Origin of the sequence: Marmoricola sp. OAE513, from assembly GCF_040546585.1 — a bacterium.
Taxonomy (GTDB): Bacteria; Actinomycetota; Actinomycetes; order Propionibacteriales; family Nocardioidaceae; genus Marmoricola.
In genome coordinates this window covers 2,137,455-2,193,052 of record NZ_JBEPOC010000001.1, presented here as the reverse complement: position 1 = coordinate 2,193,052, position 55,598 = coordinate 2,137,455, and the positions used below count along the sequence as shown (strand labels likewise).

The following is a 55,598-nucleotide window of genomic DNA, read 5'->3' as shown; positions in this document are numbered from 1 at the left end:
CTTCCTGTTCGGACACACGGTCCGGTGACACCCCGTCCGTGGGGTGCACGTAGTACTGGTGCCATCGGCTGCCGGCCCCGGGACCTGAGAAGGTGGAGGGCATGGCTGAGTCCGCAGAAGACCTGTACGCCCGCATCGTCGCCGAGCACGGGACCGAGCCCCGGCTTCCGATGACCCCGGCGCAGACCTGGGACGTCTTCCCGTGGGAGGTTCTCGACGGAGAGATGGTCCCGAAGGTCCTGCCCGCGCCGCTGGTGCGCGAGGCTCCGCGCTCCGGTGATCCCGGGGGCGAGGACTGCTCGACCTGTGCCGGCGAGAGCGGGCCGCTCGGTCCGCTGCTCTGGGAGAACGACGCCTGGACGATCCGGCCGATGCCGCGAGGTGGCCTCCCCCTCGTCCTCATGCTCGAGCCGAAGGAGCACCTCGACTACACCGACCTGTCCGACGATCAGGCCGGCGAGCTCGGTCGCCTCTCGATGTGGACGACGCGGATCATGGAACGGCTCGACGGCGTCGGACGGGTGCACGTGATGCGGATCGGCGACGGTGCCGCGCACCTGCACATCTGGCTGATCGCGCGTCCCGAGCGGTTCAGCACCATCCTCGGCTCGTTCGCGATCGAGTACGACGACATGCTTCCGAAGACGCCCGAGGACTCCTGGCTGGCCGACCAGCGGACCGTCGCGCTGAAGCTCGCTCAGCACGACGGCCGCTCGTTGGTCTGAGCGCGCGGGGACTACTTCCGGTCGTTGCTCCAGTCGATGAAGCCGCTGGGGTCGTGGCGTCCGAAGGTGCCGTGCTCGAAGAGACCGTGCCCGACCTCGCCGTCGCAGGTCGCCCGGGCGCAGTGGTCGATCACGCCGAACGGGATCATGCCCGCCAGGGCCGGGTCGGTCAGGTCGTAGGACACCCGCTCGGAGAAGTTCTCGCCCTTCCAGTGACCGTGCAGCCACTGCGGGTCGCCGCCGTACCCGCCACCCAGGTGCAGCACGACGTGCGTGCGCGGCTCGATGTCCACGACCACCGGACTGCCGTCCTGGGCGGTGCAGGTCAGCACGGCGTGGGTCGGCGTCCGGGTACCCGGCGCGTAGTCGATGTCGATCTTCGGCCAGCCGAGCTGCTCGATCCGGCCGTCCTTCCAGACCCGGGTGACGTCGTTGAGGACCCGGAAGCCGTCGGCGTGCTCCTGGATGATGATGACGATGGAGAACGTCTCGAAGCGCATCGGGACGTAGAGCCAGTAGAAGCCCTCCATGGGCGGGTCCTGCGGCCGTCCAGCCGGCTCGGCCTCGCCCACCGGACGGATGCCCCAGGAGCGGTCGCGGCTGCCCATCCAGTGCTCCGGGTCGATGGTCGTGTCGACCCCGTCGACCGACAGGGTTCCTGACCACGAGCCGAGCTGGGCGAAACGCTGGGCGTCCAGCGTCGGACGGACGTCGGACCCGAGCATCAGGTGCGGCATCTCCTGGACGACCGGGTACGAGCCGTCCCAGGTCAGGTCCATCGCCATGCCCTCGGTCTCCTCGAGGACGATCCGGATCTTCTGCAGCGGTTCGACCACCTCGAGGGCGTACCTGCCGACGCGCTGGTCGAGACGGTTCTGGTCGATCGCGTCGGAGAGGTGCACGGCCGTCTGGGTGTTGCCGCTGCGCAGCAGCACGTAGGCGTCCTTCACCCCGAGGTTCGGGTAGTAGCCGAGACCGGTGACCAGCATCTTGCGGTCCGGGCCGGCGTCCTCGCTGGTGTCCATCGCGTTGAAGTAGCAGCGGTCGTAGAAGTTCCGGTCGCTGCTGGTCACCCGGGTGATCGGCAGCGGGGCCTGGTGAATCGGGTACTCGTCGAGCGGGCCGATCATGCGGTCGCTCCTTCCTGGGCGTCGTTGAGGAGCGACCGCATCAGCGGCGCGTGGTGGAAGAGCGAGTCGACGTCCTCGGGCAGGCCGTCGAGCTCACCGAAGTGCACCTGGCGGGCGCCGGTGCGCATGAAGACGCAGCCCCAGATCACCGCGGAGTAGATCTCGAACCAGCGCAGGTCGCCGACCTCGACGCCAGTGGCCTCGGCGTAGGTCGCGGCGACGTCCTCGGCGCGCAGCACGTCCGGCAGGCCCGGCATCTCGAACACGTCGGTGATCGACTGGAACACCTTGTGGGCGAAGACGATCCAGCCGAGATCGAGCTCGCGTGGACCGATCCCGGCCATCTCCCAGTCCAGGATCGCAACCGGCTCGAAGTCGACGTACAGGGCGTTGCCGATCCGGGCGTCACCCCACGACAGCACCACGTTGTCGGGGTTGTCAGCCGCGGGCCAGTTGGCCTCGAGCCAGGCGAGCGCCTCGTCGATCAGCGGCGAGGGCTTGAGCTCGGCGGCGGCCCAGCGGTACCAGCTGCGCAGCTTCTCGAAGAGCCGGCGCAGCTCGGTGTCACCCGCGTAGTCCTGCACGTCGAGGAAGCCGAAGGTGGTGCGCGCGTCCGGGATCGAGTGCAGGGCAGCGATCTGCTTGACCGTGCTGTCCTGCAGCCGGCGCCGGTCTTCCGCCGGGGCGTCGAAGAACCAGTTGTCGCCGAAGGTGTAGGGCATCACGTCCGGCGGCACGATGCCGTCGATGCGCTCCATGAAGAAGAACGGCTGGCCGAGCACGTCGCCGGTCGGCTCGAGCCAGCGCGGCGTCGGCACCGGGACGTCGGAGAGCTCGTCGACCAGGCGGATCGCCTCGTACTGGTGGTCGAGCCGGTAGACCTGGAAGACGGGGACGTCCTCGGGAGCCGGGGCCATCCGCATGACGAACGGGTGCGAGGTGCGTTCACCGTTCTCGGTCCAGGTGATGTCGGCGAGGATCGTCTCGCTCGACATGCCGTTCGCGTCGGAGGCACCGGACAGGGCGACCTCGGGGTCGGCGCCTTCGGGGAGCTGTCCGGCGATCCACGGCGTCAGCGTCGCCGCCATGGCGTCCTGGTCGCGACTGCTGCGGGTGAGGTGCATGTCTGCGGGTGGCTGCTCGTTGGTCATCCGGCTACAGAACTAGAACGCGTTCTTGCCTGTCAAGAGTTCCGACGGTATTTTCTGACGGTCTTCACTATTTATGTCTCAACTGAGCCCGACGACCGGAGGAGCCGCGGATGAGCGGTCAGACGAAGCGTGGTCGCGGGCGCCCGCAGCAGATCTCGCGCGACCAGATCGTCACGGCTGCGCTCGAGCTCGGTACCGAGGACCTCAAGATGAGCGACGTCGCCCGCGCACTCGACGTCGGCCCGGCGGCCCTCTACAACCACGTCCGTGATCGCGACGAGCTGCTCGCCCTGATGGCGGCGCGGATCATGGAGGAGACCGAGTACGACGACTTCGAGCCCGGGCCCGAGGCCACCTGGCAGGACTGGATCACGGCCTTCGCGGAAGCCGTCCGGTCCGCGGTGCTGGCCCACCCGCAGCTGCTCCAGTACGTCCGCGTCACCAGCCCGCCGACGAGTCTGCGCCTGGACCGGATCGAGCACCTCGCCGCCGCGATGGAGGGCGCCGGCTTCAGCACCCAGGACATCCAGCACGGCGTCCAGCTCGTCTACACCCTCGTGCTCGGCGAGGCCTGGCAACGCACTCTGGCAGGCGGGGGCGAGGACCCGCAGTTCGCCGAATTCGGCCGTGGCGTGCGTGACCGGCCCGGCGACCTCCCCCACCTGGAGGCGATGATCGCCGCCCTGCCCGATCCCGACCTGCAGTTCGGGTTCGCCCTCGAGTGCCTGATCGGAGGTCTGGAGCGGAGGCGCGCCGAAACGTAAAAGACGGGTGTCTTTAGCGACCCACATGACTTACCGGAGGTTGCCCGTGCCTCGCCCCGCTCAGCCCGACTTCCTCGTCATCGGCGCACCCAAGGCCGGGACCACCGCGCTGCACACCGAGCTCGCTCAGCACCCCCAGGTGTTCACCTCGGTGCCCAAGGAGCCCAAGTACTGGCTCTGCGACGATGCGCCGCCGCCGGCATGGTGCGGCCCTGGCGACGCACACTTCCAGCAGGAGTGGATCTGGCGCCGGTCGGACTACAAGCAGCTGTTCGCGACAGCCGACCCGGGTCAGGTCCGCGGCGAGAGCACCCCCTTCTACCTGTGGAGCCGGGGCGCCCACCGACGCATCGCCGAGGCCCTCCCCGAGGTGAAGCTGATCGCCGTGGTGCGCGACCCGATCGACCGGGCCTACAGCAACTGGATGCACCTGTGGTCCGACGGGCTCGAACCCGAGGCCGACTTCGTGACCGCCTTCCAGAAGCAGGACGCGCGGGTCGCCGCCGGCTGGGCCCCGTTCTGGCGCTACCGCGACCTGGGCCTGTACGGCGAGCAGCTCGCCCACCTGCGCGACCACGTGGACCCCGACCGGATCCTGGTCGTGCGCTACCGCGACATCGTCGACGAGCCGCAGGCGACGCTGAACCTCGCGTGCGACTTCCTCGGGATCGGCACCGGCGTGGTCGGGGCGATCCCCGCCGACAACCACCGCACCTACGTCGAGCCGGGGCTGCGGTCCTCGCTCCTGGGGCCTGTGGTCCGCGCCGGCGCCGCGCTGGGCGCCTTCGCCCCGCCGGAGGTCTGGCGGAAAGCCAGCGTCCCGCTCATCAGCCTGCTTGCCGGGCCCCACGAAGCACACCGCCCGCGCCTCACCCCCGAGCAGCGCAGCGCTCTGCCGCCGACCTTCACCGAGGACATCGAGCTGCTCTCCCGGCTGGTCGACCAGGACTTCAGCGCGTGGCTCGACGTGACCAGCCGCGGTTCCTTCCTCCAGCGCCAGAAGGCGGCCCAGAAAGCGGCCCAGAAAGCGGCCCAGAAGGACCCTCAGCCGACCGAGGTCACCAGGTCGTGAGCCCCGTCGGGGCGGGCCGCCTCGAAGTAGAAGCGAGTACTCCCGTCGGGCAGCGGCACCGCAGCGGCGTACCGCAGCGCGCCCTCGCCGTGCGGTGATCCGAGCGGCGCCCGGTCCTCGGGCACGAGCCGGTCGCCGTTCCAGACAGCGACGCCCGTCTTCTCGTACCAGTTCGACGCCGCGTCGGGGCGGCCGTCGTACAGGACCGTCAGGGGAGAGTCACCGATCACGCAGGTGACCCGGGCGCCACGCTCGTCCCACGCACCGGGATGCCCCGCGAGCACCTCGCCGTGGTCGGTCCAGGCGAGGCCGTCAGGACTGGTCAGGCGACGGCTGGTCATCCGGTCCTCGTGCCCGGGGACGTCGAGCGGGTGGCAGCACAGCCACATCTCCCAGCCGCCCTCGATCGGCCGGATCACCGGGTCCTTGACCGCGGTGGACGCATCGCCGGCGAGCACCAGCGCGCGCTCGCCCTCCGCCAGCTCCGCAGGCGTAGCGGCCGTGAGGCTGTCGACCCACCAGTGCTTGGAGTGCGGGGTCGCGCAGGACAGGTAGAGGCGCCAGCCCACGCCGGGGACCGGGATCAGCACCGGACGCTCGAACGACTCCGCGCCGAAGTCCTCACGACGGATCTGGACGACCTCCTCGAAGGAGATGCCGTCCTCCGAGCGCGCGACGTGCACCCCCACACCGCGGCCGTCGGTGAGCGGCCGGCGCTCGCGCCACGTCAGCCAGAAGACACCGTCCACCAGCACGCCGAGGCCGCGCCGGCCCAGTTGCCCAGCCCCGACCCCGGAGCCGGCACGACCACGGTCGCGTCGTCGAAGGAGGGCAGCGGTAGGTGATCGATCAGTGCCATGGACTCAGCCTAGTCAGCACGATTGAGCAGGTATCTTTATCGGGTCACATGACTTTTACTGAAGGTACGCCCATGCCACGCCCCGCCCAGCCGGACTTCCTCATCATCGGCGCCCCGTACGCCGGCACCGCCGCGCTGCTCGAAGCCCTCTCCCAGCACCCCCAGGTGTTCACCTCGGCCCCGATCGAGGACCCGGCGTGGACCTGGAGCGGGCACGAGGCGTTCACCGGCACGGAGGCCGGTCAGGTACGCGGCGGCAGCGCGCCGTTCACGCTGTGGAACCACGCCGCCCACCGCGACATCGCCGCGACGCTGCCCGAGGTCAAGCTGATCTCGATCGTGCGCGACCCGGTCGACCGGGCCTTCAGCAACTGGAGCGCCCTGCGTGCGAGCGGCGAGGAGCACGAGGCCGACTTCCTCCGGGCGCTCGATCTAGAGGACGAGCGCGAGGCGAAGTTCCGGTACCGCGAGCTCGGCCAGTACGCCGACCAGCTCAGCCATCTCTACGAGCACGTCGACCCGAAGCGCACGATGATCCTGCGCTACGTGGACCTGGTCGAGGAGCCGGAGATCGCGGTCGACCGGATCTGCGACTTCCTCGGCGTCGACACCGGACTCATCGGCTCCTACCCCGCCGACACCAACCCGGGCGGAAGCCCCAGCGCCGAGCAGCGCGCCGCCGTGCTGCCGCTGTTCGCCGAGGGCGTCGAGAAGCTGCGCCGGGTCACCGGGCAGGACTTCGGCGACTGGCTCGTCTGAGCCGACCTACAGGATCGCGCCTGGTGCGTACGCCGCGGCGTCGGGATCGGCCTTCACGATCTCCTCGACCCGGCGTACGACGGCCTGCACCTGGTCGACCGCGGCACCGGTGAACTCGATCGGGTCGGCGACGAGCGCCGCGATCTGGTCACGGGTCAGGCCGAGACGGGTGTCCGCGGCGAGCCGGTCGAAGAGGTCGTTCTTGTCCAGGCCCTGGCGCATCTCCAACGCGACGCCGACGGCGTGCTCCTTGATCGCCTCGTGCGCCTCCTCACGACCGACGCCGTTGCGCACCGCGGTCATCAGCACCTTGGTGCTGGTGAGGAACGGCAGGTAGCGGTCGAGCTCGCGCTGGATCACGGCCGGGAACGCACCGAACTCGTCGAGCACGGTGAGGAAGGTCTGGAACAGGCCGTCGGTGGCGAAGAACGCGTCGGGCAGCGCGACCCGGCGCACCACCGAGCAGGACACGTCGCCCTCGTTCCACTGGTCGCCGGCGAGCTCGCCGACCATCGACAGCTGACCGCGCAGGATGACCGCGAGTCCGTTGACCCGCTCGCACGAACGGGTGTTCATCTTGTGCGGCATCGCCGAGGAGCCGACCTGGCCTTCCTTGAACCCCTCGGTGACCAGCTCGATGCCGGCCATCAGCCGGATGGTCGTCGCGAGGTTCGACGGGCCTGCGACGATCTGCACCAGGGCGGAGACGACGTCGAAGTCCAGCGAACGAGGGTAGACCTGCCCGACGCTGGTGAGGACCGCGTCGAAACCGAGGTGACCGGCGACCCGCTCCTCGAGCGCCGCGAGCTTGGTCGCGTCGCCGTCGAGCAGGTCGAGCATGTCCTGGGAGGTGCCCATCGGGCCCTTGATACCGCGCAGCGGGTAGCGGCCCACGAGGTCGTCCAGGCGCGAGAGACCGACGAGCATCTCGTCGGCGACCGTCGCGAACCGCTTGCCCAGCGTGGTCGCCTGGGCGGCTACGTTGTGCGAACGGCCGGCCATGACGAGGGACTCGTGCTCGGTCGCGAGCCTGCCGAGGCGTGCCAGCGTGGCCACCACGCGCTGGCGGACGAGCCTGAGGGAGGAGAGGATCTGCAGCTGCTCGACGTTCTCGGTGAGGTCGCGCGAGGTCATCCCCTTGTGGATGTGCTCGTGACCGGCGAGCGCGCAGAACTCCTCGATGCGCGCCTTCACGTCGTGGCGGGTGATCCGCTCGCGCGCGGCGATCGAGTCGAGGTCCACCTGGTCGACGACAGCCTCGTAAGCCTCGACGACCCCGTCGGGGACGTCGATGCCGAGGTCCTTCTGCGCCTTCAGCACAGCGATCCAGAGCTGGCGCTCCAGGACGATCTTGTGCTCGGGCGACCAGATCGCGGCCAGATCGGCGGCGGCGTACCGGGTGGCCAGGACGTTCGGAACTGCGTTGGACCCGCTCATACCTTGATCTCCCCTGCTGCCGCCTTCGCGGCGATGTCGGTGCGGAACTGCGCACCGTCGAACTCGATCGCCCCGACACCCGCGTAGGCCTTGGCCCGGGCGTCGTCGAGGTCCTTGCCCACGGCAGTGACCGCCAGGACACGGCCACCAGCGGTGACCAGGTTGCCGTCGACCAGCGCGGTACCGGCGTGGATCACGTCGCACTCTGCCGGCCTCTGGGCAGCGTCGGTCCCGAGGATGACGTCGCCGTTGCGGGAGGACTCCGGGTAACCGGCGCTGGCCATCACGACGGCCAGGGCCGAGCCGGACTTCCAGCGCGGCGGCTCGGTCACGTGCAGCTCGCCGTCGGCAGCAGCCTTGAGCAGGACGCCGAGCGGCGAGTCGAGCAGCGCCATCAGCGGCTGGGTCTCGGGGTCGCCGAAGCGGGCGTTGAACTCGATCACCTTCACGCCGCGCTTGGTCAGCGCGAGTCCGGCGTACAGAAGGCCGGAGAAGATGGTGCCGCGACGGGCGAGCTCGTCGACGGTCGGCTGCAGGACACGTTCGAGGACCTCCTCGACGAGGCCCTCGGGAGCCCATGGCAGGGGCGTGTACGCACCCATGCCCCCGGTGTTGGGCCCCTCGTCGTCGTTGAAGATGCGTTTGAAGTCCTGGGCCGGCTGCAGCGGGAAGACCGTGCTGCCGTCCGTGATCGCGAACAGGGAGACCTCGGGGCCGTCGAGGAACTCCTCGATCACGACCCGGTCGCACTGCAGGGCGTGCGCGAGCGCCTCGGCGCGGTCATCGGTGACCACCACGCCCTTGCCGGCAGCGAGACCGTCGTCCTTGACGACGTACGGCGCTCCGAACGCGTCGAGCGCTTCCTCGATCTCGGCCTGGGTGGAGCAGACGTAGGCGAGCGCGGTCGGCACCTCGGCGGCGGCCATCACGTCCTTCGCGAAGGCCTTCGACCCCTCGAGCTGGGCCGCCTCCGCGGACGGGCCGAAGCAGGAGATCCCGCGCTCGCGGACGGCGTCGGCGACACCGGCAACCAGAGGCGCTTCCGGTCCGACCACGACGAGGTCCACGCCGAGGCGCTCGGCGAGGTCGGCGACCTCGACAGGGTTCAGCTGGTCCACCGGGTGCAGGGTGGCGACGTCGGCGATGCCGGGGTTCCCGGGCGCGGCGTGGACCTCGGTCACCGAGGGGTCCCGCGACAGGGCCAGGGCGAGGGCGTGCTCGCGGCCACCGGTACCGATCACGAGTGTCTTCACGCGGCCTAACCCTATCTGCCGCGGCACCGCTGCCCCGAACCCCGACCAGTAACGGATAGTCCCCACCGAGAAGCACCTGTCCGACGACGGATCAGGTGCTTTTCGGTGGGGACTACCGGGCTCAAGCGGTGACGCCCTGCTTGGTGAGGAACTCCAGCGCGGCATCGGCGACGAGCCGCCAGCTGCTGTCGATGATCAGCGAGTGGCCTACGCCGGGGATCTCGACGAACTCGGTGGCCGCAGCGGCGTTCTTGGCCTGCTTCTTGTAGGCCGCGTTCGCCATCGCGAAGGGGACGATGTTGTCGTTCTCCCCCGAGACCACGAGCATCGGGCCACGGTCCACGTTCTTCTTCGCGGCCTTGGTCTTGGCCCAGGGGTTGAAGTTGGCCGTCGCCGCCTGGAACAGCGGGCGTCCCGGCGCCGGGGTGTGCGCGGTCTCGTAGAGGTGACGTGCCTCCTCCTCGGAGACGGCGTTGGCGAAGCCGAACCGGAACTCGTCGAACGTCAGGGTGACGGTCCTGCCGTAGTTCAGCGGGTTGCCCAGCACGGGGAAGGCCGCCTTGAGTGCGGAGAACGGCAGCGGCAGCACGCCCTGGCTGGGGGCCGGGTCGATGGTGATCGTCGCGGCGGCGATCCCGCGGCCGGCGATGATCTGCACCAGCAGGCCACCGAAGCTGTGGCCGATCACGACCGGCTTCTCGTCCAGCCCGGCGATGACCTCGGCGATGTGGTCGGCGACGTCGGGGACCGAGGTGCCGGCGAGCGAGTCGGCGTTCGCGTGGGCCTCGGCGAAGGAGCCCTGGTCGGCGGGCCAGTCGACGGCGACGGTGCTGTAGCCCGCTGCCTCGAAGTACTCGCGCCAGGCGTTCCAGCTCTCGGCCAGCAGCCACAGGCCGTGGACGAAGACGACCGGCTGCTTGCCGGACGCGTTGGCGGCGGCGACCTCGGCGGCCTCGCGGGCGGAGATGGTGGCGACGGTTCCCTGGGTGTTGTTGGTGTTCGCGTTCATGGCCTTGCTCCTTGTCGGTTGTGTTCATTTCTTGTGTAGAAAGAACGTTCGTTCTACTATAGACATTCCCGGGCCCCCTCCGTCAAGCCCCCGTCGATAGGATTCGTCAGTGACGCCGACCACATCACCGCGAGACCGCCTCCTGGAGACGGCCGCCGGGCTCTTCTACGCCGAAGGCATCAAGGGCGTAGGAGTGGACCGGATCCTCGCCGAGGCCGAGACCACCCGGGCGACCATGTACCGGCACTTCCCCGGCAAGGAGGCGCTGGTCGCGGCGTACCTGCAGCGCGAGGACGCGATCATCCGCGGCTACTTCGAGGCGGCAGGCGCAGCGGGCGGTACGCCGGCCGAGCTGGTCGGCCGGGTCATCGACGGCATCGCCGACGACGCGCAGCGCTACCACCGCCGTGGTTGCCCGTTCATCAACGCCGCTGCGGAGTACCCGGACGCGGACGGCGAGATCCGCAGCATCATCGAGCAGCACCGGACGTGGTTCCGCGAGACCCTCACGGCCGTGCTCACCGCTGCCGAGGTGGCCCACCCGATCGAGATCGCTGGGTCGCTCGTGCTGCTGCGCGACGCGGCGCTGGTCGGGGTCTACCTGGACGGCGACGCGGTCGCCGAGACGTTCCGTCGTACGGCGCGGGCCGTGGTGGGACTCGGCTAGCCCCCGCGGATCAGCCCCGTCGGATCCGCTCCTCGTAAGCCGCCCGTGCCGACTGGTCGGCGTCGGCGAGCACGCTGTCGGCCTTCATCAGGCGAGCCATGCCCTCCTTGAGCCGGCGCGGCATCAGGTTCGCAGACTTCACGATGGTCTGGCTGTAGCGCGGCACCCAGGTCTCGGCCTTGGGCTTGCGGATCGTTGCCTCGATGACCTCGGCGACGTCGTCGGCGGTCACGGGCTTCACCCCGCGTGCGGCAGGCACGCCGGACGCGAGCTCGGTCAGGACGACGGTCGGCAGCACCAGGCTGACATCGATCCCTTGCGGGCCGAGCTCCGCCCTGGTCGCCTCGGAGAACCCGACGACGGCGAACTTCGACGCGGAGTAGGTCGCCCCGTTGGGGACGGCCACCCGACCGACCGCTGAGGCGACGTTGACGATGTGACCCCGCCCGCGGTCCGCCATGCCGGGCCCGACTGCTTTGGTGCCGTTGATGACGCCGTGCACGTTGACGTCGATGATCGCGTCGGTGATCGCGGCGTCCTCCTTGAGCAGCGATCCCAGGGGCATGATGCCCGCGTTGTTGACCAGCACGTCGACCGGGCCGACCTCGGCGACCTCGGCGAGGAACGTGGACCACGACGCCGCATCGGTGACGTCCAGCCGAGCGGAGAGGACCGTCGCGCCGGTACGCCCTGCGACCTCGCGCGCGGCACTCGCGGCCAGATCGGCGTCCAGGTCTCCGATCGCGACGCGCGCGCCGGACCGGGCGAGACGCTCCACGGTGGCGAGACCGATGCCTCGAGCCCCTCCGGTCACGACGATGGAAAGTCCTGCGATCTCGGTCTTCATGCGTGTGTCCTCAGGTCGGTGTTCAAGGGAACGAGGTCGACGGGTTGTCCGTCGTTCGGGAACGGGAGCGAGTAGTAGTTCAGGGGCGCGACGTACGACGGGGAGACGGTCCACTCGAAGCGACGCAGCAGGTGGTGCAGGATCAGCTTCACCTCGGCACCGGCGAAGAACATGCCGAGGCACTTGTGCACGCCGCCCCCGAACGGCTCCCAGGCGTGCCGGTGCACCTTGTCCTCGCGGCGGTGCTCGGCGAAGCGCTCCGGGTCGAAGCGCTCCGGGTCGGGCCAGAGCTCGGGCTGGTGGTGCTGCAGGTGCACCATCACCGCCGTGAGCCGGCCCGCCGGGATCGGCTCGCCCAGGACCTCGGTGTCCTTCACCGTCTTCCGGGCGAGCACCGGGACCGGCGGAAGCAGCCGCAGGCACTCCTTCATCACCAGGTCGAAGCTGGGGAGCGCGTCGAGCTCGTCGAGCGTCGGGTTGTCCCCGAGGTGCGCCGCCTCCTCCCGCAGGCGCTGCTGCCACTCCGGGTGCTGACCCAGGTACTGCATCGCCGTGGACGTGGTGATCGTCGAGGTGTCGTGCGCGGCCATCAGCAGGAAGATCATGTGGTTGACGACGTCCGCGTCGCTGTAGGCGTCGCCGTCCTCGGACAGGTGGCAGAGCACCGAGAACAGGTCGTCGCCCTCGGCCGCGCGCTTGGCAGGCAGGTGCCGGCCGAGGAACTCCTCCAGCAGCCGCCGCCCGCGCAGCCCCCTCCCCCAGCGGGTGAAGGGGACCGCGACCGGCAGGCGGACGAAGGCCGTCGCCGCCTGGACGCAGTCGATGAAGGCACGGTTGACCCGGTCGAGCTCGCCGGGGTCGGTCAGCTCGACGCCCCCCATGAAGACCTGGGTGGCGAGGTCCAGGGTGAGGTCCTTCAGCGCCGGGTAGGCCCGGAACCCGGGCTCGGGCTCCCAGGCGTCGAGGCCGGCGGCGACAGCTGGACCGAGAGCCGCCGTGTACGTCGAGAGCCGGTCGCGGGTGAACGCCTCCTGCATCAGCCGTCGGTGCCGGTGGTGCTCCTCGAAGTCCAGGAGCATCAGCCCGCCGTCGAAGAACGGCCCGACGAGCTCACCCCACCCGGGCTTGTTGGCGAACGCCTTGTCGGGGTTCCGCAGGGCTTCGCCGCAGGCGTCCGGACCGAGCAGCACGGTCCAACGCTTGCCGATGAAGTACATGTGCGAGACCGGACCGAAGCGCTCGTAGTGGTCGCTCATCATCGCGAGCGGGTCCTTGATGTAGGCGAGGGTCCCGCCCAGGAACGGGAGGCGCCGGCGACGCGGAACAGATCTGACAGACATTCCTGTCAGTTTGTGTCACCAGCCCGGATCCGTCAAGGTGTCCGGATGACCGAACGCAGCTACGGGGGCAAGACCGCGACCGAGCGCGTCGCCGAACGGCGGCAGCGTCTGGTCGACGCGACCATCTCCGTGCTGGCCACCAGCGGAGAGGCGCACGCGACGATGACCGCGGTGTGCGTCGAGGCGGGGCTGACCGAACGCTACTTCTACGAGAGCTTCACCGGGCTGGACGACGCGATGCTCGCGGCGCTGGACAGCGTCTGCGAGGAGATCCTGGCACTCGCCACCAGCGTCATCGAGAGCACGCCGGGCGATCCCGAGTCCCGGGTGCACGCGGTGATGCAGGCGATCGTCGACATGGTCACCGACTCCCCGGCGAAAGTGCGAGTCGCCGTCATCCACGCGAGCGCCAATCCTCGTCTGCGCGCCCGGCGCAACGAGCTGCTCAGCGTCTTCGCCGACTTCGTCGCCCGTGAGGCCTCCGAGCTGTACGGCGACCACGCGTGGCCCGCCGCCCGCGCCCGGGTGCACGGGCTCGTCTACATCGCCGGTTTCAGCGAGCTGGTCGCCTCCTGGCTCAACGGCGACGTCGAGCTGACCCCTGCCGAGCTCGTGGAGACGGCCGAAGGCCTGTTCGCGGCGCTCAGCCGGCGCAGCTGATCCCGGCCCTCGTGAAACCTGGTCGTCACCTGCAGGTGCCAGACTCCCGCTCGTGTCCGACGAACGCGAGATCCTGACCTGGGCGACCTTCGGCGAGGTGGTCGTGCCTGCGCTGGCCCGCCAGGTCCTCGACAGCGGGTTCGAACCCGACCTGGTGCTCTCCGTGGCCCGGGGCGGACTCGCGCTCGGGATGGGTCTCGGCTACGCGCTGGACGTGAAGAACCTTTCCGCGGTGAACGTCGAGTTCTACACCGGCGTCGACACCCGGCTCCCGGTCCCGATCCTGCTGCCTCCCACCCCGGACGCCGTCGAGCTCGACGGCCTGAAGGTGCTCATCGCCGACGACATCGCCGACACCGGCCTGACGCTCGCTCACGTCCAGGAGTTCATCGCCGACCACGTCGCGGAGGCCCGGGTCGCAGTCGTCTACGAGAAGGCCCGTTCGGTCGTCAAGCCGGACTTCGTGTGGAAGTCGACCGAGCTGTGGGTCGACTTCCCGTGGTCGGCCGGGCGCTAGGTACGCCGCGACACCGAGGCCGAGTAGGCCCCCGCCCGGTAGCGCAGGATCGGGTCGTCGGAGATTCCGATCCCGTCGACCACGCGCGTCGGGTCGAAGACCACGACCTCGCCGTCCTGCTCGCGCTGCGGGTCGGGTGCCGTGATCGTCAGGGTGCCGGCGCTGAGCTCTCGCGCCCCCTTCCACACCGACATCGGGTCGTGCGGGTCGTCCCCGGGCGCGGCCACGGTGACGCGCAGGTCGTAGGTCACCGGTCCGGCCACCAGTCGCGCGAGGATCTCCTGGCGCAACCGGTCGGATCCCTCGAACTTCTGGTCGGGCGCGGTGCCAGGCAGCGGCTCCAGGCGGTACCGCACCCACGACTCGGCGCCGTCCGCAGCGGTCCACCGGTAGGCGTGCACCGGGTAGTACGTCGCCTCGGCGTACGAGCGCGGTGGCACGATCGCCTTGGCTCGCACGTTCGCGACCATCGCAGGCAACGCGCTGCGGTGCTTGAGCAGGAACAGCGGAAGGTTCACCGGGTTCCTCGAGGCCTCCACGAAGGCGACGAAGTCCTCGGGCGTCCGCACCGGGAAGCGCGGCGCGGTCTGCCCGAGCAGGTCGGTGGCGGTGCCGTCGGCGAGGCGGAACGAGACCGCCATCCCGCGTACGTCGGGCGCGGTGTCCGGCGTACCGGGGTTGCCGCCGCCGTTGGACCAGCGCACCCGGACGGGAACCGGCTCACCCTGGAGATGACCGGCACGGCAGAGCGCCGCTGCCTCCGGGGAGGCCGCGAAGGTCCCCGCGAAGAAGCCACCTCTCGCGTGCAACGCCCGGTGGCCGGGATGGCTTCCGAAGACTCCGTTGATCCGGTCGATCGCCCGCTCTGGATCCAGCATGACCGCAATCTAGGGGCGGATCGCCACCGCGCGGAAGAGCATGCCGACCACGACGACTGCCGCGCCGACCAGGACCGAGGAGACCGGGAGCGTCACGCCGAGCACGACGCACCCGATCGCCCCGCCGACGGCTCGGGTCCGGACCCGTGCCGACCGGTCGAGCCGGAACGCTGCGATGTTCGCAACCAGGTAGTAGAGCAGGACGCCGAAGGAGGAGAAGCCGATCGCGCCGCGCAGGTCGGCGAGCACGACCAGGACGACGACCAGCAGGCCGACCACGACCTCGGCGCGGGCGGGGGTGCCGAAGCGCGGGGCGACCACGGCGAGCGGCCGGGGCAGGTCTCCCTCACGCGCCATCGCCAGTGCCGTCCGGCCGATGCCGGCCCCGAGCGCGAGCAGAGCCCCGGTGCCGGCCAGGGCTGCCGTGACGCCGACGACCGGCACCAGCGCGTCCGTCCCTGCGGCGCGGGCGGCATCCGCGAGCGGCGCCCCGGAGTCGGCGAGCCCGTCGGCCCCCAGCAGCCCCAGACAGGTCAGCCCGACTGCTGCGTACACCGCGACGGCGACGGCCAGCGCGACAGCGACCGCCCGCGGGATGACCCGGCCGGGGTCGCGGACCTCCTCCCCCAGCGTGGCGATCCGGGCGTACCCGGCGAACGCGAAGAACAACAGCCCTCCCGCCTGGAGGACGCCGTACAGCCCGTGCCGGGCGTCCCAGCCGGCGAAGGGGGCCGGGGCGCCGGAGGTCCAGGCGGCGGCGCACACCACGGCGATTGCGAGCAGCACCAGGGCCACGATCACCCGGGTGGCGAGCGCCGTCCGCGTGATCCCGGCGCAGTTCACGGCCGTGACCGCGACCACCAGCGCGGCAGCCACCGGGCGTTCGTGCCCGGGCGCGACGTAGGAAGCGACGGTCAGCGCCATCGCGCCACAGCTCGCGGTCTTGCCGATGACGAAACCCCAACCGGCGGCGAACCCCCACCACGGCCCGAGCACCTCGCGGCCGTACAGGTAGGTTCCACCGGAGCGCGGGAACGCGACCGCCAGGCGTGCCGTCGAACCGGCATTGCAGAGGGCCACCAGGGCGGCGATGACCAGGCCGATGAGCACGGCCGATCCAGCGGCCTCCGCGGCCGGGGCGAACGCGGAGAACACTCCGGCGCCGACCATCGAGCCGACGCCGATCCAGACGGCGTCGCCCAGGCCGAGCTTGCGCTGGAGCTCCGTCGTGGCCACGACCTCAGCGCTCGTTGACCACCACGGTCTGCTCGCGCCCCGGACCGACGCCGACCGCCCAGAACGGAGCCCCGGACATCTCCTCGAGCGCCTTCACGTAGACCTGCGCGTTCTTCGGCAGCTCCTCGAAGCTGCGGCAGCCGGAGATGTCGGTGCCCCAGCCGTCGAAGTACTCGTAGACCGGCGTCGCGTGGTGGTACTCGGTCTGCGTCATCGGCATCTCGTCGTGCCGGACACCGTCGACGTCGTACGCGACGCAGACCGGGATCCGCTCCCAGGTGTCGAGCACGTCGAGCTTGGTCAGGTAGAACTCGGTCAGTCCGTTGACACGCGCCGCGTACCGGGCGACCACGGCGTCGTACCAGCCGCAGCGACGGGTGCGTCCGGTGGAGACACCGATCTCACCGCCGATCCGCTGCAGGTCGATACCGTCCTGATCGAACAGCTCGGTCGGGAACGGACCGGAGCCGACCCGGGTGCTGTACGCCTTGATCACGCCGATGACGCGGTCGATCCGGGTCGGGCCGATGCCGGCACCGGTGCAGACGCCGCCCGCGATCGGGCTGCTCGAGGTCACGAACGGGTAGGTGCCGTGGTCGACGTCGAGCATGGTCGCCTGGGCGCCCTCGAAGAGCACCGTCTTGCCGTCGTCCAGCGCTTTGTTCAGCAGCAGGCTGGTGTCGGCCACCATAGGGCGGAGCCGATCGGTGTAGGTGAGCAGCTCCTCGACGACGGAGTCGACGTCGATCGCACGGCGGTTGTAGACCTTCGCCAGCACCTGGTTGCGGACCTCGAGCGCGGCCTCGACCTTCTGCCGCAGGATCTTCTCGTCGAACAGGTCAGCGACCCGGATCCCGACGCGGTTCACCTTGTCGCCGTACGCCGGGCCGATGCCGCGGCCGGTGGTGCCGATCTGGTTCTTGCCGAGGAAGCGCTCGCTGACCTTGTCCACGGCCACGTGGTACGACGCGATCACGTGCGCGTTCGAGCTGACGACGAGCTGGGCGACCTCGACGCCGCGCTCGATCAACCCGTCGAGCTCGCGGAACAACGCCTCGGGCGAGACGACCACGCCGTTCGCGATGACCGACGTCGCACCGGGCGTGAGGATGCCGCTGGGCAGCAGGTGGGTGGCGTACTTCTCGCCGTTGACCACGATCGTGTGTCCGGCGTTGTGACCGCCGCTGGTGCGGACGACGTAGTCGATGGGCTGGCTGGTCGCGAGAAGGTCGGTCGCCTTCCCCTTGCCTTCGTCGCCCCACTGGGCACCGAGGACCACGATCGCGGGCATTTGCTCGCCTCCACCTGTTCCGACACAACGAGGGCGGGCTCCCGCGGGAATGCAGAAGAGCCCGTCGCGCAACAGCACGGGGCTCTTGCGGCGTCACGTTACCAGAATTCGGCGTTCAGCCTCCTTCGCTACGGTGTCGGACGTGGAACCTCTGCTTCTCATCACCCATGCCGATGCCGGCAACGCGGACGCCCTCGGCACCGCCCTCGAGGTGCTTCGTGCCGCGGCATCGGTCGAGGTCTGCGAGACGAGCAACCCTGGCGAGCTCGACGGTGCCCTGCACCGCGCCGGCTCGCGGCCGATCGTGGTCGCCGGCGGGGACGGCAGCCTGCACGCGGTCATCCGCACCCTGCACCGGCGCAACGACCTGCGGGGCAAGACCCTCGGCCTGCTGCCGCTGGGCACCGGCAACGACTTCGCCCGCACCGTGGGCATCCCACTCGATCCGGCCGAAGCCGCCGCTGCGCTGCTCGAGGCCGTGCCGACCCCGATGGACCTCATCGTCGACGAGCTCGGCGAGATCGTCGTGAACAACGTGCACGCCGGCGTCAGCTCGTTGGCCAGCAAGCACGGAGCCACCTGGAAGGAGCGGCTCGGGCCCTACGGGCTCGGACTCATCGGGTACCCGCTCGGCGCAGCCATGGCCGCGATCAACCCGCCGTTCCTGCGCCTCCGGATCGAGGTCGACGGTGAGCTCGTCGCCGACGTCGACCGCAAGGTGCTGATGGTCTCGATCGGCAACGGACGCAGCGTCGGTGGTGGCACCGAGCTGAACCCGGAAGCCGACCCGGAGAGCGGCAACCTCGACGTGGTCGTCTCGTTCGCCACCGAGCCGCTGGCCCGCCTCGGCTACGCCGTCGACCTCGTACGGCGCAGCCACCACGAGCGCGACGACGTCATGCACCTGACCGGCGGACGCATCTCGATCGCCGGTGAGGACTTCTGGATCAGTGCGGACGGCGAGATCAGCGGACCCGAGCGGCGACGGACGTGGCACGTGGAGGACGCGGCGTACTCGCTGCTGGTCCCGCCTCACATCAGCGCGTCGTAGCCCTCCCGGCTCGAGTCGCGCAAGAATTCGCCGCACCGGGTCTCCTCGGCGGTCTCACCGATCGCACCGGCCGCCTTGGTCAGAGCGGCCAGGGCGCGCAGGAAGCCGCGGTTGGGGACGTGGTCCCACGGCACGGGGCCGTGACCCTTCCACCCGTTGCGCCGCAGCTGGTCGAGGCTGCGGTGGTAGCCGACCCGCGCGAAGGCGTACCCGGCCACGACGTCGTCGCCCGAGGCCAGCGTCTGCTCCGCGAGCACGGCCCAGGCCAGCGGAGACTCCGGGTGTGCGACGACCACCGTGCGCGGGTCGTCCCCGGCGGCGATCGCGGCGGCTGCCGGGTCCTCCGGGAGGCGCGTCGGCGGAGGTCCGGCCATCAAGTCGTCACCGGTGAAATTCGAAGGGGTCATGGAGTAATTGTCCCAGGTCTGCGGTTGAGTAGTTCCGTGACCCAGACCCAGCCCGCTTCCCCGGCCCCCCAGACCGACAAGGACCCGTGGCCCGCGCTGATCGCGCTGTGCATCGGCTTCTTCATGATCCTGCTGGACACCACCATCGTCACGGTGGCGACACCGGCCATCATCGAGGACCTGGACGCCTCGGTGAACGCGGTCGTGTGGGTCACGAGCGCCTACCTGCTCGCGTACGCCGTCCCGGTGCTGATCACCGGTCGGCTCGGTGACCGGTTCGGCCCTCGCAACCTGTACCTGACGGGTCTGGCCGTCTTCACCGCCGCCTCGCTGTGGTGCGGACTGACCACGACGGTCGAGGGCCTGATCATCGCGCGAGTGTTCCAGGGCTTCGGCGCCTCGATGATGACGCCGCAGACGATGGCGATCATCACGCGCATCTTCCCGATGGACCGCCGCGGTCAGGCGATGGCGCTGTGGGGCGCGACCGCGGGCGTCGCAACGCTGGTCGGCCCGGTCCTCGGTGGTGTCCTCACCGACGCCTTCGGGTGGGAGTGGATCTTTTTCATCAACGTCCCCGTCGGCATCGCCGCCTTCGTGCTCGCGCTGCGGCTGGTGCCCAAGCTGCCGACCAACCAGCACCGGTTCGACTGGCTCGGCGTCGTGCTCAGCGGCGTCGGCATGTTCCTGCTCGTCTTCGGAATCCAGGAGGCGCACCAGTACGACTGGTCGACGATCACCGGCGAGATCACCGTCTGGCGGATGATCATCGCCGGCCTGGTCGTCATCGCGGCGTTCGTCTGGTGGCAGGCGAAGAACAGCCAGGAGCCGCTGATGCCGCTGCGGTTGTTCCGCGACCGGAACTTCTCCGTCGCGAACCTCGGCATCGCCGCTGTCAGCTTCGGGTTCACCGCCATGGGCTTCCCGCTGATGCTGTGGGCCCAGGGCGTCCGGCACTACTCCCCGACCGAGTCCGGGATGCTGCTGATCCCGATGGCGGTGGTCTCCATCGTCGCGGCGCCGGTCGTCGGCAAGCTCACGGACAAGGTGCACCCGCGGATCCTCACCGGCACCGGGTTCACCATTCTCACAGCCGCGATGGCGGTGTCCGCACTGATCCTCGCGGCCGACACCCCGCTGTGGCAGATCCTGGTGGCGATGGGCTTCGTCGGCCTCGGCAGCTCGTTCCTGTGGGCGGTGCTGACCGCGACCGCCACCCGCAACCTGCCGCTGGAGCTCGCCGGAGCAGGCGCGGGTGTCTACAACGCCCTGCGCCAGGTCGGCGCCGTCCTCGGGTCCGCAGGCATCGCCCTCTTCATCGACTCGCGCCTCGCCGCCCAGGGTCTCGAGCAGGCCGGCGGCGGCGAGGGCGCCGTGCAGAAGATGCCGCCGCAGATCGCCGACAGGTTCAGCGAGGCGATGGGCCAGTCGCTGCTGCTCGTTCCGGCCGTGCTGGTCGTCGGCTTCCTCGCGGTGATGCTGTTCGAGCGGCCGAAGCACTTCGGGGCAGCCACGAGCGCCTGCAGCGCCGTACCGGTTCCGGCGGCGCCGGCCGAGTAGGCGGGCGTCCCCGGTCGTCGAGCTTGCCGAGACGTGGTGACGTCAGCGCGGAGGCCGAGCCATCTCGACAAGCTCGATGAGCGGGTTACCCGATCGACTGGCCGTTGCTGCGCAGGTTCTCGCACGCCTCGACGACGCGCGCAGCCATGCCGGCCTCGGCGGCCTTGCCCCACGCACGCGGGTCGTAGGCCTTCTTGTTACCGACCTCGCCGTCGACCTTGAGGACGCCGTCGTAGTTGCTGAACATGTGCGCAGCAGCCGGACGGGTGAACGCGTACTGGGTATCGGTGTCGACGTTCATCTTGATGACGCCGTAGTCGACGGCCGCGGCGATCTCTTCCGGGCTGGAGCCGGAGCCGCCGTGGAAGACCAGGTCGAACGGCTTCGAGCCTGCCGGCAGGCCGAGCTTCTCGGCGACGGCCTCCTGGGCCGCCTTGAGGATCTCCGGCCGCAGCGTGACGCCGCCGGGCTTGTAGACGCCGTGCACGTTGCCGAACGTCAGGGCGGTCATGTAGCGACCGTTCTCGCCGACGCCGAGCGCCGCAGCCGTGGCCAGCGCATCCTCGGGGGTCGTGTAGAGCTTCTCGTCGATGGCTCCGACGACGCCGTCCTCCTCGCCGCCGACGACGCCGATCTCGACCTCGAGGATGATCTTCGCCGCGGCGCTGAGCGCCAGCAACTCCTGGGCGATCTGGAGGTTCTCCTCCATCGGCACCGCGGAGCCGTCCCACATGTGCGACTGGAACAGGGGGGCCTCGCCCCGGGCAACGCGCTCCGCGGAGATCGCGAGCAGCGGGCGGACGAAGCCGTCGAGCTTGTCCTTGGGGCAGTGGTCGGTGTGCAGCGCGACGTTGATCGGGAAGTTCTTCGCGACCTCCGCGGCGTACGCGGCGAAGGCGACCGAACCGGTCACCATGTTCTTCACGCTCGGCCCGGAGAGGTACTCGGCGCCACCGGTGGAGACCTGGATGATGCCGTCGCTGCCGGCGTCCGCGAATCCCTGGAGCGCAGCGTTCAGGGTCTGCGACGACGAGACGTTGATGGCGGGGAAGGCGAACGACTTGGCCTTCGCCGTGTCGAGCATCTCGGCGTACTTCTCGGGGGTTGCGATGGGCATGCGACAGGCTCCTCGGTCACGGTCGGGATCAGGCACACCCTAGACGACCGCGGCCTCAGCCCCTCCAGGCGGACTCGTCGCCGAGATCGGCGTACGTGCGCACCCACGAGTGCATCGCGATCGCCGCGGCGGCCGAGGCGTTGATCGACCGCGTCGATCCGAACTGGGCGATCGAGAAGGTGCCGTCGCAGGCCGAGCGGGCACCTTCGGAAAGACCCGGGCCCTCTTGCCCGAAGAGGAAGCAGACCCGGCGGGGCAGCTCCATGGTCTCCAGGTGCGAGGAGCCCGGCAGGTTGTCGATGCCCAGCAGCCGGACCGGACCGCCCGCGTGCTCGTGCAGGTAGTCCGCGAGCGCGTCCGCGTCCGGGTGGTGGTGGACGTGCTGGTAGCGGTCGGTGACCATGGCACCGCGCCGGTTCCAGCGCCGGTTGCCAACGATGTGCACCTCGGCAGCCAGGAAGGCATTGGCCGAGCGGACGATCGTGCCGATGTTGAAGTCGTGCTGCCAGTTCTCGATCGCGACGTGGAAGTCGTGCCGTCGGGTGTCGAGGTCGGCGACGATCGCCTCCACCGACCAGTACCGGTAGCGGTCGACCACGTTGCGGCGGTCACCGTTCGTGAGCAGTTCGGGGTCGTACTGGGCACCGTCCGGCAGCGGCCCTTCCCAGGGCCCCACCCCGACCTCGGCCGGGCCGTGCGGCATCGGGTCGTACGGCGCCCGCTGCTCGTCGAATTCGCTGCCCGTCACGATCCTCACCCTACGAGTCACCGGGAGGTCAGCCCGCGTTCAGGTAGAGCCAGATAGTCTCAGCCCCGTGATCCTCGATCTGGCCCAGCTGAGCCCGCACATCCTCGGCATGGACTGGATGGACCCCACCTGGTTGCTCGACAAGTTCGGGCAGACGATGTTCTGGCTCAGCCTGCTGATCATCTTCGTGGAGTGCGGCCTCTTCTTCCCGTTCCTGCCGGGTGACACGTTGCTCTTCGCGATGGGCATCTTCATCGCGACCGACGAGATCCGGATCTTCGAGGGCGGCCACGGACTCGACCTGCCGGCAGCCCTGGCGCTGTTCACGATCGCCGCGTTCCTCGGCAACGTCGTCGGCTACGAGATAGGGCGGTTGCTCGGGCCGTCGCTGGCTCAGCGGGACGGCAAGATCCTGAAGAAGAAGTACTTCGACCAGACGAGCGAGTTCTTCGAGAAGCACGGCAACAAGGCACTGGTCATCGGCCGGTTCGTGCCGTTCGTGCGGACCTACATCACCGTCGTCGCCGGCATCACGATGATGGACCGGCGCCGGTTCCTGCTGTGGAGCGGCGTGGGCGCCGTCCTCTGGGTCATGACGATCACCCTGCTCGGGTTCTTCCTGGGCAACACGGTCCCCTGGCTGCGCGACCGGATCGACCTGGTCATCCTGGCCATCCTCGCGTTCTCGGCGATCCCGGTCGCCTACGAGTGGGTCAAGCACCGTCGCAAGCCGCACCCGGCCAAGCCGGTGGCCAACGCAGCCGGCTCAGATGTCGAGGTCTGAGATCCCCACCGCGTAGCGGTACTCGAGGCCCTCGGCCTCGACGACCTCGCGCGCCCCCGTGTCGCGGTCCACGATCACGGCGACACCGACGACGATCGCGCCCGCGTCCCGTAAGGCCTTGACCGCTTCGAGGACCGATCCTCCGGTCGTCGAGGTGTCCTCAACGGCGAGCACGCGACGACCTTCGACCGGCGGACCCTCGATCTGCTTCTGCAGGCCGTGTGCCTTCTGCGCCTTGCGAACCACGAACGCGTCCAGCGTGCGGCCCGCGACCGAGGCTTGGTGCATCATCGCGACCGCGATCGGGTCGGCGCCCAGCGTCAGCCCACCGACGGCGTCGAAGTCCCAGTCCGCAGTGAGCTCGAGCATCGTGCGACCGATGACCGGCGCGGCGACCGCATCCAGGGTCACCCGGCGCATGTCGACGTAGTAGTCGGCCTCGCGCCCCGAGGCCAGGGTGACCTTGCCGCGCACCACGGCCTTGGAGTTGACCTGGTCGAGGAGTACGTCGCGATCTGCCATGGGGCGAAGATTACCGAGCCGGGGCGCTCAGCCCGCCGCGGGTGTCGGCGTCTTCGTCACGATCTGCTTGTCGCGGACCTCGATCAGGTGCCCGAACGCGATCATCCGGTTGTCGGTGTGGAAGATCTCCGAGCAGGTCGTGAGCGTCAGGATCTTCTTGTACATGTCCTTGATGTCGCAGTGCACCGTGTCGGACGGCTTGCAGTCCGGGTCCGGGGCGTCCGGCTTGAGCACCGGCCCCACGCCCCCGTCGGGGTTTTTCGGGAACAGGTCGAGCACCCAGGTGCCGTGGAACGAGATGACCAGGTCGTTCGGGTTGGTGTCGAGCCGGTACACGTAGGTGTGCAGCTTGGTCTCGACGATGACCTTGTCGCCGGGCCGCAGGTCGGGCATGTCGCGCAGCGGCTCGCCGTGGGTGACGCGGTGGCCGGCCAGCGCGTAGTTGCCGGACTTCTTGAGGTCCGGCTGCGCGGTGTCCTCGAAGTGGCCGAAGCCCTTGGCCAGGATGTCCGGCGAGGTGCCCTCGAGGACCGGGATCACGTAGTCCTTGCCGAACTTCGGGATCCGGATCAGCGCGGAGACCTTGCCGTGCGGGCAGAACTTGTCGCAGCCCTCCTGGACGTTCCAGTCCTGGATCGTCTGCTTGGTGAGCTTCTTCTGCTCGCGGTGCGAGATCCAGTTGGTGCCCCAGAGCTGCCAGGCGACGTACCCGAGCAGGCCGAGTCCGGCGAGGATCAGGCCGATGCCGATCCAGAAGGTGATCCGGCGACCGGTGCTCTTCTCCTTCGGGCCCGTGGCTCGGCGCTTGGCGGCCGGCGCCGGCGTCCGGGGCGCGACGCTGTTGTCCACCAGCGGCGGCGCGTCGGCGTCGTTCAGCGTCGGCGGGGTCAGCGGGGCCGAGCCCGGCTCTTCGTGGTCGCTCACCGCCATATTGTGAACTACTACTGTCTACCCATGGGTCGACATGCACAGCGACTGGACGGAATCGGCAGCACGATCTTCGCCGAGATGTCGTCCCTCGCCGTCCGGACCGGCTCGGTGAACCTCGGTCAGGGCTTCCCCGACGAGGACGGGCCGGAAGCAGTCCTCGAGGCCGCGGTCGAGGCTCTGCGCGGCGGACGGAACCAGTACCCGCCCGGACACGGCACCCCCGAGCTGCTCGACGCGGTCGTCGCCCACCAGCGTCGGCACTACGGCCTGGAGCTGGACCGCACCCAGGTGGTCGCGACCACGGGCGCGACCGAGGCGATCGCCGGCGCCCTGCTCGGACTGGTGGAGCCGGGCGACGAGGTGATCGTCCTGGAGCCGTACTACGACTCCTACGTCGCGATGATCCAGATCGCCGGAGGAGTCCGGAAGCCAGTGACCCTCCGCGCCCCGCAGTTCCGGCTGGACCTCGACGAGCTCGCGGCGGCCGTCACCGACCGGACCCGGCTGATCTTGCTGAACACCCCGCACAACCCGACCGGCACGGTGCTGACCCGCGCTGAGCTCGAGGGCGTCGCGGCGCTGGCCGTCGAGCACGACCTGCTGGTGGTCAGTGACGAGGTCTACGAGCACCTGGTCTTCGGCGTCGAGCACGTCCCGATCGCGACGCTGCCGGGCATGTTCGAGCGCACGGTGACCATCTCCAGCGCCGGCAAGACGTTCTCGGTGACGGGCTGGAAGATCGGCTGGGCCAGCGGACCGGCCGAGCTGGTCGCCGCCGTCGAGGGTGCCAAGAACTGGCTCTCCTACGCCTCGGGCGGGCCGCTGCAACCAGCCGTCGCCGTCGCTCTCGACGAGCACGACGCGTTCCACCAGCGGCTCGCTCGCGATCTGGCCGTCAAGCGGGACCGGCTGCACGACGGACTGGCGTCGGTCGGGCTGACCCCGTTCCGCCCGGACGGGACCTACTTCATCACCGCTGACGTGTCCGCCGCCGGCTACGAGGACGGGCGGGCGTTCTGCCTGGCGCTACCCGAACTGGCAGGTGTGGTGGCGATCCCCTCGCAGGTCTTCTACGACGACCGCGAGGCGGGTCGGCACCTGGTGCGCTGGGCCTTCTGCAAGAAGATGACCGTGATCGACGAGGCCGTGAGCCGGTTGCAGCAGGCAGATCTCGTCGGTTAGCGGCGGCCGGCGAACCAGTCCCTGCTCTGCCTGCGGGTCAGCAGTCCGAACGTCGCTGCGACCGCCGCGAGGTGGAAGAAGCTGTTCGGGAAGACCGCCAGCGAGATCATCGCCGCCATGGTCAGCGAGACCAGGTGCACCACCCACGCCCAGTGCTCCCCGCGCCAGGTGAAGACGGCGACGACCGCTGCGACGGCGCACCAGACCAGGATCACGACGCCGCTGATCACGGCAGCCCGGACGATCAGGTCGTCGTCGAAGGCGGGGTCCCAGTTCGGGTTGTCCTTGACCAGGTCGATGACGGCCTGCTGGTCGACAGCGAGGAAGACCAGGAGCACGAGGTAGCCGAAGGCGGTCAGACCGGTGGCTATCCAGGTGATCATGCAGGCAAGGTGCACCGGACGCGGCCGGTCGACCGTTCGCGGCGCGACGGGACCCGGCGACGGCAGCTGGTTCGAAGCCACCGGGGGCGGCAGCTGGTCGAGCCGGAGCGGCGGTCCCGGGGCGGCTCCCCATCCGGGAACCGCACGGGCCTGGGGGGAGTCCGGTCCCCCGGTCGGTCCCGCGGTCGGCGGGGCCCAGGGCGCGGGGGCGTCCGTCGGCGGGGCGACGGGGGGCGGGGCGACCGGGGGCTGGCGACGCTCAGGGCGTGGCGCCTCGCGAGGTGCGGGTGGTCGTCCGGCGAACCAGTCCCGTGCCGGCGCGGTCCAGAGCACCGCTGCACCAGCCCCGATCAGCATCCCGAGGAACGACTCGGTGAACGGAACGGCGAGCACGATCGGCACCGCCGCGACCGAGAGCCCAATCCGGGCGGCCTTGTCCTTCCGCAGCGCGAAGACGCCGAGGATGCCGGTGGCGACCGCAGCGACCGCAGAGATGGAGAAGGCCCACCGCTTGAGGTCGAGCACGTCCTCGACGCTGAGTCCGAGACCCTGGAGGTTGCCCGACCTGATGCTCCTCGCGACGGCTTCGCGCACGTCCAGCGAGTTCAGGCTGCCGAGGGAGTCGAAGACCCCGAGGAGCAGGAACGCCGACGCGATCGCGACCACCCATCCGGCGACGGTGACCTGGCCGGGACGAGGACCGGCGTCGGAGGGGCTCATGCGCCCCATTCAACCAACCCGGGTGGAATGATCCGGCCATGGCACTGGTCGCGACGAACGGGATCCGGCTCGAGGTTCACGAGCACGGCACCGGACCGGCGGTGCTCCTGCTGCACGGGTTCCCGGGGACGTCGTACAGCTGGCGGCACCAGATCGGGCCGCTCGCCGACGCCGGGTACCGCGCCGTTGCTGTCGACCTGCGCGGGTACGGCGCCTCGGACCGCCCGGAGGCCGCGTACCACGACTCCTCGGTGATCGAGGCCGACCTCATCGGCGTGCTCGACGCGCTCGGGATCGAGCGTGCGCACGTGGTCGGCCAGGACTTCGGCTCGATGTACGCCTGGAACCTCGCCCAGCAGCACCCCGACCGGGTTCGCAGCGTGCTCGGCACAGTCCCGCACGGCGGCGAGCCCGGCCCGGTCGCACCGAGCGTCGGGTTCGCTGCGGTCGCTGCACGGCACTTCCTGCACCTGCACTACTTCCAGGAACAGGGTCTCGCCGAGCGCGACCTGGGCGGACCTCACCTGGCCGAATTCCTGCGCCGGCTGATCTGGGCGCTGAGTGCGGGAGGCGACCTGCTCTCGGTCTTCGGACATCCTTCTGCTGGGACGTCGTACCTGGACGCGCTGCCGCCGACTCCACCGCTTCCCTGGTCCTGGTTGGCCCAGGACGAGCTCGACACGATCACCAGCTCCTTCGCGGCCGGCGGTCCGGGACGGGAGCTCGCGGGCGGGCTGCAGGCCTACCGTGCTGCCGACGCCGACTGGGCGCTGGCTCGCCAGCGAGCCGGGACGCCCATCGGCCAGCCCTCGCTCCTGGTGATGGGCGAGCACGATCCCGTGCGCTCCTTCGCGCCACCCGACCTCGAGCAGCAGCGGACGTGGCTGACCGGCCTGCAGGACGTGGTGCTCGTCCCGCAAGCCGGCCACTTCGTCCAGCAGGAGCAACCCGCCGCGTTCAACGACGTGCTGCTCCGCTGGCTCAGTCGGTGACGCGCAGCGCCAGACCGTCGCCTTCCGCGTCCACGACCACGTGCTGCCCGTCGAGCACCGCGCCCCCGATCAGCATCCGCGCGAGCGGGTCGCCGATCGCCGTCTGCACCAGCCGGCGCAGCGGCCGGGCGCCGTACGCCGGGTCGTAGCCGACCTCGGTCAGCCAGGCGCGGGCAGCGTCGGTCACCGTCACGGTGATCCGGCGCACCGCGAGCCGGGCGTCGAACGCAGCCAGCTGCAGGTCGACGATGTGCGCGAGCTCGTCCTTCGACAGCGCGTCGAACATGACGACCTCGTCGAGCCGGTTCAGGAACTCCGGCTTGAACGCCTGCCGCACCGTGGCCATCACCGACTCCTCGCGGGCCACTCCGTCCAGGGTCGGGTCGACCAGGTACTGCGACCCGAGGTTGCTGGTCAGGATCAGCAGCACGTTGCGGAAGTCGACCGTGCGACCCTGCCCGTCCGTGAGCCGGCCGTCGTCGAGGACCTGGAGCAGGATGTCGAAGACCTCCGGGTGCGCCTTCTCGACCTCGTCGAGCAGCACCACCGAGTACGGCCGACGGCGGACGGCCTCGGTGAGCTGTCCTCCCTCGTCGTACCCGACATATCCCGGAGGTGCGCCGACGAGCCGGGCCACCGAGTGCTTCTCGGAGTACTCGCTCATGTCGATCCGGATCATCGCCCGCTCGTCGTCGAACAAGAAGTCCGCCAGCGACTTGGCCAGCTCGGTCTTGCCGACGCCGGTCGGACCGAGGAACAGGAAGCTGCCGGTGGGCCGGTCGGGGTCGGAGATGCCGGCACGCGAGCGGCGTACGGCGTCCGAGACCGCAGCGACCGCGGAGGCCTGACCGACCAGGCGCTGCCCGATGATCTCCTCCATCCGCAACAGCTTCGCGGTCTCCCCCTCGAGCAGGCGACCGGTGGCGATACCGGTCCAGGCCTCGACGACCTCGGCGATCTCCTGGGGTCCGACCTCCTCGGCGACCATGGGTTCCAGGCCGGTGTCCGAGGACAGCCGGGACCCGGCTTCGTCGGCCGCGGCGATCTGCTTCTCCAGCTCCGGGATTCGCCCGTAGAGGATCTTCGAGGCACCCTCGAGGTCGCCGTCGCGCTGCAGGCGCTCGGCCTCCACCCGCAGGGTGTCGATCTGCTTGCGCAGCGCGCCCGAGCCCTCGAGCGAGGCCTTCTCCTGCTCCCACCGCGACTCCAGCCCGCGGAGCTCCTCCTGACGGTCGGCCAGGTCGGTGCGGAGCTTCTCCAGCCGGTCGCGGGACGCGTCGTCGGACTCGCGCTCGAGCGCGAGCTCCTCCATCCGCATGCGGTCCACCGCACGCCGCAGCTGGTCGATCTCGACCGGGGACGACTCGATCTCCATCCGCAGCCGCGAGGCCGCCTCGTCGACCAGGTCGATCGCCTTGTCCGGAAGCTGTCGGCCGGAGATGTACCGGTCGGACAGCACCGCGGCGGCCACGAGCGCCTGGTCGGTGATCTTCACCCCGTGGTGCGCCTCGTACTTCGGCTGGAGGCCGCGCAAGATCGCCACGGTGTCCTCGACGCTGGGCTCGCCGACGAGAACCTGCTGGAAGCGTCGCTCCAGGGCGGGGTCCTTCTCGATCCGCTCGCGGTACTCGTCGAGCGTGGTCGCGCCGATCAGGCGCAGCTCACCGCGGGCGAGCATCGGCTTGAGCATGTTGCCGGCGTCCATCGCGGAGTCCCCGCTCGCGCCGGCACCGACCACGGTGTGCAGCTCGTCGATGAAGGTGATGACACGTCCCTGCGAGGAGGTGATCTCCTCCAGCACCGCCTTGAGGCGCTCCTCGAACTCGCCGCGGTACTTGGCGCCCGCGACCATGGCAGCCAGGTCGAGACTGAGCACCCGGCGACCCTTCAACGAGTCCGGGACGTCGCCGGCGACGACCCGCTGGGCAAGCCCCTCGACGACGGCGGTCTTGCCGACGCCGGGCTCCCCGATGAGCACCGGGTTGTTCTTGGTGCGCCGGGACAGCACCTGGATCACCCGACGGATCTCGGCGTCCCGGCCGATCACCGGGTCCAGGCGGCCCTCCTCGGCACGCGCGGTCAGGTCCACGGCGTACTTCTCCAGCGCCTCGTACGTCGCCTCGGCCTCGGGGCTGTCGACCGTGCGGTTGCCCCGGACGGCGTCGACGACGTCACGCAGCCCGGCCTCGGTGACGCCGGCGTCGAGCAGCGCCGTACGGACCGGGCTCTCGACGACCGTCAGCGCCCGGAGCAGGTTCTCGGTCGCGACGTACTCGTCCTTCATCTCGCCGGCGAGCTCGATCGCCGTGCTCAGCACCCGGGTCAGCGCGGCCGAGCTGGTCGGCCGCGCGACGGTCTCCCCGGACGCGGACGGCAGCGCGGCTGCGTCCGCCTCGAGGCGCCGTGTCAGCGCGTCGACGTCGGCCCCGGCCTTGGTCAGCAGGGACGGGGCGAGCCCGTTCTCCTGGTTCAGGAGCGCGAGAGCCAGGTGCACCGGCTCGATCTGCGCGTTGCCCGCGGTGACCGCCGCGGTGTGGGCAGCGTTGATGACCTCGACGCTGCGCGAGGTGAACTTCGAACCGTCCATGTGTGCACCCTTCCGAGTCCGGCCAACCTAGTGGCCGTGCTGTCGTTCCATCGGGCTCTGCCGAGCCGTCATGAGGACAACGCCTCCAAAGTTGAGTCCATTCCACTCAACTTCGAGAGAAATCCTGCCGGACTCAGGCCGGGCAGGCAACCGGGACCGGGACGACCCCGGGGACCGGTCGGGGCGCGCCGGACCGACACCTTCGCGTGCTGCCGCCCCTGCGGCCTGACGGACTGGGCGGGTCAGGAAACCGCGGCCGGGCCGGCTGCCCGCGCCGGGATCGCCCAGCACAGCAGCAGAGCGAGCCCCGCAGCCGCCAGCGAGATGAGGATCGCGAGCGTGAAGCCGTGCTCGGAGGGGAACGTGAAGCCGCCGACGTCGATGGTCTCGTGCGCCAGGACGGTGCCGACCACGGCCGCCGAAAGTGACGTCCCGACCGAGCGCATCAGCGCGTTGAGCCCGTTCGCAGCCGCGGTCTCGGTGACCGGGACGGCCCCCATGATGAGGGCGGGCATGGCGGCGTAGGCGATCCCGATCCCGATGCCGAGCAGCACCGAGGCGATGCAGACCTGCCACCACTGGTCGTGCAGGAAGAGCATCCACACGTAGCTCAGCGCGAGCACGACGATGCCGAACCCGAGGCTCGTGCGCGGGCCGCGCGCGGCGGAGATGCGCGCGCCGGTGCCCGAGAACAGGTACATCATCAGGCCGCTGGGAGCGACGACGAGACCGGCCTTGATCAGGCTCATTCCCTCGCCGTAGCCGGTAGCCGAGGGAGCCAGCAGCAGCTGGATCGGCATCAGCGACATGCCGTACATCGCGAAGCCGACGGCGATCGAGGCGAAGTTCGTGAACAGCACCTGCGGCTTGGCCGACGTGCGCAGGTCGACCAGGGGTGCTGCGTTGCGCAGCTCCCAGAAGCCCCAGAGGACCAGCACCACGGCAGAGCCGACGAGCAGTCCGAGGGTCAGGTGGTCACCCCAGCCCCAGTCGCCGCCCTTGCTGATCGCGAGCAGCAGCATCACCAGGACGGCTGCAAGCCCGACGGCACCGAGCAGGTCGAAGCGTGCCGGGGTGCGGACCGGGGACTCCGGGATCACCAGCAGCACGGCCGCCAGGCAGAGCGCGCCCAGGCCGGCGGCGATCCAGAACAGGGCGTGCCAGTTCGCCTTCTCGACGATGATCGCGGCGACCGGCAGGCCGACGGCACCGCCGACGCCGAGCGTGGCGCTCATCCGGGCCACGGCAGGACCGATCCGGTCAGCCGGCAGCTCGTCGCGCATGATGCTGATCCCGAGCGCGATCGCACCCATCGAGACGCCCTGGAGCGCGCGACCGACGATCATCGGGAGCAGGCTGTCGGAGAGCGCACAGAGCACCGATCCGGTGACGAGCGAGGCGAGGCTGAGAACGAGCATGAGCCGCTTCCCGACCATGTCGCCGAGACGACCGGAGATCGGCATCATCACCGCAGCCGTGAGCAGCGTCGCCGTGACCGCCCACGACGTGTCCGAGGCGTCGGCGTGCAGGAGGTTCGGCAGGAGCGGCACCAGGGGGACGATCATCGTCTGGGTGAGGGCGACGACGATCCCGCAGAAGCAACCGATGGCGACCACCGCAGTCGGGTGGGGAACCTTGCGGTGTGCGTCGACCCCGTTGAGCGGGGGCGCGGTGTGCGTCATCGTGCGTGCCTCTCGAGCAGTACGGAACGCGGCCGAGCGCGGCGTTCTTGATGTGTATCGTACACATGATGTGTACTGTGCACATCGCTGGATGCCGCACCACGACGGAGAGGAGCATCACACGTGCCCGCACGGACCCAGGTCGATCTCGACCGCACCGTCGAGCTCCTCGAGCAGGAGCTGACCCTCCTCGCCCGGCACCAGCTCAGCTCGGCCGCACACACCCCCGATCTCGTCCTGGACCGGTCCGGATACCAGCTGCTGAGCCGCCTCGAGCTCGAGCCGCTGACGTTGAAGCAGCTCGCCGAGGCGTTCCGGTTGGACGTCTCCACGGTGAACCGTCAGGTCGCGGCACTACGTCGCAAGGGCCTGGCGGAGCGGATCGACAGCCCGGACGGCGGCATCGCCCGGCTGCTGCGCCCGACGAAGAAGGGGCTGGGCATGCTCCACCGGGACCGCACGATGCGGCACACGCAGGTCGGGCACGTGCTGGAGACGTGGGAGCCCGAGGACGTCGCTGCGCTGCACGAGCTTCTGGCCAGGTTCAACGTCTCGATCGAGGATCTCGAGGGTCGGCGCTGGCCCCGCCCCGAATGACCCGACGTACCCGGGGCGGACGTTCCTAGGGATACCCCTGATTCCACCGGGCCCGAAAATCGACATCATCAGGTTGTCCACGTGCACGAGGCACGCCTCCTGAGTAGATCGGTTCATCATGCGCTCCAAGCTCATCTCGGCCCTCACCGTCATCGGCGCGGTCACGGTCCTGGTCCTCGCGGCCAACACTGTCGCCCTCGCGGCGACCGGCAGCTCGTTGCTGGCCGGCAAGAAGACCACCGCCGGCAAGGTCACCACCCTGAAGCGGACCACCTCCGGCACGACGTTCAAGGTGCTGACCAAGAGCACTGCCAACGCGCCGTTCGCCGTCAACGGCAAGGGTCGGGTCACGAACCTGAACGCCGACAAGGTTGACGGCCTGGACGCCGCCGCCCTCCAGAACCGGGCGGTCAGCTACACCCTTCCCGCATTCCCGGCCGGTACCCAGCTCCAGATCTCGCTGCCGGGCCTGCCGTCGGGGCTGTGGCAGGGCACGTTCGCGCTGGTCGCCAACGGGTCCGACCCGGTCGGCTGCGAGTTCGTGACTTCGGACAACAAGTCCTACGGGCTGGTCTTCGGCGTGGACTCGGGTAGCTTCTCCTCGGCCAACGGGACCGCTCTGGTCGACATCCGGGGCGGCAAGACCGTCAAGCTGCACTGCTTCTCGAGCTCGAACTTTCTGTTCAACACCAACTCGGCCACCCCGCAGGTGTACTTCACCCGGGTCGACGGCGTGACCACCAAGGCCGGTCTCAACATCACCCCGTAGCCACCTCCGTACCACGAACGGCCGCTCCGCCCGGGGCGGCCGTTCGTGGTTGGACGGCGAGTTCAGATCTTCAGTCGTCTATTTCTGAACGGGCTGGTTGCGTAAAGATCCGATCGCACACTCCTCGACAGATCGGAAATCCATGCGCTCCAAGATCGTCTCGGGCCTCACCGTCATCGGTGCGGTCACCGTCCTGGTCCTCGCGGCCAACACCGTCGCTCTCGCCACCACCGGAAGTGCGCTGATCGCCGGCAAGACCACCACCGCCGGCAAGGCCACGACCGTCAAGCGGACGACGTCGGGAACCGCCTTCAAGGTCAAGACCAAGAAGAGCTCGAACTCTCCGTTCGCCGTCAACGGACGCGGCCGGGTGGCGAACCTGAACGCCGACCTCGTCGACGGGCTGGACTCCTCCCAGCTCCGTACCCGCAGCTACGTGTTCAAGGCCCCCAACTTCACGAACCAGGACAGCGTCCGGGTCAGGCTGGACCTGCCCAACGGCTCCTACAACGTGACCTACTCGCTCTTCGCGGACGGCGCCGAAGCGGGCGGGGTCGAGTGCTACGTGCTGCAGGACGCCAAGCCGAACCAGGGGATCGACCAGTACACCGCGTGGAGCTCGCAGGTGCACACCACCGGATCCGGTTGGGACCCCGCCCTGACCGGCGCCGGTCTGGTCACCAAGAGCGCCGCGACCGACCTCTCGGTCGGCTGCGACAGCGACACCGGTGACTTCTCGTCGACCTTCCCGGACACGCCGTTCCAGATCGTCGCGACGCCGACCCAGGTCGTCTCGTCCCGGACCGCTCCCTTCGTCACGGGCAAGAAGGCCGCCCGCCGATGACCCCTGCGTGAGGGCCGAGGGTCGCCTCTAGGGATTCCCCTGATTCCGGGGGCGGCCGGATCCGACATCGTGGAGGGAGTCAGGGTGCTCCAGCACCTCTCCCTCATCAGATCGGTTCACCATGCGTTCCAAGCTCATCTCGGCCCTCACCGTCATCGGCGCCGTCACCGTCCTGGTCCTGGCCGCCAACACCGTCGCACTGGCAGCGACCGGCAGCTCCTTGCTGGCCGGCAAGACCACCAGCGCCGGCAAGACCACGACCCTCAAGCGGACCACCCCCGGCACCGCGCTCAAGCTCAAGACCAAGAAGAGCACGGACGCCCCCCTCGCCGTGACCGGCCGCGGTCGCGTCGCGAACCTCAACGCCGACCTGGTCGACGGGCTCGACTCGGGCGCCCTGCGCAACCGGACCTACGAGTTCACCAGCACGGCCTTCACCGGCAAGAAGGGTGTCCGGTTCACGCTCCCGCTCCCCAACGGGGCGTTCACGGTCAGCTACTCCCAGTTCTTCACCCAGCTGAACGCCACGTCCGGCATCCAGTGCTACATCGAGCAGGACACGGTCTCCGGGCCGGGCAGCGACCTGAAGGTCGGCTACTCCTCCTTCATCTACACCGCCAACCCCGAGTGGCGGCCCGCGATGACCGGGAGCGGCGTGGTCACCAAGACCCCGAACACGAAGATCACCGTCACCTGCGAGAGCAACAACGGAACGTTCTCCCGCGGAGACTTCCGGATCACCGCCACCGAGACCAAGCTGGTCTCGACCAAGGCGCTCACCCCGGTCGACGCCGACGTCTTCTGACCCGACCCCGCCTGCCGGGACGTCCGACCTCTACTCGGGGTCGGGCGTCTCGTGCTCGGGCAGGTCGTGCGTCTCGTCGTCGTCGACGAGGCAGGTCTTGCAGAAGTCGATGCCGAACGGCGTGAGGTGGATCGACCGGCGGACCACCTTGGCGAACCGCACCGAGTGCATCGCCTCGAGGACGTCCGGCTGCGCCTCGACGACCTGGTACTCCAGCGGGTCCTCGAGCTGCTCGCGCGAGAACCAGATCAGTCCGAGCCGAAACAGGTTGTTCAGGTACGCCGGCACCTCGTCGAGGTAACGCACTCCGGCCCGTGGACCGATCATGGTCAGCCCGGCCGAGAGCAGCGAGGAGCTGACCATCCCGACCGGGCCACCGGTGCGGACGTCGACCGACGGCTGCGGACCACCGCGCAGGAGCAGGAGCAGGATCCGGGCCTCGTCCGGCGCGACCTCGTCGAGGATCCGCCCGTACGCCGGATGCGCCTCGTCGTCGCTCCACACGTCACGGGACCGGCGCAGCAGGTCCTCGCCACGCTCACGCAGCGACTTCTCGCTGTCCTCGCGCACCTCCCGCTCGTCGGGCGCCATCGCGGAGGTGATCGTCACGCTGGCCTCGAACAGCGCCACCGGGACCGGCACGCCGCTGGAGATGGCGGTGGCGACGTTGGAGATCGCTTTCGTCGCCTCGGCGAGGTCGGAAGCGACGCCGCGGACCAGGTCACCGGCAGCACGCGGGTCGGTCATGGCTCGGGCAAGGTTGCGGGCCGAGCGCGCGCCCGAGCCCGCCACCCAGGACGCGGAGCGCAGCCACGCGGTCCCGGCGATGCGGGCCACTCCTGGCAGCGCGTCCGCCGCGCCCTCCCAGACGGCCGGCGCGCGCTCGTCGCGAGATTCCCTGTCGCTCAACTTCCCCCCACCCCGAAGATCGCCAGGTGGACCACCCCACCCGCGAAGCCCATGATCGCGCCGTGGGCGTACAGCATCCACTCGTCTTCCTTGATCGCGGACCGCATCATGTCCACGAAGTCCTTCGGCGGCAGCTCCTTGGTGCGCGCCGAGACCAGCGTGCGGATCTTGTCAGCCTGACGCTTGGAGAACTCCGGGTCCCGGAACGGCGTGATGGTGCGGTCGACCGCCTCGTTCGCCACCGCGTCGCGGATGCTGTCGAACTTCTTGCTGCCGATCGCGATCCGGACCGCGCCGCGGACCGGTCCGGCCGCCTGGTCGATGGCGGGCAGCATCGCGGTGGCGAGCATCTGCCGGGTCCGGTCGCCGCGCGGGCCGTCGAGCAGGAAGTCGCCGATCCGCTCGAGCGTGATGACGTCGTCGGCGATGATCTGCGCGTACACCTCGGCGGCCTCGTCCTGGCGGCGCAGGAACAGACCGTGCCACGTGATGCCGAGGATCCGTTTGGGCTCGGGCGGCTCGAAGATCAGCCACATGCCCAGCGCGTTGGTGACCCACCCGACGATGACACCGAGGATCGGCAGCAGCCACCACAGGCCGAACCAGTGGTCCGCGACCGCGACCGGGATGCCGAGCAGGAACCCGAAGATGAACCCGAAGGCCACCATCAGGTTGAGCTCCTTCTGACCGAAGTCGCGGAAGATCCGGACGACCAGGGCGGGGTTGGCCTCGAAGTGGTCGATCACCATGATCTTCGGGTCGAGCAGCTGGTCGATGTGCACGCCGATCTCGTCGGTGATGCCGTGCACCACCGTCGGCATCTGCGCCTGCACCCGGGCGATGATCGCCTTCCGGGCGGGCGTCGGGAGGTCGCGCCACAGGTTCGGGTGCTCCCGAGCCATGATGTCCTCGATCATCTTCGGCATGTCCGGCTCGAAGACCTTGACGATGTGCTCGGCGATCTTGTCCGGTTCCAGCTGCTGGTAGAACTCACCGGGCGTCCCGAGCTTCGCGATCGCCTTGTCGACGGCGATGCTGCCCATCTTGGCCGCGCGCGCGGGAACGATGCCCTGCCAGCCGATGCCGCCCTGCAGGAAGCCGGGGACCTCCTGGAGCTTGCGCGGGAGAACGCGAGAGATCTGCTTGAGGCCGGGGACGGTGAAGCCGTGGAACCGCACGGGCGAGAACAGCATGATCAGCCCGGTCCAGTTGATCAGCCAGCCGATCACTCCCGTGAACACGGGGATGGTCGCGATGTGGATCCAGTCGGAACCGTCCACGTGCTGGAAGAACCAGTCGGTCTCCATCAATGCCACAGTCAGTGCCCCGCATCTCGTCGCATGGGTGCTGGTCCTCCCGGACCGGTGCTGAGACTAACGGCTCGGGAGCGGATCGGTCACTGAGCGCTGTGGCACACCGTGGAGAGCTTCCGTTCGCCCACCCGTCACCCGAACGGGTGGAGGGCACCGCCGCGAGGCCGGATGACCGGCAGGTTGGGGCGCCGCTCGGCCAGCGCGGCCGAGGTCTGGTCGAGAGCGGCCTGCAGAGCGCGGGCTCGCTCGAGCAGCTCGGCGTTGCGGGCGCGGAGCGCCAGGACCTGGTTCTCCAGGTCGACGATGCGCCGGACGCCCTCCAGCCCGATACCCGCCGCGGTCAGCTCGGCGACGACCCGGAGCGCCTCGATGTCGTTGAGCGAGTAGCGCCGCCCGCCGCCGCCGGTCCGCCCCGGGGAGACCAGCCCCATCCGGTCGTACTGCCGCAGCGTCTGCGGGTGCAGGCCGGTCAGCTCGGCCGCCACGCTGATCACGTAGACGGGCGTGCTGGGCCCCGGTGCACGTGGTGTGTGCCGTGGCATCACGAGCTCCGTTTCTCGAAGAGTCCGGCGCGCGGGTCGCGACCCGCTCGGGCTTCACGGTACGCCGACACGGCCGCCCGGGTGGCGTCGTCCAGCTCGGTCGGCACCTGCACCTCGACCGAGACGAGAAGGTCGCCCTTCTCCCCTCCCTTGCGGGGAGCACCGCGTCCGCGGACCCGCAGCACCCGGCCCGTCGGCGTACCGGCGGGGATGCGGAGCGTGACGGGCGCACCGTCCAGGGTCGGCACGGTGATCTCGGCGCCGAGCGCGGCCTCGTCGAAGGAGACGGGGGCCGTCAGCGTGAGGTGGTCGCCCTTGCGGCCGAACAGCGGGTGCGCAGCGACCTTGACGTTGACGAAGAGGTCGCCCGCCGGCCCGCCGGATTCTCCGAGGGCTCCCTTGCCCTTCAGACGGATCCGCTGGCCGTCCTTCACCCCGGCCGGGATGCGTGCCTGGAGCGTGCGGCTGGACCGGCCTCTGCCCGACCCGTGGCAGGTGGGGCAGCTCTCGGCGTACACGACCTGGTGGCCGTGGCACTGCGGGCAGGTCTCGTTCATCGCGAAGCCGCCGCCCATGTTGTTCACGACCTGGCCGGCGCCGCCGCAGGTCGGGCAGACGTGCGGCTTCGTGCCCGGCTTGCCACCGGTCCCGCGACAGGTCTCGCACGCGGTCTCGGAGGAGAGCCGCAACGAGATGGTGGTGCCCTCCAGTGCTTCCTCGAACGAGATCGCCGCCTCGGTCTCGAGGTCGGCGCCGCGGCTCGCGCGCCGCTGACCGCGCCGCGGCCGCCGGGCGTGCCGCCCCCGAACATCCCGCCGAGGAGGTCGGAGAGGTCGAAGCCCGCCGCTCCCCCGCCGAAGTTCGGTTGACCGCTCCCGAAGCCGCCCCCGAAGCCCCCGGGCATCCCACCCCCGTAGGTGCGGATGTCGTCGTACTCCTTGCGCTTCGCAGCGTCGCTGAGGACGTCGTTCGCCTCGGCGACCTCCTTGAACCGCGCCTCCGCAGCCGCGTCCCCCGGGTGGGAGTCGGGGTGGTTCTCGCGCGCGAGCTTGCGGTACGCCTTCTTGATCGCGGACGCGTCGGCGTCCTTCGAGACCCCGAGGACCTTGTAGAAGTCCTTGGTGGCCCAGTCAGCCTGTGACATCACCCCTCCTCTCAGTGGTGAAGGTTGGTTGAGGTGCAGGACGAAGTCCTGCCTCGAAACCCGGTGGGGGCTACGCCTCCGGGTCGACCACCAGGACCTGCGCAGCACGCACGACCCGGTCGCCGATCTTGTAGCCGGCCTTGGCGATCAGCTGACAGGTCTGCACCGACACCTCGGCACTCGTCCCGACGTGGGACAGCGCCTCGTGCAGCGCAGGGTCGAACGCGTCGCCCGGCTCGCCGAACCGGACCAGCCCGAGGCCGGCCACGATCCGCTCGAGCTGCTCCGCAACGCCCTTGAACCCGCCCTCGACCTCGCCCGCCTCGCGGGCCCGATCGATGTTGTCGAGCACGTCCAGCATCGGGGTGAGCACCGCGAACACGGCGTTCTCCCGGACCAGGTCGCGGTCGCGGTCGACCCGGCGCTTGTAGTTGAGGAACTCCGCCTGCAGCCGCTGCAGGTCGGCGGTGCGCTCGGCCGCCTCCTGCTGTGCCGCAGTGAGCGGGTCAGCCGGGGCCGCATCCGCCACCCCGCCGTCTTCGAGCAGGTCCGACGGCTCGAGGGGGTTGCCCTCCTCGATGAAGTTGTCGATGCCGGAGATGTCGTCGGGCACGGTGACCTCTAGGTCGTCGGCCCCCTGAGCCGGAGTCTCCTCCGGCTCAGGGGTCGACGGCGTCTCGGTCACTTCTGCTCGTCCTCGTCGACGATCTCGGCGTCGACGACGTCGTCGTCACCATCTGCGGACTCGGCGCCCTCGGCCGGAGCGCCCTCACCCTCGCCCTCGTTGGCCGCGTACAGCGCCGCGCCCATCTTCTGGCTGGACTCACCGAGCTTGGTGATCGCGGCCTTGATCGAGTCGGCCACTGCATCATCCGGGTTCTCGTCAGCGAGAAGCGCCTTCAGCGCGTCCACGTCGGCGGTGACCTCGGTCTTTACGTCCTCGGGCAGCTTGTCGTCGTTCTCGGACACGAACTTCTCGGTCGAGTAGACGAGGCTGTCGGCCTGGTTGCGGACCTCGACGGCCTCGCGACGCTTGGCGTCCTCCTCGGCGTACTGCTCGGCGTCGCGGACCATGCGCTCGATGTCGTCCTTCGACAGCGCGCTGCCGCCGGAGATGGTCATCGACTGCTCCTTGCCGGTGCCCTGGTCCTTCGCAGCCACGTGCACGATGCCGTTGGCGTCGATGTCGAAGGTGACCTCGATCTTCGGGATGCCCCGCGGAGCCGGCGGCAGGCCGGTGAGCTCGAAGTTGCCGAGCGCCTGGTTCTGCGCCCACATCTGCCGCTCGCCCTGGGCCACCTTGATCTCGACCGACGGCTGGTTGTCGTCCGCGGTCGTGAAGATCTCCGAACGCTTGGTCGGGATCGTGGTGTTCCGCTCGATCAGCGTGGTCATCACGCCGCCCTTGGTCTCGATGCCCAGAGACAGCGGGGTGACGTCGAGGAGCAGGACGTCCTTGACCTCGCCCTTGAGGACACCGGCCTGGAGCGCGGCGCCGACGGCCACGACCTCGTCCGGGTTCACGCCCTTGTTGGGCTCCTTGCCACCGAGCAGCTCCTTGACGACGTCCGTGACGGCCGGCATCCGGGTGGAGCCACCGACGAGCACGACGTGGTCGATCGCGGAGACGGCGACGCCGCCGTCCTTGAGGACCTGCTGGAACGGCTTCTTGGTCCGCTCGAGGAGGTCGGCCGTGAGCTTCTGGAACTCGGCGCGGGTCAGCTTCTCCTCGAAGTGCAGCGGGCCGGACTCGCCGTGGGTGATGTAGGGCAGGTGGATCTGGGTCTCGGCCGAGCTGGACAGCTCGATCTTCGCCTTCTCCGCGGCCTCCTGCAGACGCTGCAGGGCGATCTTGTCCGCGGCGAGGTCGACGCCGTTGTTGTCCTTGAACTTCTTGGTCATCCACTCGACGATCGCCTGGTCCCAGTCGTCACCACCGAGGTGGTTGTCGCCACTGGTGGCCTTGACCTCGACGACACCCTCGCCGATCTCGAGCAGGGACACGTCGAACGTGCCGCCGCCGAGGTCGAAGACGAGGATGGTCTGGTCGGAGTCGCCCTTGTCGAGACCGTAGGCGAGCGCGGCCGCGGTCGGCTCGTTGACGATGCGGCTGACGTTGAGACCCGCGATCTCACCGGCCTCCTTGGTCGCCTGGCGCTGCGCGTCGGAGAAGTACGCCGGCACGGTGATGACCGCGTCGGTCACCGTCTCGCCGAGGTACGCCTCGGCGTCGCGCTTGAGCTTCTGGAGCACGAAGGCGCTGATCTGCTGGGGGGTGAAGTCCTTGTCGTCGATCTTCACCTTCCAGTCGGTGCCCATGTGGCGCTTGACCGACCGGATGGTGCGGTCCACGTTCGTGACCGCCTGACGCTTGGCGACCTCGCCGACGAGGACCTCGCCGGACTTGGCGAAGGCGACGACGGACGGAGTCGTACGCGCACCTTCAGCATTCGCGATGACGGTGGGTTCTCCACCTTCGAGGACCGAGACGACGGAGTTCGTCGTACCGAGGTCGATGCCGACCGCACGTGCCATGTTGGGTTACCTCCGTGGTGAGCCCGGGTTCTCCGGGCGCTGGTTTCCAAAGTCTGGGATTGCGCCGCCCATCGTGCGCCGCGTCCTCCAGTTTGGCAAATAAGTTGAGTGGATTCAACTCAACTCTTGTCAGGGGTCACAACGCAGGTCCCCGCGGGATTTGTTCCACGTTCCCGAAGAATCTTCAGCGCGACCCGGCGGCGCTCTCCAGGCCGACCAGCAGCTTGCGCAGCAGCCCCGCGAGCTGGTCCCGCTCGGCGCGCGACAGCCCCCCCAGCAGCCGGTCCTCGTTGGCCCAGTGCTTGGCGACCAGACGGTCGGTGACCTCGAGCCCGCGGCGCGTGAGCTCGATCAGCCGGCCACGTCCGTCGTGCTCCGCGATCGTGCGGGTCACCAGGCCCGCGGCCACCAGGCGGTCCACCCGCTTGGTCACCGCGCCCGAGGTGACGACCATCGTCGCGGTCAGGCCCGTCGCGGAGAGCCGGTACGGCGCGCCCGCCCGGCGCAGCGAGGCGAGGACGTCGAAGTCGCCGTGGCTCAGACCCTCCTCGGCGAACGGCGGTCGCAAGCCGATGTCGAGCAGCTCGGCTGCGCGGTGGATCCGACCGACCACGCCCATCGGCGAGGGGTCGAGATCTGGGCGCTCGACGGCCCACTGCCCCATGATCCGGTCCACGCCGTCCTCGAGGTTCTCGCGACTCATGCCTTGATCTTATCTTCCATGGAAACTATTATGTTTTCCATGGAAACTAAATCCTCAGCAGGTTACTCCCTCGGCACCGTCCTGCTCACCGCGGTCGCACCGCTGGCGTGGGGATCGACGTACATCGTCACCGAGAACTTCCTGCCGCCGGACCGGCCGCTGTTCGCCGCCACCGTCCGCGCACTCCCCGTCGGCCTGGTGCTGCTCGCGTTCGTGCGGCAGCTGCCGCCGCGGGGCTGGCGACTGCGGGCGGTCGTCCTCGGGCTGTGCAACATCGGCCTCTTCTTCCCGCTGATCTTCCTGTCCGCGTACCACCTGCCCGGCGGCCTGGCGGCTACGCTCCAAGCCACCTCGCCGCTCGCTGTCATGGCGCTGGCCTGGCCGCTGATCGGCGAACGGCCTGCCGGAGTCCGGGTCGGCGCCGCCCTCGTCGGCCTGGTCGGCGTCGCGCTCCTCGTGCTGCGCAGTCCCGGCCACGTCGACGGCCTCGGCCTGGCGGCGGCGTTCGGCTCGGTGCTGGTCTCCGGCCTCGGGTTCGTGCTGATCAAGCGCTGGCCTGCTCCCGTCACGACGAAGTCACCGGAGGGAGTCGGGATGCTCACCCTGGTCTCCTGGCAGCTCGTCGTGGGCGGCCTCGCGCTGCTGCCGATCGGCCTGGTCGTCGAGGGCGCTCCTCCGGCGATCGACGGCCGAGCCGTCCTCGGGTTCTCCTGGATCGCGATCGCCGGGACCGGGCTCGCCTACTTCTGCTGGTTCCGCGGACTCTCCCGGATGCCGGCCGGCGCGGCCTCGCTGATCGGCCTCGTCAACCCGGTCGTCGGGACCCTGCTCGGCATCGCCTTCGCCTCCGAGGCGTTCGGCCCGACCCAGGCGCTCGGGATGGCACTGGTGCTCGGCGGCGTGGTCGCCGGACAGCGCCTGACGCGGCCCCTTGTGCCCGTCGCTTCGCCGGCGGCCGCGGTGGTTGCCGGGAATACCCGCTAGCCGCGTGTTGTCATGCCTGACATGACTTCCGTACCGAACCTGACCCTGAACGACGGCCACACCATCCCGCAGCTCGGCTTCGGTGTTTTCCAGGTGCCTCCGGCCGACACCGCGAAGGTCACCCTCGACGCGTTCGAGGCCGGCTACCGGCACATCGACACCGCGCAGATGTACGGCAACGAGGAGGGAGTCGGGAAGGCGATCCGGGAATCGGGTCTCGCCCGCGACGACGTCTACATCACCACCAAGCTCAACAACGGCTTCCACCGGCCCGACGACGCCCGAGCGGCGTTCGAGACGTCCCTGGAGAAGCTCGGTCTCGACCAGGTCGACCTGTTCCTGATCCACTGGCCGCTGCCGACGCAGTACGACGGCGACTTCGTCTCCACCTGGAACACGCTCATCGAGTTCGCCGCCGACGGCCGCGCGCGCTCGATCGGGGTGTCGAACTTCCAGGTCGACCACCTCGCCCGCCTGGCCGCCGAGACCTCCGTCGTGCCGGCCGTGAACCAGATCGAGGTGCACCCCTACTTCGGCAACGAGACCGTGCGCGCCGCCGGCGAGGCCGCCGGCATCCTCACCGAGGCGTGGTCCCCGATCGCCCAGGGAGCCGTGCTGGACGACCCGACCATCACCGCGATCGCGGACAAGCTCGGCCGGACGCCCTCGCAGGTGACCCTGCGCTGGCACGTCCAGCGCGGCGACATCGTCTTCCCCAAGACGCTCTCGCCGGAGCGGATGCGCGAGAACGCAGCGATCTTCGACTTCGAGCTCGGCGCCGACGACGTCGCCGCGATCACGGCCCTGGACAAGGGCGAGGGCGGTCGCCGCGGACCGAACCCGAGCACGTTCGACTGGATCCCCAGCTGAGCCCGATCAGTCGACGGTGACCGACACCTCGTTCGACGTGGTGTCGTTCGCCGGGTCGTAGACCCGGAACTTGTTCTCACCCTCGCGGCTGGTCTGCACGTAGGTGGCGAAGGAACCGAGGTTCACCTGGAGCTGGACGCCGAAGTCGACCCACTCACCGTCCTCGAAACGCTGGACGAGCAGTGAGACGTTGTCCTGCCCGGCGTACTCACCGGTGAGGTTCACCCGCTCCATCTCGCCGACCGTCGCGGGCGAGATGTGCAGGACCAGATCGCCGTCCTCGGGGGGAAGCGTCGGCAGGTCCGACGGTTCGTCGGTGGGGAGGTCGGTGGGCTCGTCGGTGGCGGCCGGGTCGGTGAGCGCCGTGGTCGGCAGCGGCGCGATCGTGCCGGTGCTGCCCGGGCCGGAGAACGGGTCGTCGTCGGTGGAGTTCAGGTCGAGCGACTTCACCACGAACATGGTGGTCAGACCGATGAAGAGGCCGATCGCCAGGGCGATGCCCAGGAACTTCAGGACGGCGGCGAGGACCTCCTGCTGGCGGTCCTCCTCGGTCTGGTGGTCACTCACGCCCTCCAGAATAGGGTCCCGGCACCAGAGCCCGCGCGCCCCGCTGTGGACAACGAGACATGCCCCACACCCGCTACCGAGGTTCGAGCACGACCACCGGGATGACCCGCTCGGTCCACGACTGGTAGCTGTCGTAGTCCGGGTAGAGGTCGACCAGCTTCGGCCAGAGCACGGCACGCTCGTCGGCGTCGGCCACGTGCGCCCTCATCGGTACCCGGTCGCGTCCCGTCTGCACGACGACCTCGGGATCGGCGGTGACGTTGAGGAACCACATCGGGTTCTCCGGCCGACCCGCCTGCGACGCGACCACGACCACCCGGTCGCCGTCGCGGAGGTAGACCAGCGGGGTGGTCCGCGGCAGGCCGGTCTTGCGCCCGGTGTGCTCGACCAGGCAGATGGGGACGGGGTTCCGGAATCCCGCGCCGATCCGCCAGTGCGAACCCAGGCGCCCGCCCGTGCGCTTGAACAGCCAGACGTTCGCGGCGGCCATGACCTTCATGAACTTCACGGTCCCGGGGTCGTCGAGACCCTTCGGCTTCTTGTCCATCGGCGCGCTCGAACGACCGGGTCACATACCGAGCGCTTCGAAACCGCGGCGCCAGAGCACGGTCTCGTGCAGCTTGCGCGAGCGCCAGCCGGCCTCGGTGCGGGTGAAGGTGTGCCGGTAGATGCCGGTCACCTCGACGGGGAACTTGGAGTCCGGGCCGAAGTCGAACGTCATCGGGTTGTGGAAGTACGCGTTGGCCTGGACCTCTCCGCCGTCGAGGTGCTCGTAGTCGATCTGTCCGATCATGTGCACGCGGCTGGGCGCCACGGCGAGGTTCTCGATCAGCCAGGGCTTCACCTCGGCGAACGTCGCCTCGATGCCACCGGACTCGACGTAGTTGATCGCGGCATCCGGCGTGAACACCTTGTCGAGGCGGTCCCACTCGGCGAGGTCGATGCCGAACGTGTAGTTCGTGATCGCGTCACGGATCTCGGTGCGGTCGAGGATGTCCTGCAATTCCATGCTGCGCTCCTGGATGTCGATCGAGAGGCGCCTTCAGAAAAAAGCCCTCCTTGACTGCTTGATCACTCTAGCCATGAAACTGGAACACGTTCTAGTCTTGCGGGATGCGATTCTCCTTTGCCGAAGGCATGACGAAGACCGAGTACTGGGCGCCGATGGCTCAGGCCTGCGAAGCAGCCGGCTACACCTCGATGACGATTGCCGACTCCCTGATCTACCCGCAGGAGTCCGACTCGAAGTACCCCTACACCGACACCGGTGACCGGGAGTTCCTCGAGGGCAAGGAGTTCATCGAGACGATGATCCTCTGCGCGCACATCTTCGCGGTGACCGAGAAGCTGCGGCTGACGCCGTTCGTCCTGAAGATGCCGATCCGGCCGCCGGTCCTCACGGCCAAGCAGGCGAGCAGCCTCGCCTTCCTGTCGAACAACCGGCTCGGACTCGGCGTCGGCATCTCGCCGTGGCCCGAGGACTTCGAGGCCCTGGGCGTCCCGTGGGCGCGGCGCGGCAAGCGCCTCGACGAGTGCATCGACATCCTGCGCGGCCTGACCAGCGGCGAGTTCTTCGAGTACCACGGCGAGTTCTACGACATCCAGTCGCTCAAGCAGTGCCCGGCCCCGACCGAGCCCATCCCGGTGCTGGTCGGCGGGCACGCTGACGCCGCCCTGCGCCGGGCCGTCGTCAAGGGCGACGGCTGGATGCACGCCGGTGGCGACGGCGAGGAGCTCGACAGGTTGCTGACCCGTCTGGCCGAGATCCGCAAGGAGGAAGGTGACACCCGCGGTCCCGACGAGTTCGAGATCCACGTGATCTCCTACGACGCCTACACCGTGGACGGCATCAAGCGCCTGGAGGACAAGGGCGTCACCGACGCGATCGTCGGCTTCCGGGTGCCCTACATCATGGGACCGGACACCGAGCCGCTGCAGACCAAGATAGACAACATCAACCGGTACGCCGAGGACATCATCAGCAAGGTGTCGCTGTGACGCGTCCGGTCGTCGAGCCGCACCCGGTCGTCGAGCTTGTCGAGACGTGGTGACCGGAATGGCTGACGTTACGAAGGTCTTCTCCGATGCCGTCGCCGAGGCCGAGCAGCTGATCGCGAACCCGCCGTTCGAGATCTCCGAGCAGGAGCGCGCCGAGGGGTACGACTACCTCGCCGGCAGCATCCGGTCCTCGCTGCAGATGGCCTTCGACTACGACCTCGTGCACCCGGTGCTGGTCAACCCCACGCACCAGTACGCCCGGCAGGGTCTGGACAACCCCGACGCGATCTACTTCAACGCCTACCTGACCGAGGGAGCCTCCTACGAGCTCTCCGGCGTGCGCGGCACCGCGGCGGACCTGTCCTTCCAGATCATGGACGGCAACTACTCGCCCGAGGGCGCGCCCACCAGCGTGGCGGCGTTCGACGACCGCGAACTGGACATCGCGGAGGACGGTTCGTTCTCCTGGAAGTTCGGTCCGGAGCTCGGCCTGAAGAAGGGCGCGACGCTGATCATCCGCGAGGTGTTCAACGACTGGAACACCGAGACACGCGGCACCCTGCGGCTGCAGCGGCTCGACACCGCCGGCGTCCCGCGCGAGCCGTTCTCGATGGACAACGTCTCCAAGCGGTACGGCGTCGCGGCGAAGATGCTGCTGGGCAAGATCAAGACCTGGTTCGCGTTCCCCGAGTGGTTCACCTACAAGGAGCCGGTCAACACCCTGACGGCGCCCAAGTCGACTCCCGGCGGGCTCGCGTCGCAGTTCTCCTCCCTGGGGCACTACGAGCTCAGCGACGACCAGGCCCTGGTGATCACGGTGCCGGTACCGCACTGCGACTACTACGCGATCCAGATCGGCTCGAAGTGGTACGTCTCCACCGACTACGAGCACTACCAGTCGTCGCTCACCAAGGCGCAGTCCCAGGCGGACCCCGACGGCAAGTTCCGCTACGTCGTGTCGACGAAGAACCCCGGCATCGCCAACTGGCTGGACACCACCGACCACCCGAAGGGCGTGATGATGCTGCGCTGGCAGCGCATCGAGCGCGAGCTGACCGCCGACGACGGCCCGACCGTCGAGCTGGTCGCCTTCGACGAGATCGAGAAGCACCTCCCGTACTACGACTCGAACCGAGTCACCCCCGAGCAGTACTCCACCCGAATCGCCGCCCGCCAGGTCGGCATCGCACGAAGGATGATCTCTTGAGCAACGAGCTTGGCTACGCAGAAGCACACGACACCTCGATCGAGGACCGCTACACCCCGGCCCCGTTGCTGAAGGGCAAGGTCATCGTGATCTCGGGCATCGGTCCCGGCCTGGGCAAGTCCCTGGCCGAGGAGGCCGCCAAGATGGGCGCCGACCTGGTCATCGCGAGCCGAACCGAGTCGCGTCTCGACGAGATCGCCGAGCTGTGCGAGGGCTACGGGGTCAAGGTCGCGAAGGTCGTCACCGACGTGCGCAGCGAGGAGTCGCGGGCCAACCTGCGCGACAAGACCCTCGAGGCCTTCGGCCGCGTCGACTGCGTCATCAACAACGCGTTCACCATCCCGCCGATGGACCCGATCACGCAGATCGACCCGGTGGCGCTGGCGAAGGTCAACGAGACCAACGTCTTCGCACCGCTGCGCCTCTCGGCTCTCTTCGCCGACGCACTCTCGGAGTCCAAGGGCTCGATCATCATGCTCAACTCCTGCGTCTCGTTCTCCTCGCAGCCCGAGTACGCCGGCTACAAGCTGAGCAAGGGCGCCCTGGAGCACCTCGCGTCCTCGCTGGCCACCGAGCTCGGCCCGCGCGGCATCCGGGTGAACAGCGTCGCGCCGTCGTACATCTACGAGGACGTGAACCGCGGTTACTTCGACTTCCTCGGCGCTGTCGAGAACAAGACCCACGAGCAGGTGTACGCCGAGAAGGCCGCCCCGACCGACCTGCAGCGTCTGGCTTCCTCCGAAGAGGTCGCCCGCGCCACGCTCTTCCTGGCCAGCGACCTGGCCTCCGCCGTCACCGGTCAAATGCTGACCGTCGACTGCGGCGAATTCCACGACTGAGCAGAGAACCGTCACCACGTCCCGTCAGGCTCGACGACCGGTCGTCGAGCCCGACGGGACGCCGCACCACGAAAGCAGAGCAATGAGCGACAACGTGATGACCCGGGAACGCCCGGACGTCGGCAGCTACGAGGACATCGTCGCGGCCGCCGTACGGACCACGGGCATGACCGACTTCGGCGACGGGCTCCACGAGGAAGGTCTGCGGGTCCTCACCGAGGACCTCGCCTCCCCCGAGGCCGGCCTGACCCCGCGCGGCAACTACTTCCACCGCTCCGAGGTGAAGAGCGCGCTGGTCGGCGTCCTGCTGACACAGGCTCAGTTCGCCGCGCACCCTGAGCACGCGGACGTGAAGATCGAACGCCCCATCTTCCTGATGGGCCTGCCCCGCACCGGCACCACGATCCTGCACCGGCTGCTGCACGCCGACCCCGCCTCGCAGGGCCTGGAGATGTGGTTGACCCAGTACCCGCAGCCCCGGCCGCCGCGCGAGACCTGGGAGTCGGACCCGATCTTCAACGCGATGCAGCAGGCGTTCACCGCGCACCACATCGAGCAGCCCGAGTTCATGGGCATCCACTACATGGATGCGACCACCGTCGAGGAGTGCTGGCGGCTGCTGCGCCAGACCGGGAAGTCGAACTCGTACGAGTCGCTGGCGAACCTTCCGCGCTACACCGAGTGGCTCAAGAACCAGGACTGGACCGACGCCTACGCCCGGCACAAGCAGAATCTGCAGCTGGTCGGCATGAACGACACCGACAAGCGCTGGGTTCTCAAGAACCCCTCGCACATGAGCGGCCTGGACGCCCTGATGACGGTGTACCCCGACGCACTCATCGTCTACACGCACCGCGAGCCGGTCACCTGCATCGCCTCGTCGTGCTCGCTGTCGGCCGAGACGACCGTCGGACAGTCCGACACCTACGTCGGTGGCGTCATCGGCCACACCCAGCTGGACCTCTGGTCGCGCGCGTTCCACACGTTCCACGACGCCCGGGGCAAGTACGACCAGGACCAGTTCATCGACATCTCCTTCGGCGACCTCGTCAAGGACCAGGTCGGCACCGCGCGCAGCGTGTACGAGAAGTTCGGCCTGGACTGGACTCCGGAGACGCAGGCTGCCGTCGAGGAGATCGACCGCGAGGCCAAGGAGGGCAAGGCAGCGCCGAAGCACTCCTACGACCTCAAGGACTACGGCCTCACCGAGAAGCAGGTCCTGGACGCGTTCGACCGCTGACCGCAGCGGAGTAGCGCTCCGCCAGAGCACGCACGTGCTCGGCCAGGGCGGGGTCGTCGACGTGGAAGTCCATGCCCAGCATGGAGATCCACACCGCGACGACCTCGTAGCTGTCCCCTCCGGTGACCAGCACGCTGCCACCGTCGGGGTGCGCCTCGACGGTGCCGACCGCCGGGTTGATCCGGCCGAGCACCTCGTCGGGCTCCGCGTCGATGCGGATCCGGGCGTGCACTGCCCAGCCGGTGCGGGCGACCTCGCGGACGACGAAGTCGGTGAGGTCGCCCGGGAACTCGACCGGGACGAACCGGCGGCCCCCCGGCGTCTTCACCCGGAGCCAGTCCACCCGGTACGGCGCCCAGGTGTCGCTCCTCGGGTCGCGCGCGACCAGGTACCAGCGACGTTGCCAGGCGACCAGGTGGTACGGCTCGAGCTCGCGCGGCTCGTCGCGGTAGTCGCAGCGGAGGCCGTCGTGGTCACGGATCGCGAGCGAGACGGCTTCGAGCACCGAGGCGTCGACCTCCGGATCCTCCACGTTGCTGTCGGTGTTGACCGGACCTGCGGTGGTCGCCTTCACCACCGCGGTGAGCTTGCGACGCAGCCGGTCGGGCAGGACCTGCTCGAGCTTGGCGAGCGCCCGTGCGCTGGTCTCCTCGACACCGGAGACGCCGGTGGCCGCGCGGAGCCCGACGGCGACCGCCACCGCCTCCTCGTCGTCGAGCAGCAGGGGCGGGAGCTTGGCTCCGACGCCGAGGCGGTAACGGCCACCCGGGCCTCGGACCGCGTCCACCGGGTAGCCGAGCTCGCGCAACCGGGCGACGTCGTTGCGGATCGTCCGGTCCGAGACGCCGAGACGCTCGGCGAGGTCGGCCCCCGACCAGTCGGGCCGGCTCTGGAGCAGCGAGAGCAGGGCCAACGTACGGGTCGCGGTCTCCCCCACAATATTTCCTCGCGGTCCAGAATTCAGGAATCGTATCTTCCGGAATAGTACCTAGCGTCGGGGTCATGAAGAACAGCCACCACACCGAGGAGATCGTCATGACCCGCACCGTCGACACCAGCGTCCGTCCGTTCACCATCGAGGTCCCGCAGGCCGAGCTCGACGAGCTCGCCCGCCGGCTCGCGAGCACGCGTTTCGCACCGGCCGCCCCCGGGGACTCCTGGGACTACGGCACCCCGGAGTCCTACCTGCGCGACATGGTCACGCGGTGGCAGTCGTTCGACTGGAGGGCTGTCGAGGCCCGGGCCAACGCCGTTCCGAGCTACCTCACCGACGTGGACGGACAGACGATCCACTTCGTCCACGTGCGCTCGTCGGCCGACGACGCCCCCGCCCTGCTGCTGGCCCACACGTACCCGGGGTCGTTCCTGGAGTTCCTGCCGATGGTGGAAGAGCTCGCGAAGGACTTCCACCTGGTCATCCCGTCGATGCCCGGCTTCGGCTTCTCGACGCCGGTCACGGATGGTGGCTGGACGATGGCTCGGACCGCCCGCGCGTACGACACCTTGATGCGGCGCCTGGGCTACGACGCGTACGGCGTGCACGGGTCCGACGGCGGGGCGATGGTCGGACGCGAGCTCGCCGTGCTGAACCCGGAGGGCTTCCTGGGCGCACACGTGCTGCAGCTGTTCTCCTTCCCCTCCGGTGACCCGGCCGAGTTCGAGAACTTCGGCCCGAAGGAGTACGCCGCGCTCGAGCACATGGGGTGGTTCCAGTCGGTCGGTGGCTACAACGCGATGAACGGCTCCCGGCCGCAGACCGTTGCCGCGGGACTCTCCGACTCGCCAGTCGGCCAGCTCGCGTACTCCGAGCTCTTCGAGTCGTTCGGCAACGGCACCTCGCTGGTCACCCCGGAGCAGGTGCTCGAGCAGGTCTCGTTGTACTGGCTGACGAACACCTCGGCCGGATCGGTGCGCTACCACTACGAGGAGGCGCACGCAGGCGCCGAGCCGGTGGTCAGCGCAGGGCGGCTCGGAGTCGCCGTGTTCCAGGACGACTTCCAGACCATCCGCTCGCTCGCCGAGCGCGACAACGCCAACATCCAGCACTGGTCGGAGTTCGACCGCGGCGGCCACTTCGCGGCGCTGGAGAACCCGGACGCGATCGTGGCCGACCTGCGGGTGTTCTTCGGCCGGGCCTGACGAAGCACCGCCGGGCCGGACGGCGAAGGGCCAGGAGCGCGTGCTCCTGGCCCTTCGTGCTGCGTTCGTGCGTCGTCAGCCCTCGTCCACCGTGACGAACGGGGTGCAACGACCCTTTTTGGTGTGGCCCTTGTCGATGTCCTCGACCGTCACCTCGCGGTCGGCGCCCGGCGCGAGCTGGACCTCCACCGACTTCTCGCCGTACACCTCCGAGTTGTTCGGGTTGATGACCGACACGGTCAGGTGGTAGACCCGCGGCTTGCTCGACCCGTTGGTCAGCTTGCCGCTCGCCTGCCACTTGCGCGCCTTGTCCGGCTCGCAGCTGAACCCGGTCAGGTCAGCGATCGCGCCGGTCACGGCAGGTGCCGCGCTCGACGGGTCGTCCGAACCGCCCTTCTTCCCGGACTTCTTGGGCTCATCGCTCGAGCAGGCCAGAGGGACGGTGATCGCCACGAGGGTGGCGACCAGTGCACAACCGTTCCTGATATTCATTCGAAGCTCCTTCTGCTTCAAGCCGCGTGCTTACCGTTCAGCCGCGGACGCTTCTTGCGGTGGGGTGCCACCACGATCACGACGCCGGTCAGCGCCATGAGGATGCCGAGGCCACCGGCCGGCAGCAGCCAGCTCGAGGCGCCGGTCGCCGGCAACACCTGGGTCGACGGGGCTGCAGGACCGCCGGACCCGCCGTTGTCGTCGCCCGGCGTGTCGACCACCTGGCCACCGCACGCCTCAGCTTCGACGCGATCAGCGTCCGACGGGCAGACCGGCGTCTCCGTGGAGTCCCCGGGCGAGTCAAGGGTGCCGCCGGCCGGCGGGGTGCCCTGCGCGTTGGCGGTGTTGACGGCACGCCCCGCCCGGACGTCGGCTGCCGTGATCCGGTACGGCTCGTCGGCGGCACAGATCATCGAGGCGCCCGGCGCCAGGGAGCTCTTCGGGCAGGTGGTGGTGATCCCAGCCGCGGTGAGCTTCGGGTCCTTGACCCGCAGGCCGGTCATCGTCACGTCGCCGGTGTTGTAGACCGTGAACTCGTAGGAGATCTCGTCACCGGCGTCGGCGAACCCGTTCCGGTTGGCATCGACGAGCTTCGAGACGCGCTTGTCGAACGACAGACCCGGCGAGACCGCGGAGCCCGTCGAGCCCGGAACGACCACCTTGTCGGTGTCGGTCACCTTCGGGCCGGTCGGCGGCGTACCGACGACGTTCGCCGTGTTCGAGAGCGACTTGCCGCCCGCGTCGCCCGGCAGGACCAAATAGGGGGCCGTGCAGGTCAACGTCGCGCCGGGGGCGAGCACCGCGGGCTGGCTCAGCGGGGCACAGACGACTGCTCCCAGCTTGCCCGCACCGGTGAACGCGCCCTCGGTGATGGTCACGTCCCGCAGGGTCACGGTGCCGGTGTTCGTCGCCGTGAACGTGTAGAGGATCGTCTCCCCCGCCACGACCAGGGACTTGTCGGCGACCTTGACCAGGCTGATCGACACCGCCTGCGAGAGCGGGGTCGAGGTGGTGTCCGGAGGCGAGGTCACCGGCGGACCCGACGGCGGCGTACCGGTCACGGTCGCGGAGTTCTTCACCGCACCGCTGTCGACGTCTGCAGCCGTGACCAGGTAGGGCGACGACGTGCAGGTCATCGACGCACCCGCCGCCAGGGTCGTCGCCGGGCAGGTGACGGTCAGGGCAGGACCGGCCGGAGCGACCAACGTGTCGGTCACACTCACGTCGCTGACGTCGACGTCGCCGCTGTTGCGGACCACGAAGGCGTAGGTGATCGTGTCGCCGGCATCGGTCTTGGTGTTGCCGTTCACGTCGTCGATCGAGCCGACCTTCTTGTCGACCTCGAGCTTCGCGACCGGGAGGACCGGGGTGTGCACCGAGTCCGGCGGGGTGGTCACCGGCGGGCCGGACGGCGGCGTACCCGTCGCCGTCGCCGTGTTGTCGACCCGGCCTGCGCGCACATCGGCGGCCGTGATCGTGTACGCCCCCGCCGTGCAGGTCATCGACGCACCGGCAGCGAGGGTGGTCCTCGGGCAGGTCACCGCGAGCGCCGGACCCGCGGGCGCCGTGAAGGTGTCCGTCACGACGATGCCGGTCAGGCTCACGTTGCCCGTGTTCTGCACCTCGAAGGCGTAGGTGATCTTGTCACCGGCGTCTGTCCGGGCGTTGCCGTTCACGTCCTCGATCGAGGCGACCTTCTTGTCGACCCGCAGCAGAGAGGTCTGCGCGACTGGCGTGCTGGTCGTCGACGGCGGGGTCGTCAGCGGGCTGCCACCCGACGGCGTCCCGGTCGCGGTGGCGCTGTTCTTGATCGCGCCGGCGTCCACATCCGCTGCCGTGACAACGTAGGGCGAGGACGCGCAGGTCATCGACTCCCCGACCGCGAGCGAGCTCTTCGGGCAGCTCACGGTCAGCGCCGGACCGGCAGGCGCGACGAATTTGTCCGTCACGGAGACCCCGCTCAGGGGCACGTCACCGTCGTTCGTGACGACGAAGATGTACGAGATCCGGTCGCCGGCGTCCGTCTTCGCGTTTCCGTTCGCGTCGGCGATCGAGGCCACCTTCTTCTCCACCGTCAGCGAGGGGCTGCGGTCGATCGGGGTGTGCGTGGTGTCGGGCGGGGTGACGATCGGCGAACCGGTCGGCGGGGTGCCCTGGGCGGTCGCTGCGTTGTCGACCTTGCCCGCGGCAACGTCCGCTGCCGTGACCTTGTAGGGCGTCGCCGTGCAGGTCATCGACTCGCCGGCAGCCAGCGCGGTCTTCGGGCACGTCACCGTGACCTCCGGCCCAGCGGGAGCGACGAGTGTGTCCGTGACGCCGACGTTGGTGAGCGCGACGTTGCCCGCGTTCTCGACCTCGAAGACGTACGCGATGAGATCGCCCGCGTCGGTCTTGCCGTTGCCGTTCGTGTCGTTGATCGAGCTGACCTTCTTGTCGACCTTGAGCGACGGGGTCTGCACGACCGGGGTGGTCGTGGAGTCCGGCGGCGTCGTGACCGGCGGCCCCGACGGAGGCGTACCCGTTGCCGTCGCCGTGTTCTTGACCGCACCCGTGGTGACGTCGGCTGCGGTGACGACGTACGGGCTCGCCGTGCAGGTCATCGACTCGCCAGCCGCGAGGGTGCTCTTCGGGCAGGTCACCGTCAGGGCGGGACCCGCAGGAGCGGTGAAGGTGTCCGACACCGAGATGCCGGTCAGGGTCACCGTGCCGGTGTTCCTCACGTCGAAGGTGTAGCTGACCCGGTCACCCGCATCGGTCTTGCCGTTGTTGTTCAGATCCGTGACCGCAGCGACCTTCTTGTCGACGCTGAGTCCGGAGCTCTGGACGACCGGGGTCGTCGTG

At 69.4% G+C, this 55,598-nt stretch carries 55 protein-coding genes and 1 pseudogene (1 of these 56 only partly in view); 23 read left to right on the top strand and 33 right to left on the bottom strand.

Going from position 1 to position 55,598, the window contains the following annotated elements:
* Positions 1–101 precede the first annotated feature (101 nt).
* Complete coding sequence (locus tag ABIE44_RS10995; protein ID WP_209718160.1) at positions 102–725, top strand: HIT family protein; 624 nt, start codon at positions 102–104, stop codon at positions 723–725.
* Between the two features lie 11 nt (positions 726–736).
* Here the strand turns inward: ABIE44_RS10995 and ABIE44_RS10990 are convergent, their stop codons facing one another.
* Both ABIE44_RS10990 and ABIE44_RS10985 read right to left on the bottom strand, forming a co-directional pair.
* The gene (locus tag ABIE44_RS10990; RefSeq protein WP_209718162.1) at positions 737–1,855 is read right to left on the bottom strand and encodes an Rv3169 family protein; all 1,119 of its coding nucleotides are present in this window, start codon (positions 1,853–1,855) and stop codon (positions 737–739) included.
* Positions 1,852–3,006 carry a phosphotransferase family protein gene (locus ABIE44_RS10985; RefSeq protein WP_209718166.1) on the bottom strand — a complete coding sequence of 385 codons (1,155 nt, stop codon included), beginning with the start codon at positions 3,004–3,006 and terminating at the stop codon, positions 1,852–1,854. Before ABIE44_RS10985 ends, ABIE44_RS10990 begins: the two co-directional genes overlap by 4 nt.
* A gap of 110 nt (positions 3,007–3,116) precedes the next feature.
* Here ABIE44_RS10985 and ABIE44_RS10980 point away from each other — a divergent pair, with 110 nt between their 5' ends.
* Both ABIE44_RS10980 and ABIE44_RS10975 read left to right on the top strand, forming a co-directional pair.
* On the top strand, positions 3,117–3,770 hold the full coding sequence (locus ABIE44_RS10980; protein ID WP_209718169.1) for a TetR/AcrR family transcriptional regulator: 654 nt from the start codon (positions 3,117–3,119) through the stop codon (positions 3,768–3,770).
* 46 nt (positions 3,771–3,816) lie between these two features.
* Positions 3,817–4,842 carry a sulfotransferase family protein gene (locus tag ABIE44_RS10975; protein WP_354438005.1) on the top strand — a complete coding sequence of 342 codons (1,026 nt, stop codon included), beginning with the start codon at positions 3,817–3,819 and terminating at the stop codon, positions 4,840–4,842.
* Here ABIE44_RS10975 and ABIE44_RS10970 read toward each other — a convergent pair.
* On the bottom strand, positions 4,815–5,591 hold the full coding sequence (locus ABIE44_RS10970; protein WP_354438004.1) for a hypothetical protein: 777 nt from the start codon (positions 5,589–5,591) through the stop codon (positions 4,815–4,817). The two genes, ABIE44_RS10975 and ABIE44_RS10970, sit on opposite strands and share 28 nt — an antisense overlap.
* Positions 5,570–5,701: a hypothetical protein gene (locus tag ABIE44_RS10965; RefSeq protein WP_354438003.1), complete on the bottom strand. Its 132-nt coding sequence runs from the start codon at positions 5,699–5,701 to the stop codon at positions 5,570–5,572. The genes ABIE44_RS10970 and ABIE44_RS10965 overlap by 22 nt, the downstream gene beginning before the upstream one ends.
* A gap of 72 nt (positions 5,702–5,773) precedes the next feature.
* On the opposite strand from ABIE44_RS10965, the gene ABIE44_RS10960 reads away from it, so the two are divergent.
* Positions 5,774–6,460: a sulfotransferase gene (locus ABIE44_RS10960; protein WP_209718176.1), complete on the top strand. Its 687-nt coding sequence runs from the start codon at positions 5,774–5,776 to the stop codon at positions 6,458–6,460.
* Between the two features lie 6 nt (positions 6,461–6,466).
* On the opposite strand, the gene purB is transcribed toward ABIE44_RS10960, so the two are convergent.
* From purB to ABIE44_RS10945, 3 genes are all read right to left on the bottom strand, one after another.
* On the bottom strand, positions 6,467–7,897 hold the full coding sequence (gene purB, locus ABIE44_RS10955) for an adenylosuccinate lyase (RefSeq protein WP_209718179.1): 1,431 nt from the start codon (positions 7,895–7,897) through the stop codon (positions 6,467–6,469).
* On the bottom strand, positions 7,894–9,150 hold the full coding sequence (gene purD, locus ABIE44_RS10950; RefSeq protein ID WP_354438002.1) for a phosphoribosylamine--glycine ligase: 1,257 nt from the start codon (positions 9,148–9,150) through the stop codon (positions 7,894–7,896). Before purD ends, purB begins: the two co-directional genes overlap by 4 nt.
* 121 nt (positions 9,151–9,271) lie before the next feature.
* Positions 9,272–10,159 carry an alpha/beta hydrolase gene (locus ABIE44_RS10945; RefSeq protein WP_209718185.1) on the bottom strand — a complete coding sequence of 296 codons (888 nt, stop codon included), beginning with the start codon at positions 10,157–10,159 and terminating at the stop codon, positions 9,272–9,274.
* Between the two features lie 109 nt (positions 10,160–10,268).
* Here ABIE44_RS10945 and ABIE44_RS10940 point away from each other — a divergent pair, with 109 nt between their 5' ends.
* Entirely contained in the window at positions 10,269–10,826 is a 558-nt protein-coding gene (locus ABIE44_RS10940) for a TetR/AcrR family transcriptional regulator (RefSeq protein ID WP_209718188.1), read from the top strand.
* A 10-nt stretch (positions 10,827–10,836) separates the two neighbouring features.
* On the opposite strand, the gene ABIE44_RS10935 is transcribed toward ABIE44_RS10940, so the two are convergent.
* Together ABIE44_RS10935 and ABIE44_RS10930 are read right to left on the bottom strand one after the other, a co-directional pair.
* Entirely contained in the window at positions 10,837–11,673 is an 837-nt protein-coding gene (locus ABIE44_RS10935) for an SDR family oxidoreductase (RefSeq protein ID WP_209718190.1), read from the bottom strand.
* Positions 11,670–13,013 (bottom strand): cytochrome P450, encoded by a 1,344-nt coding sequence (locus tag ABIE44_RS10930; RefSeq protein WP_209718193.1) that lies wholly within the window; start codon positions 13,011–13,013, stop codon positions 11,670–11,672. Before ABIE44_RS10930 ends, ABIE44_RS10935 begins: the two co-directional genes overlap by 4 nt.
* 45 nt (positions 13,014–13,058) lie before the next feature.
* Here ABIE44_RS10930 and ABIE44_RS10925 point away from each other — a divergent pair, with 45 nt between their 5' ends.
* Together ABIE44_RS10925 and ABIE44_RS10920 are read left to right on the top strand one after the other, a co-directional pair.
* Positions 13,059–13,673: a TetR/AcrR family transcriptional regulator gene (locus tag ABIE44_RS10925; protein WP_209718198.1), complete on the top strand. Its 615-nt coding sequence runs from the start codon at positions 13,059–13,061 to the stop codon at positions 13,671–13,673.
* A 52-nt stretch (positions 13,674–13,725) separates the two neighbouring features.
* Positions 13,726–14,190: a phosphoribosyltransferase gene (locus ABIE44_RS10920; RefSeq protein WP_209718201.1), complete on the top strand. Its 465-nt coding sequence runs from the start codon at positions 13,726–13,728 to the stop codon at positions 14,188–14,190.
* Here the strand turns inward: ABIE44_RS10920 and ABIE44_RS10915 are convergent.
* From ABIE44_RS10915 to ABIE44_RS10905, 3 genes are read right to left on the bottom strand one after another with little or no spacing between them, the layout of a single operon-like run.
* On the bottom strand, positions 14,187–15,068 hold the full coding sequence (locus tag ABIE44_RS10915) for a catalase family peroxidase (protein WP_209718204.1): 882 nt from the start codon (positions 15,066–15,068) through the stop codon (positions 14,187–14,189). The genes ABIE44_RS10920 and ABIE44_RS10915 overlap by 4 nt on opposite strands.
* A gap of 9 nt (positions 15,069–15,077) precedes the next feature.
* On the bottom strand, positions 15,078–16,304 hold the full coding sequence (locus tag ABIE44_RS10910) for an APC family permease (protein ID WP_354438001.1): 1,227 nt from the start codon (positions 16,302–16,304) through the stop codon (positions 15,078–15,080).
* Positions 16,305–16,308: 4 nt separating this feature from the next.
* Positions 16,309–17,595, bottom strand: coding sequence for an adenylosuccinate synthase (locus ABIE44_RS10905; protein WP_209718207.1), 1,287 nt, complete (start codon positions 17,593–17,595; stop codon positions 16,309–16,311).
* Positions 17,596–17,737: 142 nt separating this feature from the next.
* On the opposite strand from ABIE44_RS10905, the gene ABIE44_RS10900 reads away from it, so the two are divergent.
* On the top strand, positions 17,738–18,646 hold the full coding sequence (locus ABIE44_RS10900) for a diacylglycerol/lipid kinase family protein (RefSeq protein ID WP_354438000.1): 909 nt from the start codon (positions 17,738–17,740) through the stop codon (positions 18,644–18,646).
* On the opposite strand, the gene ABIE44_RS10895 is transcribed toward ABIE44_RS10900, so the two are convergent.
* A complete protein-coding gene (locus ABIE44_RS10895) occupies positions 18,628–19,053 on the bottom strand; it encodes a DUF3151 domain-containing protein (protein WP_209718213.1) in 426 nt (141 codons plus the stop codon). The two genes, ABIE44_RS10900 and ABIE44_RS10895, sit on opposite strands and share 19 nt — an antisense overlap.
* Positions 19,054–19,089: 36 nt before the next feature.
* Here ABIE44_RS10895 and ABIE44_RS10890 point away from each other — a divergent pair, with 36 nt between their 5' ends.
* A complete protein-coding gene (locus tag ABIE44_RS10890; protein ID WP_209718216.1) occupies positions 19,090–20,613 on the top strand; it encodes a DHA2 family efflux MFS transporter permease subunit in 1,524 nt (507 codons plus the stop codon).
* Positions 20,614–20,698: 85 nt separating this feature from the next.
* Here ABIE44_RS10890 and fbaA read toward each other — a convergent pair whose 3' ends face one another.
* Positions 20,699–21,730: a class II fructose-bisphosphate aldolase gene (gene fbaA / locus ABIE44_RS10885; RefSeq protein ID WP_209718219.1), complete on the bottom strand. Its 1,032-nt coding sequence runs from the start codon at positions 21,728–21,730 to the stop codon at positions 20,699–20,701.
* Between the two features lie 55 nt (positions 21,731–21,785).
* Positions 21,786–22,433, bottom strand: coding sequence for a TrmH family RNA methyltransferase (locus ABIE44_RS10880; protein WP_209723368.1), 648 nt, complete (start codon positions 22,431–22,433; stop codon positions 21,786–21,788).
* 112 nt (positions 22,434–22,545) lie between these two features.
* Here ABIE44_RS10880 and ABIE44_RS10875 point away from each other — a divergent pair, with 112 nt between their 5' ends.
* Complete coding sequence (locus ABIE44_RS10875) at positions 22,546–23,262, top strand: DedA family protein (protein ID WP_354437999.1); 717 nt, start codon at positions 22,546–22,548, stop codon at positions 23,260–23,262.
* On the opposite strand, the gene pyrE is transcribed toward ABIE44_RS10875, so the two are convergent.
* Both pyrE and ABIE44_RS10865 read right to left on the bottom strand, forming a co-directional pair.
* A complete protein-coding gene (gene pyrE / locus ABIE44_RS10870; RefSeq protein ID WP_209718222.1) occupies positions 23,245–23,784 on the bottom strand; it encodes an orotate phosphoribosyltransferase in 540 nt (179 codons plus the stop codon). The two genes, ABIE44_RS10875 and pyrE, sit on opposite strands and share 18 nt — an antisense overlap.
* Positions 23,785–23,811: 27 nt before the next feature.
* A complete protein-coding gene (locus tag ABIE44_RS10865; protein WP_354437998.1) occupies positions 23,812–24,708 on the bottom strand; it encodes a class E sortase in 897 nt (298 codons plus the stop codon).
* 30 nt (positions 24,709–24,738) lie between these two features.
* On the opposite strand from ABIE44_RS10865, the gene ABIE44_RS10860 reads away from it, so the two are divergent.
* Positions 24,739–25,896, top strand: a complete 1,158-nt coding sequence (locus ABIE44_RS10860; protein ID WP_209718228.1) for a pyridoxal phosphate-dependent aminotransferase — start codon at positions 24,739–24,741, stop codon at positions 25,894–25,896.
* On the opposite strand, the gene ABIE44_RS10855 is transcribed toward ABIE44_RS10860, so the two are convergent.
* Positions 25,893–26,999, bottom strand: coding sequence for a hypothetical protein (locus ABIE44_RS10855; RefSeq protein ID WP_209718231.1), 1,107 nt, complete (start codon positions 26,997–26,999; stop codon positions 25,893–25,895). The genes ABIE44_RS10860 and ABIE44_RS10855 overlap by 4 nt on opposite strands.
* A 38-nt stretch (positions 27,000–27,037) precedes the next feature.
* On the opposite strand from ABIE44_RS10855, the gene ABIE44_RS10850 reads away from it, so the two are divergent.
* Positions 27,038–27,991 carry an alpha/beta hydrolase family protein gene (locus tag ABIE44_RS10850; protein ID WP_209718234.1) on the top strand — a complete coding sequence of 318 codons (954 nt, stop codon included), beginning with the start codon at positions 27,038–27,040 and terminating at the stop codon, positions 27,989–27,991.
* On the opposite strand, the gene clpB is transcribed toward ABIE44_RS10850, so the two are convergent.
* Both clpB and ABIE44_RS10840 read right to left on the bottom strand, forming a co-directional pair.
* Positions 27,981–30,578 (bottom strand): ATP-dependent chaperone ClpB, encoded by a 2,598-nt coding sequence (gene clpB / locus ABIE44_RS10845; protein WP_209718237.1) that lies wholly within the window; start codon positions 30,576–30,578, stop codon positions 27,981–27,983. The two genes, ABIE44_RS10850 and clpB, sit on opposite strands and share 11 nt — an antisense overlap.
* Before the next feature lie 242 nt (positions 30,579–30,820).
* Positions 30,821–32,260 (bottom strand): MFS transporter, encoded by a 1,440-nt coding sequence (locus ABIE44_RS10840; RefSeq protein WP_209718240.1) that lies wholly within the window; start codon positions 32,258–32,260, stop codon positions 30,821–30,823.
* 123 nt (positions 32,261–32,383) lie between these two features.
* Here ABIE44_RS10840 and ABIE44_RS10835 point away from each other — a divergent pair, with 123 nt between their 5' ends.
* The 4 genes from ABIE44_RS10835 (at position 32,384) to ABIE44_RS10820 (ending at position 35,275) form a co-directional block, all read left to right on the top strand.
* Entirely contained in the window at positions 32,384–32,857 is a 474-nt protein-coding gene (locus ABIE44_RS10835; RefSeq protein WP_209718243.1) for a MarR family winged helix-turn-helix transcriptional regulator, read from the top strand.
* A 118-nt stretch (positions 32,858–32,975) separates the two neighbouring features.
* Positions 32,976–33,626, top strand: coding sequence for a hypothetical protein (locus ABIE44_RS10830; protein ID WP_209718247.1), 651 nt, complete (start codon positions 32,976–32,978; stop codon positions 33,624–33,626).
* Positions 33,627–33,768: 142 nt separating this feature from the next.
* Positions 33,769–34,470, top strand: coding sequence for a hypothetical protein (locus ABIE44_RS10825; RefSeq protein WP_209718250.1), 702 nt, complete (start codon positions 33,769–33,771; stop codon positions 34,468–34,470).
* 121 nt (positions 34,471–34,591) lie between these two features.
* Positions 34,592–35,275, top strand: a complete 684-nt coding sequence (locus ABIE44_RS10820) for a hypothetical protein (RefSeq protein WP_209718253.1) — start codon at positions 34,592–34,594, stop codon at positions 35,273–35,275.
* 30 nt (positions 35,276–35,305) lie between these two features.
* Here ABIE44_RS10820 and ABIE44_RS10815 read toward each other — a convergent pair whose 3' ends face one another.
* From ABIE44_RS10815 to ABIE44_RS10785, 7 genes and pseudogenes are all read right to left on the bottom strand, one after another.
* On the bottom strand, positions 35,306–36,184 hold the full coding sequence (locus ABIE44_RS10815) for an Abi-alpha family protein (protein WP_209718257.1): 879 nt from the start codon (positions 36,182–36,184) through the stop codon (positions 35,306–35,308).
* The gene (locus ABIE44_RS10810; protein WP_354437997.1) at positions 36,181–37,491 is read right to left on the bottom strand and encodes a DUF445 domain-containing protein; all 1,311 of its coding nucleotides are present in this window, start codon (positions 37,489–37,491) and stop codon (positions 36,181–36,183) included. Before ABIE44_RS10810 ends, ABIE44_RS10815 begins: the two co-directional genes overlap by 4 nt.
* 137 nt (positions 37,492–37,628) lie before the next feature.
* Positions 37,629–38,039, bottom strand: coding sequence for a heat shock protein transcriptional repressor HspR (locus ABIE44_RS10805; RefSeq protein WP_209718260.1), 411 nt, complete (start codon positions 38,037–38,039; stop codon positions 37,629–37,631).
* A pseudogene (gene dnaJ / locus ABIE44_RS10800) lies at positions 38,039–39,183 on the bottom strand (molecular chaperone DnaJ). The gene ABIE44_RS10805 and the pseudogene dnaJ overlap by 1 nt, the downstream one beginning before the upstream one ends.
* Positions 39,184–39,253: 70 nt before the next feature.
* The gene (grpE, locus tag ABIE44_RS10795) at positions 39,254–39,868 is read right to left on the bottom strand and encodes a nucleotide exchange factor GrpE (RefSeq protein ID WP_209718266.1); all 615 of its coding nucleotides are present in this window, start codon (positions 39,866–39,868) and stop codon (positions 39,254–39,256) included.
* Positions 39,865–41,718: a molecular chaperone DnaK gene (gene dnaK, locus ABIE44_RS10790; protein ID WP_209718269.1), complete on the bottom strand. Its 1,854-nt coding sequence runs from the start codon at positions 41,716–41,718 to the stop codon at positions 39,865–39,867. Before dnaK ends, grpE begins: the two co-directional genes overlap by 4 nt.
* Before the next feature lie 184 nt (positions 41,719–41,902).
* Positions 41,903–42,421 (bottom strand): MarR family winged helix-turn-helix transcriptional regulator, encoded by a 519-nt coding sequence (locus ABIE44_RS10785; RefSeq protein ID WP_209718271.1) that lies wholly within the window; start codon positions 42,419–42,421, stop codon positions 41,903–41,905.
* 39 nt (positions 42,422–42,460) lie between these two features.
* On the opposite strand from ABIE44_RS10785, the gene ABIE44_RS10780 reads away from it, so the two are divergent.
* Together ABIE44_RS10780 and ABIE44_RS10775 are read left to right on the top strand one after the other, a co-directional pair.
* Positions 42,461–43,405, top strand: coding sequence for an EamA family transporter (locus ABIE44_RS10780; RefSeq protein WP_209718274.1), 945 nt, complete (start codon positions 42,461–42,463; stop codon positions 43,403–43,405).
* 21 nt (positions 43,406–43,426) lie between these two features.
* Positions 43,427–44,275, top strand: coding sequence for an aldo/keto reductase (locus ABIE44_RS10775; protein WP_209718277.1), 849 nt, complete (start codon positions 43,427–43,429; stop codon positions 44,273–44,275).
* A gap of 6 nt (positions 44,276–44,281) precedes the next feature.
* On the opposite strand, the gene ABIE44_RS10770 is transcribed toward ABIE44_RS10775, so the two are convergent.
* The 3 genes from ABIE44_RS10770 to ABIE44_RS10760 form a co-directional block, all read right to left on the bottom strand.
* Positions 44,282–44,842, bottom strand: coding sequence for a hypothetical protein (locus ABIE44_RS10770; protein ID WP_209718280.1), 561 nt, complete (start codon positions 44,840–44,842; stop codon positions 44,282–44,284).
* A gap of 73 nt (positions 44,843–44,915) precedes the next feature.
* The gene (locus ABIE44_RS10765) at positions 44,916–45,389 is read right to left on the bottom strand and encodes a nitroreductase family deazaflavin-dependent oxidoreductase (protein ID WP_209718283.1); all 474 of its coding nucleotides are present in this window, start codon (positions 45,387–45,389) and stop codon (positions 44,916–44,918) included.
* A 21-nt stretch (positions 45,390–45,410) separates the two neighbouring features.
* Positions 45,411–45,851, bottom strand: coding sequence for a nuclear transport factor 2 family protein (locus ABIE44_RS10760; protein WP_209718286.1), 441 nt, complete (start codon positions 45,849–45,851; stop codon positions 45,411–45,413).
* 104 nt (positions 45,852–45,955) lie between these two features.
* Here ABIE44_RS10760 and ABIE44_RS10755 point away from each other — a divergent pair, with 104 nt between their 5' ends.
* From ABIE44_RS10755 to ABIE44_RS10740, 4 genes are all read left to right on the top strand, one after another.
* Positions 45,956–46,840, top strand: a complete 885-nt coding sequence (locus ABIE44_RS10755; protein ID WP_209718289.1) for a TIGR03619 family F420-dependent LLM class oxidoreductase — start codon at positions 45,956–45,958, stop codon at positions 46,838–46,840.
* Positions 46,841–46,898: 58 nt separating this feature from the next.
* Positions 46,899–48,047 carry a hypothetical protein gene (locus ABIE44_RS10750; RefSeq protein ID WP_209718292.1) on the top strand — a complete coding sequence of 383 codons (1,149 nt, stop codon included), beginning with the start codon at positions 46,899–46,901 and terminating at the stop codon, positions 48,045–48,047.
* The gene (locus ABIE44_RS10745) at positions 48,044–48,886 is read left to right on the top strand and encodes an SDR family oxidoreductase (RefSeq protein ID WP_209718295.1); all 843 of its coding nucleotides are present in this window, start codon (positions 48,044–48,046) and stop codon (positions 48,884–48,886) included. Before ABIE44_RS10750 ends, ABIE44_RS10745 begins: the two co-directional genes overlap by 4 nt.
* A gap of 82 nt (positions 48,887–48,968) precedes the next feature.
* Positions 48,969–50,126: a sulfotransferase family protein gene (locus ABIE44_RS10740; protein ID WP_354437996.1), complete on the top strand. Its 1,158-nt coding sequence runs from the start codon at positions 48,969–48,971 to the stop codon at positions 50,124–50,126.
* Here the strand turns inward: ABIE44_RS10740 and ABIE44_RS10735 are convergent.
* Positions 50,089–51,063, bottom strand: coding sequence for a helix-turn-helix transcriptional regulator (locus tag ABIE44_RS10735; RefSeq protein WP_209718297.1), 975 nt, complete (start codon positions 51,061–51,063; stop codon positions 50,089–50,091). The two genes, ABIE44_RS10740 and ABIE44_RS10735, sit on opposite strands and share 38 nt — an antisense overlap.
* 65 nt (positions 51,064–51,128) lie before the next feature.
* Between ABIE44_RS10735 and ABIE44_RS10730 the strand changes: the two genes are divergently transcribed.
* A complete protein-coding gene (locus ABIE44_RS10730; RefSeq protein ID WP_354437995.1) occupies positions 51,129–52,265 on the top strand; it encodes an epoxide hydrolase family protein in 1,137 nt (378 codons plus the stop codon).
* 75 nt (positions 52,266–52,340) lie between these two features.
* Here the strand turns inward: ABIE44_RS10730 and ABIE44_RS10725 are convergent, their stop codons facing one another.
* Both ABIE44_RS10725 and ABIE44_RS10720 read right to left on the bottom strand, forming a co-directional pair.
* Positions 52,341–52,757, bottom strand: a complete 417-nt coding sequence (locus ABIE44_RS10725; RefSeq protein ID WP_209718300.1) for a hypothetical protein — start codon at positions 52,755–52,757, stop codon at positions 52,341–52,343.
* A 17-nt stretch (positions 52,758–52,774) separates the two neighbouring features.
* Positions 52,775–55,598, bottom strand: partial view of a CLIPPER-2 domain-containing protein gene (locus ABIE44_RS10720; protein ID WP_209718303.1) — the 3' end only. The gene runs 11,594 nt beyond the window's last position; only the last 2,824 of its 14,418 coding nucleotides appear in the window; the start codon falls outside the window, past its right edge; the stop codon is at positions 52,775–52,777.

Bases quoted from the DNA above. Each gene is read 5' to 3' on its own strand.
- pyrE (WP_209718222.1), bottom strand. From the start codon at position 23,784: ATGGCAGATCGCGACGTACTCCTCGACCAGGTCAACTCCAAGGCCGTG.
- ABIE44_RS10810 (WP_354437997.1), bottom strand. From the start codon at position 37,491: ATGGAGACCGACTGGTTCTTCCAGCACGTGGACGGTTCCGACTGGATC.
- ABIE44_RS10960 (WP_209718176.1), top strand. From the start codon at position 5,774: ATGCCACGCCCCGCCCAGCCGGACTTCCTCATCATCGGCGCCCCGTAC.
- clpB (WP_209718237.1), bottom strand. From the start codon at position 30,578: ATGGACGGTTCGAAGTTCACCTCGCGCAGCGTCGAGGTCATCAACGCT.
- ABIE44_RS10915 (WP_209718204.1), bottom strand. From the start codon at position 15,068: ATGCTGGATCCAGAGCGGGCGATCGACCGGATCAACGGAGTCTTCGGA.
- ABIE44_RS10775 (WP_209718277.1), top strand. From the start codon at position 43,427: ATGACTTCCGTACCGAACCTGACCCTGAACGACGGCCACACCATCCCG.
- ABIE44_RS10855 (WP_209718231.1), bottom strand. From the start codon at position 26,999: ATGAGCCCCTCCGACGCCGGTCCTCGTCCCGGCCAGGTCACCGTCGCC.
- ABIE44_RS10860 (WP_209718228.1), top strand. From the start codon at position 24,739: ATGGGTCGACATGCACAGCGACTGGACGGAATCGGCAGCACGATCTTC.
- ABIE44_RS10805 (WP_209718260.1), bottom strand. From the start codon at position 38,039: ATGCCACGGCACACACCACGTGCACCGGGGCCCAGCACGCCCGTCTAC.
- ABIE44_RS10980 (WP_209718169.1), top strand. From the start codon at position 3,117: ATGAGCGGTCAGACGAAGCGTGGTCGCGGGCGCCCGCAGCAGATCTCG.
- ABIE44_RS10990 (WP_209718162.1), bottom strand. From the start codon at position 1,855: ATGATCGGCCCGCTCGACGAGTACCCGATTCACCAGGCCCCGCTGCCG.
- ABIE44_RS10785 (WP_209718271.1), bottom strand. From the start codon at position 42,421: ATGAGTCGCGAGAACCTCGAGGACGGCGTGGACCGGATCATGGGGCAG.
- ABIE44_RS10925 (WP_209718198.1), top strand. From the start codon at position 13,059: ATGACCGAACGCAGCTACGGGGGCAAGACCGCGACCGAGCGCGTCGCC.
- ABIE44_RS10935 (WP_209718190.1), bottom strand. From the start codon at position 11,673: ATGAAGACCGAGATCGCAGGACTTTCCATCGTCGTGACCGGAGGGGCT.
- ABIE44_RS10760 (WP_209718286.1), bottom strand. From the start codon at position 45,851: ATGGAATTGCAGGACATCCTCGACCGCACCGAGATCCGTGACGCGATC.
- ABIE44_RS10830 (WP_209718247.1), top strand. From the start codon at position 32,976: ATGCGCTCCAAGCTCATCTCGGCCCTCACCGTCATCGGCGCGGTCACG.
- ABIE44_RS10740 (WP_354437996.1), top strand. From the start codon at position 48,969: ATGAGCGACAACGTGATGACCCGGGAACGCCCGGACGTCGGCAGCTAC.
- ABIE44_RS10825 (WP_209718250.1), top strand. From the start codon at position 33,769: ATGCGCTCCAAGATCGTCTCGGGCCTCACCGTCATCGGTGCGGTCACC.
- ABIE44_RS10965 (WP_354438003.1), bottom strand. From the start codon at position 5,701: ATGGCACTGATCGATCACCTACCGCTGCCCTCCTTCGACGACGCGACC.
- ABIE44_RS10780 (WP_209718274.1), top strand. From the start codon at position 42,461: ATGGAAACTAAATCCTCAGCAGGTTACTCCCTCGGCACCGTCCTGCTC.
- ABIE44_RS10880 (WP_209723368.1), bottom strand. From the start codon at position 22,433: ATGCCGCACGGCCCGGCCGAGGTCGGGGTGGGGCCCTGGGAAGGGCCG.
- dnaK (WP_209718269.1), bottom strand. From the start codon at position 41,718: ATGGCACGTGCGGTCGGCATCGACCTCGGTACGACGAACTCCGTCGTC.
- ABIE44_RS10840 (WP_209718240.1), bottom strand. From the start codon at position 32,260: ATGACGCACACCGCGCCCCCGCTCAACGGGGTCGACGCACACCGCAAG.
- ABIE44_RS10755 (WP_209718289.1), top strand. From the start codon at position 45,956: ATGCGATTCTCCTTTGCCGAAGGCATGACGAAGACCGAGTACTGGGCG.
- ABIE44_RS10985 (WP_209718166.1), bottom strand. From the start codon at position 3,006: ATGACCAACGAGCAGCCACCCGCAGACATGCACCTCACCCGCAGCAGT.
- ABIE44_RS10895 (WP_209718213.1), bottom strand. From the start codon at position 19,053: ATGACCCCTTCGAATTTCACCGGTGACGACTTGATGGCCGGACCTCCG.
- ABIE44_RS10820 (WP_209718253.1), top strand. From the start codon at position 34,592: ATGCGTTCCAAGCTCATCTCGGCCCTCACCGTCATCGGCGCCGTCACC.
- ABIE44_RS10765 (WP_209718283.1), bottom strand. From the start codon at position 45,389: ATGGACAAGAAGCCGAAGGGTCTCGACGACCCCGGGACCGTGAAGTTC.
- ABIE44_RS10930 (WP_209718193.1), bottom strand. From the start codon at position 13,013: ATGTCTGTCAGATCTGTTCCGCGTCGCCGGCGCCTCCCGTTCCTGGGC.
- ABIE44_RS10750 (WP_209718292.1), top strand. From the start codon at position 46,899: ATGGCTGACGTTACGAAGGTCTTCTCCGATGCCGTCGCCGAGGCCGAG.
- fbaA (WP_209718219.1), bottom strand. From the start codon at position 21,730: ATGCCCATCGCAACCCCCGAGAAGTACGCCGAGATGCTCGACACGGCG.
- purB (WP_209718179.1), bottom strand. From the start codon at position 7,897: ATGAGCGGGTCCAACGCAGTTCCGAACGTCCTGGCCACCCGGTACGCC.
- ABIE44_RS10945 (WP_209718185.1), bottom strand. From the start codon at position 10,159: ATGAACGCGAACACCAACAACACCCAGGGAACCGTCGCCACCATCTCC.
- ABIE44_RS10905 (WP_209718207.1), bottom strand. From the start codon at position 17,595: ATGCCCGCGATCGTGGTCCTCGGTGCCCAGTGGGGCGACGAAGGCAAG.
- ABIE44_RS10730 (WP_354437995.1), top strand. From the start codon at position 51,129: ATGAAGAACAGCCACCACACCGAGGAGATCGTCATGACCCGCACCGTC.
- ABIE44_RS10850 (WP_209718234.1), top strand. From the start codon at position 27,038: ATGGCACTGGTCGCGACGAACGGGATCCGGCTCGAGGTTCACGAGCAC.
- ABIE44_RS10725 (WP_209718300.1), bottom strand. From the start codon at position 52,757: ATGAATATCAGGAACGGTTGTGCACTGGTCGCCACCCTCGTGGCGATC.
- ABIE44_RS10995 (WP_209718160.1), top strand. From the start codon at position 102: ATGGCTGAGTCCGCAGAAGACCTGTACGCCCGCATCGTCGCCGAGCAC.